The organism is Leucobacter sp. L43, assembly GCF_016597785.1.
GTDB classification, from domain to species: Bacteria; Actinomycetota; Actinomycetes; order Actinomycetales; family Microbacteriaceae; genus Leucobacter; species Leucobacter alluvii.
Genome location: NZ_JAENJG010000001.1, coordinates 114130 through 171800, shown reverse-complemented (window position 1 = coordinate 171800; position 57671 = coordinate 114130). Strand labels below are relative to the sequence as shown.

The window sequence follows — 57671 nt, the reverse complement described above, 5'->3', positions numbered from 1 at the left end:
TGCGAAAGGCACGGGCGCCTGGACGGTGCAGACCGCGCTCGCGCTCGGCGTTCCCGTGTCGGGCATCGCCGAGGCCACGTTCGCGCGCTCGCTGTCATCTCACCCTGAGCAGCGAGCGGCAGCCTCGTCGCTTCCGGGCCCGAGCGAGCAGCCTGCAGTTGCCGACGAAGCCGCATTCATCGAGGACGTGCGCCAGGCGCTCTACGCCTCGAAGATCGTCGCGTACTCGCAGGGTTTCGATGAGATCCGCGCGGGCGCCGCAGAATACGGCTGGACCATCGATCTCGGTGCGATTTCACGCATCTGGCGCGCCGGCTGCATCATTCGGGCGCAGTTCCTGAACCGGATCGCCGATGCCTATGCGGCTGAATCCGACCTCGCCCTGCTGATGAGCGCTCCGTACTTCGCCGAGGCTCTCGCGAAGAGCCAGGAGGCGTGGCGACGCGTCGTCGTCCACGCGACCGGGGCTGGAATTCCGGCACCGGCGTTCTCCTCGTCGCTCGCCTACTACGACGGGCTGCGGGCCGAGCGCCTCCCCGCCGCGCTCGTGCAGGGGCAGCGCGATTTCTTCGGAGCGCATACGTACCGCCGCATCGACCGCCCGGGATCGTTCCACACGCTCTGGTCGGGCGACCGCAGCGAGATCTCCGCCTAGGCGCAGGCGAATTCGTATGTCCATGCGCATCTCGCAGCACCCGACCCTCGATGAACTGGCCCACGCGCTCGCGGGAGCGTTCATCGAGATCTGCCGGCAGCGCCAGGGCGATGGGGGAGTGCCGTGCGCGGTGCTCACCGGCGGCTCCGGCGGCGAGCGTGTGCTCGAGGCCCTGAGCTCCCATCCGGATCGCGACACCGTCGAGTGGACCCGGGTCCGGTTCATCTGGGGCGACGAGCGGTGGGTCCCGTCGGGTCATGAGGATCGCAATGATCTTCTCGCCGACCGCACGCTCTTCGACGCGGTCGCCGTCGATCCTTCGCTCGTGCACCGGGTGGCGGGGCCGGATTCCGGGCTCACGCTCGACGAGGCCGCCGACGCCTACGCAGCCGTCGTCCATGGCATCGACCGTATCGATGTCGCGTTGAACGGTGTGGGCCCCGATGGCCACATCGCATCTCTGTTTCCCGGCAGGGACGAGCTCGAGATCGTCTCAGACGAAGCGCCGGAAGCGCTCCCGATCAGAAATTCGCCGAAACCACCGCCGGAGCGCGTCACCTTGACCCTTCCGGCGCTGCGACGTGCTGAGCGCGTCTGGCTCATCGCGGCGGGCACCGCGAAAGCCGAGGCGGTCGGTCGGACCATCGCTCGGAGCGCCCCGCTGCTTCCTGCGGCACGGGTCTTCGGAGCAGCGGAGACCGTGCTCTGGGCGGACACCGCGGCTCTGGGAGCGCCATCTGCTTCGAGCAGCTAGGATGGTGAGGTTGCCCATTCGCTTAGCCCTGGCGCGAGAACGTCTCCCCGTGATGCGCTGAGCCGGCACGATCTAGGAGCCTCACACCATGATTTCCGTCGAAGACCTCGCCATCGACGTCGGCGCCCGTCGCCTCATGTCGGGGGTCACGTTCCGCGTGAACCCCGGCGACAAGATCGGCCTCGTCGGTCGTAACGGCGCCGGCAAGACCACGCTCACCCGCACGTTGTCGGGGGAGCTGCCTCCCGCGGAAGGCGCGATCAAGGTCACCGGCGAACTCGGTTTCCTTCCGCAGGATCCGCGCACCGGCGATCCCGAGCAGATCGCGCGTCACCGCATCCTCGACGCGCGCGGGCTCGGCACGCTGCAGCAGAACATCGCGAAAGCGACCGAGGACATGGGCTCGAGCGACCCGGCGGTCGCAGAGAAAGCCATGAAGCGGTTCGGCAATCTCACAGACCGTTTCCAGGCGCTCGGCGGGTACGCCGCCGAGTCGGAGGCGGCGTCGATCTCGAACAACCTCGGTCTGCCCGACCGCATTCTCGATCAGCCGCTGAAAACGCTCTCGGGCGGTCAGCGCCGTCGCATCGAACTCGCCCGCATCCTGTTCTCCGACGCCGACACGATGATTCTCGATGAGCCGACGAACCACCTCGACGCCGACTCGATCGTGTGGCTGCGCGAGTTCTTGAAGCACTCGAAGGCCGGAGTGATCGTCATCAGCCACGACATCGACCTCGTGGGCGAGACCGTCAACCGCGTCTTCTACCTCGACGGCAACCGTCAGGTCATCGACATCTACAACATGAACTGGAAGCTGTACCTGCGCCAGCGCGCCGCCGACGAGGAGCGTCGCCGCAAGGAGCGCAGCAACATCGAGAAGAAAGCCTCGGTGCTGAAGGATCAGGCCGCGCGCTTCGGAGCGAAGGCGTCGAAGGCCGCTGCGGCGCACCAGATGGTCGCGCGCGCCGACAAGATGCTCGCGGGTCTCGAAGACGAGCGTCAAGTCGAGCGGGTCGCGAAACTGCGCTTCCCCGATCCGTCGCCGTGCGGCAAGACGCCGCTCATGGCCGAAGGGCTCTCGAAGTCGTACGGTTCTCTGGAGATCTTCGCGGGCGTTGACCTGGCGATCGATCGCGGATCGAAGGTCGTCATTCTGGGCCTCAACGGTGCGGGCAAGACCACACTGCTGCGCCTGCTCGCGGGCGTCGATGAGCCCGATACCGGTGAGCTCATCGCCGGTCACGGGCTCAAGGTCGGCTACTACGCCCAGGAGCACGAGACCCTCGACGTCAAGGCGAGCGTGCTGCAGAACATGGTCTCCGTGTCGCAGCACCTCACGGAGACGGAAGCACGTCGTGTGCTCGGGTCGTTCCTCTTCACCGGGGATGACGTGCACAAACCCGCCGGGGTGCTCTCAGGCGGAGAGAAGACCCGCCTCGCCCTCGCCATGCTCGTGGTGTCGAGTGCGAATGTGCTGCTGCTCGACGAGCCGACGAACAACCTCGACCCGGCGAGCCGCGAAGAGGTGCTCGACGCGCTCGCGCACTTCTCGGGAGCCGTCGTGCTCGTCTCGCACGATCCGGGAGCCGTCGAAGCGCTGAACCCCGAGCGCGTCCTCATCATGCCCGACGCGACCGAAGATCACTGGTCGAAGGAGTACCTCGAGCTCATCGAGCTCGCTTAGGAACGCGGGCGGGGAGTGGGCGTCGACGGCGGCGTTCGCTCCCCGTCCTCCTCGCGGAACGCGGCACCGGCGTCGTCGAGTCGCGTGATCACGAACGCGGCGCCATCGCCCTGCATCCCGTTGGAGTAGTACTCGACGTGCGGCTCCTCGTCGAAGTCGAGGCTGCTCTGGCAGATGAAATCTCCCGCCACGCAGTAATCGCGCACGCGTTCTTCGACGGCGTCGAGCGCGCCTTCAGGTCGGGGGAGCAGCCCGTCGGTCTCCGGGTCGAAGCTCCCGACGTTGTACTCCTCGGCGCCCACGAAGCGCGGATCACCGTAGAAGACGACCGCGAGCACACGATCGAGCGCTTCCTCGGCGACGGTACCGACGGTGGCTCCCACCATCCGGGCCTCCGGCTCGGCGAGCCCGTCGCCGACGACGAGAGCGCCCTGAGAGTAGCCGAGCAGCACGAATCTCTGTGCGGGGCAGGCGTCGGCTTGCACGTTCAGCACGTCGATGAGAGTGCGCACCCCCAGGGTGCCGCCCTCTTTCACATCCGTGTCGGCCGGGTAGTCGAGGTCGAGCACTCCCACATCGCCGGGTCGTGCCTGTGAAATGGTTCGCGCCACAGGTGAGAGCAGCTGGCCCTGGCTCGGCTCACCCGTGCCGCGGGCGGTGATCACCAGATAGGGATCGCAATCGACGGGATCCACAACCGGCTCCGGATGCAGTTCCGCGTCGTAGAGCTCAGCCGCCTCAGGCGGTGCCGGATCCTCCGTCACGTCGGAGAGCGATTCTCGCGTCGTCGCCGGATCGACCGGCGCGGCGCACCCGCTCATCGCCAGCGCTGCGCCCAGGAGCACGATCGAGCCCGGCAGGGACAGCCGACGCAGCATCCCTCGCACATGTGACTCACCCATCGAGCAGTGCATCCTCGATGTCTGAGTCGCTCGGTCCACGTCGGCGCTTTCGCTCCGCCGTCCTCCGGTCGTACTCGAGCACTTCGTCGCTGCCGATATTGAGGGTGCGGTACTCTCGCCTGGCTGCGTACGTCACGCCGATCGCCGCGATGGCGATGAAGATGTACCACTGCACGGCATACGAGAGGTGCGGCCCCTCGTCGCGTGCGGGCTTCGCGGGAAGCACCCCGTGCTCAGCATCCGGGGACTCGCTGACGAGCATCCCGTAGGCGCCCGTGTACGCAGAATCTGAGACTCCCGCCAGCGCGGCGATCTCCGGCAACTCAATGCTCGCGACCGCTCGACCAGACGTCGTGCGGCCCGGAATCTCGGGCTCCGAGGCGCGCAATCGCGCCTCGACCGTCACCGGCCCCTCCGGGGGCGACGGCAAGGCTTCTGGATCGATGTCCTCCGCCGACGCACCGTCGACGGGCACCCATCCGCGATCGACGAAGAACGTGGATCCTTCTGCGGTGCGCAATGCCTGGATCAGGTCCGAGCCGACTCCGCCGGGCCCGGGCCGGTTTCGTGCGAGGAACGGGTCTCCGGTGTACTCGCCCTCGACCAGCACCGTGCGCCACTTCTGGCGATCCTCGTCGAACTCCGACAGCTCCGGCAGTTCGTCGGCGAGCACTGCCGGCGGCGCGTCGTAGTTGTTGTCGATGCGGTCGATCTCAGCACGGGCCTCTGCGCGGCGCTCGAACTGCCAGTTACCGAGGAGCACGCAGGCGATCGAGAAGATCAGCAGCATCGCGGCGTACCCCGCCCAGCGGCCGGATCGCAGAAACCCCCAGCCGACGCGGTCGCGCGGGTGCTGCCCAGCGCTCTCAGCGGACGGCGCGGGCATGTCGCGGTCGAGCGTTCCGTGTTCAGTCATCGAGCTCTCCCACCGTGCGCACCTCGAGCGGGAAGCTTCTGGCCTCGAGAAAATCGTACAGCGTCGCGCGATGCTCATCGCAGGCCAGCCAGGTCTTGCGGCGCTCGGGGCCGTGGATCTTCGGGTTGCGCCAGAGGATGGCCCACGGGGCATCCTCTCGACAACCGGCTCGCGAGCATTCGAAGCGACGCTCCGGAACGCCGCCAAGATTCAACGACGGCGTGACCACACCGTTCACAGCTCTGCTCCAGGAGTCTGCGGACGGGGGTGGGAACCGCGTCGCTCCGGGTCGACATCGACCACGATGACCTCGCGGGCGACGTCCGTCGCTTCGATGGGTTCGGCATCCGATGCCTCGATCTGCAATGGCTCGGGCGCGTCCGGCACCTGCTCGCCTCCGTGCGCGACCGCGTTGCCGACGAGCACCGCGAACCAGGGCAGGAAGATCGCCCCAGCTGCAGACAGCAGCACCCACCAGTCCCTCACCCAGAACAGCGATACGACGCAGGCGACTCGCAGGGTCATCGCGATGAAGTACATGCGCATGCGGTGCGCGCGATCCTCGGCGGGGTTCACCCCAGCCGACGTCACGTCGTAACTCTTCGCCATGCGCCCCTTCTCCGTACCCGCCAAGCCTACGCCGTTCACCTGAATCCGCGCCCGGGATCGCCGTCGTCCCCGGCTTCCAGCGCCCTCGGATGGGTAGGCTGGTCGGCAGTTGTTCAGACGGAAGGAATCCCATGCCCACCTCGCGCACCGTACTCGTCACCGGCGGAAACCGCGGTATCGGTTACGCCATCGCAGAACGCATGCTCGCGGACGGTCATCGCGTCGCTGTGACCTCGCGGTCGGGCGAGGGCCCGGAAGGATCGCTGACGGTACGCGCGGAGATGACCGACGCGGCTTCGATCGACGCCGCGTTCACCGAGGTCGAAGCACACCTCGGGCCTGTCGAGGTGATCGTCGCAAACGCCGGCATCACGAAGGACACGCTGCTCCTGAGGATGACGGAAGAGGAGTTCACCAGCGTCATCGATACGAACCTCACCGGCACGTTCCGCGTGGTGAAACGCGCCGCGAAGGGCCTGCTGAAGGGTCGATTCGGACGCGTGATTCTGATCTCGAGCGTCGTGGGGCTGTACGGGGGACCGGGACAGATCAACTACTCGTCATCGAAAGCCGGACTCGTCGGATTCGCTCGCTCGCTCACTCGAGAGCTCGGATCGCGCGGCATCACCGCCAATGTGATCGCGCCCGGCTTCGTCGAGACCGATATGACGGCTGCCCTCCCGGAGGCCCAGCAGCAGCAGTACCTCGGCTCGATTCCGGCCGGGCGCTTCGGTCAGGTCGCCGAAATCGCCGGAGCGGCATCGTTCCTCGCCGGGGACGACGCGGCATACGTCTCGGGCGCGGTGATCCCCGTCGACGGCGGCCTGGGCATGGGGCACTGACGGAGTCCGATCGGGTGCGAGAGCGCCCTTTCGCCCGTCGCGCCACGACCAGTAGCCTGTGCCCATGAGTTCATCACACCAGCCCCGCTCCCTGACCCGCGTCGCGGTCGACGCCCAGACCCTCGCCGACCTGTATATGGCGCCGACCGCTCTCCGCGTCGTGAATGTGTGGGACGCCGTCAGCGCCCGCGTCGTCTCGCAGCTGCCGGGGACTCGTGCGATCGCCACGGCGGGTCACGGCATCGCGGCGAGCCACGGGTACGCCGACGGTGAGCAGATTCCGCTGGACACCATGATCGCGGCGATCGCGCGAATCGCGTCCGCCACGGATCTGCCCGTGTCCGCCGACCTCGACGGAGGGTTCGGCGATGCCGGCGAGACGGTGCGACGGGCGATCGGGGCCGGGGCCTCGGGCGCGAACATCGAGGATCAGATGCGACCGCTCGACGAGTCGGTCGCCGTGATGCGTGCGGCGATTGCGGCGGGGGAGCGCGAAGAGGTCTCCTTCGTGCTGAACGCGCGCACCGACGCGCTCGTCAAGGGCGGCGACCGCCCGCGCGAGGTCGCGATCGCCGACGCGATCGAGCGGGGACGCGCCTATCTCGACGTCGGCGCGACTTGCGTGTTCGTGCCGGGCGTGCTCGATGCCGACGACACTCGGGCGCTCGTCGCCGGCATCGGCGAGCGCAAAGTCAGCGTCATCGGCCTTCCCGGCGCCCTCACCGCCGCCGAGTACGAGGCGCTCGGCGTCGCTCGCGTCTCGTACGGACCCATGCCGCAGAACGTCGCCCTGACCGCGCTCAAGCGGCTCGGCGAGTCGCTGCTGGCCGACGGAATCATCCCAGCGGATACGGAAGCGCTCAACAACTTCTGAGCGCTCAGGCGAGACGACTCAGGCGAGCCGTTCGAGCAGCGGGATGGCGAGCGCAAGATCGTCTTCGATCGAGATGTCGGCGCGCTCGCGCACGATCGGCTTGCCGTTGAAGGCCACGCCGATGCCGGCGATCGCCATCATCTCAAGATCGTTGGCGCCGTCTCCGATAGCGATGGTGGCGGAGAGCGGGATCTCTTCGGCCGCCGCCCACTCGACCAGCGCCGCCGCCTTCGCCGATGCATCGATGATCGGCCCAACGGTGCGCCCCGAGAGGATTCCGTTCACCAGGTCCAGCCGATTGGCGCGCCAGAGATCGATGCCGAGATCCGCCGCGAGCGGATCGAGCACCTCGTGGAATCCACCCGACACGACGCCGACCTTGCCGCCTCGGTCATGCACTGCGGCGATGAGTTCGCGGATGCCCGAGGTCGGCCGCACGCGCTCGTAGGCTTCGGCGAAGACCGACTCGGGGGTCCCGGCGAGTGTCGCGACGCGATCTCGCAGGCTCTCCGCGAAATCGAGCTCCCCTCGCATGGCGCGCTCGGTGACCACTGCCACCTCGTCGAGGCTCCCCGCCGCCTCGGCGAGCAACTCGATCACCTCGTCCTGGATGGTGGTGGAGTCGCAATCGAGCACGACGAGGGGGCGTGTGGTGCCGGGAGAAGTCATGATTCCCAGGATAGGCTGAGCGCTATGGTCAATGTGCTCCGCCTCACCGATGTCTCCTATGTGCGCGACCGCCGGCCGATCCTCGACGGGGTCACCTGGTCGGTCGAGGATTCGGAGCGGTGGGTGATCCTCGGACCGAACGGCGCAGGGAAGACGACGCTCATGAAGCTCGCGACGGCCAACGACTACGCGACTCGCGGCACCGTCGAGGTGCTCGACGAGCGACTGGGCAAGGTCGACATCTTCGAGCTCCGCAACCGCATCGGATTCGTGTCTTCGGCGTCGGCCAGGCGCATCCCGGCGAACGAACTCGTGCGCGACGTCGTGCTGACCGCCGCCTACTCGGTCGAGGGCCGGTGGAATGAGCACTACGACAGCATCGACGTGCGTCAAGCGGAGCGCATTCTCGCGGAGTGGGACCTCGGAGCGTACGCTGACCACACCTTCGGCACGCTGAGCGACGGTGAGCGAAAGCGCGCCCTCATCGCCCGCGCGGTCATGACCGATCCCGAGTTGCTGCTGCTCGACGAGCCGAGCGCCAACCTCGATCTCGGAGCTCGCGAGCGGTTGCTGCAGATGCTCTCCGGCTTCGCAGCGTCCCCTTCGTCGCCGGCCATGATCATGGTGACCCACCATGTCGAGGAGATCCCGCCCGGCTTCACCCACGTCCTCATGCTGCGCGACGGCAAGATCCAGGCCGCCGGACCGATTGCGGACACGCTCACCGCCGAGTCCCTGGAAGCGACCTTCGACATGCCGTTCGAACTGTCGTCCACGGATGGCCGGTATTCCGCTGTGGCACGCCCGAAGCCCTGATCTCACTCATACGCCTCTCGGTCTGCTAAAGTAGCACTTTGGTGCGACGAAATTCGCCGATCCCAAGACCTCCGGGCGTGCTGTTACACGCTCTCTCCCAGGCAAACACGAAGGAACTCTCATGAAGACCGATACCCACCCCGAGTACAACGCAATCGTCTTCCGCGACCTCGCGTCGGGGGAGACGTTCCTCACCCGTTCGACGCTCACCAGCGAGAAGACCATCGAGCTCGACGGCGAGACCTACCCCGTCCTCGATGTCGAGATCTCGAGCGCATCGCACCCGTTCTACACGGGCAAGCAGCGCATCATGGACTCGGCCGGTCGCGTCGAGAAGTTCAACCAGCGCTTCAAGGGCTTCGGCGCCTAAGTCGCGACTGCGGCACTGGAAAGGGCCGGGCGATCCTCTGCGGATCGCCCGGCCCTTTCTCGCTTCCGCGGCGCGTCAGCGGATCGGCCAGCGCCCGTCGGCGACGAATGATGCGTCGCGCACCCGCCGCATGTATTCCTGAAAACTCGCCGCCTGAGCCGCAGCCCACTCGATCTGCAGCCGATGGAGCTCGTCGAGCTCCGCCGGAACCACGTCCGCATACTTCGCCGCAATCTTCTGGAGCACTCGCCCCGCAGCGATCGCATCATCACCGGCATCGTGCGCATTGCCGATGTCGACCCCGTGATGCGCCGCCACCGCTTCGAGCGTGCGCTTGCCCTTGCGGTAGCGATCGAGCTGTTTGTCGAGGACGAGCGGATCGATCACCGGGGAGATCTCCGTCGGCCATGGCACACCGTGCCGAGCCGCCTCAGCCGCGAGCAGCGTGAGGTCGTAGGGAGCGTTGTACGCGACGACGGGAAACCCGCGCTCGATCATTTCGAGCAACTGATCGACGATCTGGCGCACTCCCACTGCGGCCTCGATGCCGCTGGTACGGGCGATCTCGTTGCTGATGCCGTGGACCTGCACCGCCGCGGCGGGAATCTCGATGCCTGGATCGAGCAGCCAGTCGTATCGTTCCGACACTTCGCCGCCCGCACCGAGGAGGGCGATCGAAGCGCTCACGATGCGGGCGTGCGCGGTGTCGATGCCCGTCGTCTCGGTATCGAACACGGCCAGGTCTGCGGCCCACAGCGGGAGCGTTTCGGTCACGGAAGTCCTTTCGTCTCCGTCGATGGTATCGACTGCCGGGCGCGTCGTTCGCCTTCGGCCCGAACCCCTGACAGCGTCCCGCCAGCAGCAGGAGGCTGTCAGGGGGTCTCGGTAGAATCTGTCCCGTGACTTTCGCCCCTCGTTCTCTGCACGTTCCCACCCTCGGTGTCGACACCCGAGCCTGGGAGTACGGTGACGAGACGGGGGAGACGCTGATCCTCGTCCACGGCTTTCGCGGCGATCACCACGGCCTCGAAGGCATCGCGGCCCGGATCGTGGAGCTCCGCCCAGAATTGCGGATCCTCGTTCCCGACCTCCCGGGTTTCGGTGAGAGCCCAGCGATTCCCGGCCGTACGCACGATCTCGCGCTGTACGGGGAGTGGCTCCGCTCGTTCGCAGCCGCGGCCGCGCCCAGCGGATTCAACGTGCTCGGCCACTCATTCGGCTCGCTCGTGGTGGCAAGGGCAATCGCGCAAGGCTTGGACCCGCTCCGATTGATCCTCATCAATCCGATCTCGGCGCCAGCACTCGCAGGGCCGCAGGCCGCACTCACGCAGCTCGCGATCGGCTACTATCGGGCCGCGGAGCTCCTGCCCGAACGCGGAGCGCGAGCACTCCTCGGCAATCCCGCCATCGTTCGGATCATGAGCGAGGTGATGGCGAAGACGAGGGATCCTGAACGTCGCGCATGGATCCACGGCCAGCACGCGCAGTATTTCAGCACGTTCGCCGACCCCTCGACGCTGCTCGAAGCCTTCCGCGCTTCGGTGTCGCACACCGTCGTCGAGTACTCTGACGCGTTCACGATGCCGACGCTGCTGATCGCGGGGGAGCGGGATGACATCACCCCGCTCGCCAAGCAGCTCGACCTGCAGCGACGCGTACGCGGATCGCAACTCCGCATCATTCCCGGCACCGGCCATCTGGTGCACTACGAGGCCGTGCACGACGCGGCTGCGTATGTCGCAGACTTCATCGCTCCGCTTACGGTCGTCTCTCACTCGACGCGCAGCATCGCCGCAGAAGCCATCACAGGGGGCCGCGCGTGAGGGTGACGCGAATCACTGATCTCGACATCCCGCAGCTCGCCGACTACACCCAGCTCACGGATGTCGCGCTGCGCCGGGTGCGGGAGCCGGAAGAAGGCCTCTACCTCGCCGAGTCGCCGAAGGTGATCGAGCGTGCCCTGCGAGCGGGGCACCGCCCGCGCTCCGTACTGCTGCTCGAGGAGTGGCTGCCGCGCGTCGAGCCGCTGCTCGAAGCGTTCCCCGATGTGGAGGTGTACGTGGGGGAGTCGGATCAGCTCGCGGCGCTCACGGGGTTCCACCTGCACCGCGGAGCTCTCGCCTCCATGCACCGACCTCAGCCCCGAGACCCCGAAGCCCTGCTCAGGGATTCTCGGCGCATCGTCGTGCTCGAAGACCTCGCCGATCACACCAACGTCGGAGCCATCTTCCGCTCCGTCGCGGCGCTCGGAGCAGATGCGGTGCTGCTGACGCCAGCATGCGCTGATCCGCTGTACCGTCGCGCCGTGCGCGTGAGCATGGGCGCCGTGCTGCAGGTGCCGTGGGCGCGGCTGCCCGATTGGCGGGAGGCCGGCCCGATGATCCGCGACGCCGGGTACGAACTCACCGCGTTCGCGCTGCGCGACGACGCTGAGGATCTCGCCGACTACGTCGACGAGCTTCCGGAGCGTCTCGCACTGATGTTCGGCACTGAGGGCGCCGGCCTGACGCATCGTGCGCTTGCCGCCTCGACGCGCGCCGTGGTCATTCCGATGGAGCACGGCGTCGATTCGCTCAACGTATCGACTGCGGCAGCGCTCGCGCTCTGGGCGGTGCGCACGGCGGATGCCCGCTCGGGGGCCGGCTCGGTCTCGGCGCTCGGAGCCCGCGCGTGAGCGGCGTCGCCGCGGGCGGCCGGCTCCGCGCGACCTGGTTCCTCGTATTCTGGGCTGCTGTCGGCATCGCGTCGTACGTGCTCGGGGTGCGCAACGTCGTCGGGCAGCGCGCCGAGGAGAGCGTGCTCGACGCCGCAGATTTCACGTTCACCCCGCCTCCGCCGCTCAACCTCGTGTCGATTCCGACGGTCGCGATCGCACTCGTCGTCGTCGGCGTGATCGCCTGGGTGTCGCACGGCTTCAGACGAGCGCTCGTCGTGACTGTCATCCCGGCGCTGTCGATCCTCGCCGCTCAGCTGCTGAAGCTGCGGCTCCTGACCCGCCCCGAGCTCTTCGAGCTCGACGCGGCGAACACGTTTCCGAGCGGCCATATGACGGTCTTCGCTGCCATCACCGCGGCGCTCATCTGGGCGGTGCCGAGCCGCGTGCGCGCGTTCGTCGCGCTCGGAGGCGCTGCCCTCATCGCAGCTGTCGGGTGGCAGCTGCTCGCATACGGATGGCACCGTCCGAGCGACGTGTACGGGGGAATCGCGTTGGCCGTCGTCGCGTTCGCCGCTGCGTCGCTGATTCGACCGCCGACGTCGCGCGGGGAGACCGTACTCGGCGGCAGTGCATCGGTCGGTCTCGCAATCGCCGGGTGGGTGACCGTGGGCGCTGCCGTCGTGCTCGTCGGTGTAGCCGTCGCGACGGAGAACTCCGCCCTGATGCTCAGCGCGGGGGAGTTCGGCGGCGTCGGAGCGGCGGCCCTCGCTGCACGCACCATGCTGCTGCTCGGCTCACGCCGGGCGTAGGCGTGTGAAGCGCGCATCGGGAATCGTGCGCGCGTGGCTCCGCACGTGCTTCGATCGGAGTTATGTCAGCAATGGAATGCCCGAGCTCATCGACGACGATGAGTTCCAGAATCGTCGCATGCTGCGACGATTCGAGCCCAGAGATTCAGTGCCTCAGGTTTTCGACGGGCAGCTTCCAGGGAGCGAACGCGCAACGGCGCATGTGCGATCGTTGCGCGTAATGTTCGCTCAGAACGCGCAGCCGTCAGCGTGGATCAGGTCTCGCTCGCACTCCGCCCAGCATGCATGATAATCTATATTATGTCAGCTCGATCGAAGGGCAGCGCTATGTAAAGCCTTATCGCCACGCTGACTAAACTGTTCGCCATGCTTCCGCTCAACACCGATCGTCTACGTTTCAGAGAGATGTCGCCTGAAGATTTGGACGCAATGGCGGCAATGCTCGGCGATCCGGTCGTCATGGAGTTCTATCCATCGCCGAAGACGCGGGCCGAGGCCGCCGAGTGGATTGAGTGGAATCAGAAGAACTACGCCACACACGGGTACGGCCTCTGGATCATTGAGGCGACGAATGGTGAGTTCGTCGGCGACTGTGGACTGACCTGGCAATCTGTGAACGGCACGCAGATGCTCGAGGTCGGGTATCACCTCATTCCGGATTGGCACGGTCTCGGCCTCGCCACTGAGGCCGCAACATCGTGCCGCGATTTCGCACGAACGCGCTTGAGCGCAGACGAGCTCGTCGCGATCGTCCACCCTGACAATCGCGCTTCAGCGCGGGTTGCCGAGAAGATCGGCATGCAGCGAATCGCTGAAGACTTCAGCGACAGCAGCGTTGTGCGCATTGTCTTCGGCATGCAGCTCGCCGATTCTCACCTGTTCCAGCCCCAACGGTCTAATACCCGTTGAACGCACCGCGCAGACTGCCAGTGCACTACAGCAGAGACGACGCGGCGCCGCAGACCGCGCCCGTCACGACGACGATCCACGGCGGCACGCGCAGGTACAGGGCGACGAGCGCGGCGAGCGCCAGCGCGAGTGCAGCGACGTCCGTCACACCGTGAGTCAGCACGGGATCGATGAAGGCCGCAGCGAGCACGCCGACCACGGCAGCGTTGATCCCCCGCACCGCCGCGGCGATTCTCGGGATTCGCTGGAGCCGCGCCCAGAAGGGCAGCACGCCGAGGAGCAGCAAGAACCCCGGGGTGAAGATCGCCACGATCGCAAGCACTGCGAGGCCCACACGCTCTGAGACACTCCCCGCCCCGTCAGCGAGCGCGCCGACGTACGCGGCGATGCTGAACAGAGGTCCGGGCATAGCCTGCGCGGCGCCGTATCCGAAGAGCAGCTGATCCTGGTCGATTCCCCGAGCGAGCGCCGGCTCCGCTTGAAGGGTCGCCAGCACGACGTGGCCTCCCCCGAATACGGTCGCTCCGGCGCGGTACGCGGCGTCGGTGACCGACAGGGCGGTGTGCTGCACCGCGCCCGCGATGATCGGGAGAGCCACGAGGAGTGCGCCACCGATCGCCAAGGCGACGGCTCCGCTCCGTTGCGAGATGCCCATCGCCCACCCGCTTCCCTGCGCACCCACGTCCGTTTCGACCTCCGCAGATCGCCTCAGCAGGAGGACTCCGGCGGCGGCGCCACCGCACAGTACAGCGAGCTGCCCCCAGACGCCACCGACGAGCAATGCGACGATTCCTGCGAGCGCGGCGATCCCGGCGCGCGGCAGGTCCGGCGCGAGGGATCGTGCCATGCCGTGCACGGCGTGCGCGACGACGGCGACAGCGACCGCGAGCACACCGTGCAGCACGCCGTCGGCGACTGGCCCCGTCAGAGAAGCCGCGCCCAGTGCGAGGGCGATCATGACGGCCACCGACGGAAGAGTGAACGCGATCCACGCCCCGATGGCACCGGGGAGGCCCGCCCGACGCAGTCCGAGCCCGAAGCCGACCTGGCTCGACGCCGGGCCGGGGAGGAACTGGCACAGCGCGACGAGTTGCGCGTACTCCGCGTCGCTCATCCAGCGTCGACGTACGACGAACTCCTCGCGAAAATACCCGAGGTGGGCGATCGGGCCGCCGAACGAGGTGCACCCGAGTCGCAAGAACACGGCGAACACCTCAAGCACCCGAGACCGGCTCTGCGCACGCCAAGACACCCCTTGAGCGTAACGAACATACGTCGACGCGTGGGCTCGGCGAGCCGGGTGTTCATCCGCTCGACTCCCGCGACCGGCGCCCCGTGATGCCGACCTCGCGGCCCATTGGGTACCCTGGAGAGTCGCCGAAACGAGGGATGGGTATGTACGTCAAGATCTGCGGGCTTCGCGAGCCCGCGCACGCAGCGCTTGCAGTCGAGCTCGGCGCCGATGCCATCGGCGTCGTCATGAGCCCGCGCAGCCCCCGCCACGCATCGGCGGATGACGCGCGGGCCGTGATCAGCGCTGCACGGAGCGCTCGGCCGGACGTCGACACCGTCCTCGTCGTGAACTCGATCCCCGCTGCGGAAGCGGCACGGCTGGCACTCGATCTCGGATTCGATGTCTTGCAGCTGCACGGGTCGTATACCGCGGATGACGTGGCGAGCGCGCAGGCGCTGCTCCCTCGAGTGTGGCGCGCGACGTCGCTGACCGAAGCTCCGCAGTTGTACGCCGGGGAGCTGAATGAGGAACGACTCCTCCTCGACGGCGCGATCCCCGGTTCGGGCGACACGTGGGATCTCTCTCCGCTCGGGAGCGACAGCGAACTCACGCGCCGTATCGGCCCGGACTGGCTGCTGGCCGGTGGCCTCTCCCCCGAGAATGTCGCAGCAGCGATCTCCACCGCTCGACCCGGCGGCGTCGACGTCTCCAGCGGCGTCGAGCGCTCCCCTGGCCAGAAGCACCCAGAACTGATCCGCCGCTTCATCGAAGCGGCACGCGCGCAACTCGCGCCTACCGACGAAAGCGATATTTCATATGAGTGACCGGCACGAGCCAGGCAAGCGCACGCGCAAGATCACACTGGTCACCCCGCCTCCGGTCCCCCACCCCGGCCTCATCCCGGGCATCGGGGTCGAGCAGACCGGAGTCCGCTTCGCCACGAACTGGGTGGTCCTCGGTGTCGCCGTCGCCTGCACGCTCGCAGTGATCGTCTGGGCCTTCATCGCGCCGGACACCATCGCCGTCGTCGGCGGGAACTCGCTCACCTGGGTCACCGAGAACTTCAGCTGGCTGTTCGGTTCCCTCGCCATCGCGGTGGTCTGCTTCATGCTCGTCGTTGGCTACGGCCGCACCGGCGGCATCCGCCTCGGTTCGGATGACGAGGAACCGGAGTTCTCGACCCTGTCGTGGATCTCGATGCTCTTCGCAGCTGGGCTCGGGATCGGCCTGCTCTTCTACGGCCCGCTCGAACCCCTGACCTACTTCCTCGATCCGGCACCGGGTCTCGAGGTCGAGCCCGGCAGCGGGGACGCAGCTCTTCCGGCACTCGCGCAGACCATCCTCCACTGGGGTCCGATCGCGTGGTCCTTCTACGCACTGGTCGGGGGCGCGATCGCCTACAGTGCGTACCGTCGCGGCCGCGCGCCACTCATCTCCGCCCTCTTCGAGCCGGTGTTCCCCGGAAGCAGCAACCGCATTCTGGGCCGGATCATCGATATCTTCGCGATCATCGTGACCCTGTTCGGCACCGCGGTTTCGCTCGGAATCGGCGCCCTGCAGATCGAGAGCGGTTTCCGCATCGTGACCGGGCTCGGCCCCATGGGCAACGCCTTCATCGTGGGTTCGATCGCGATCCTGACGGCCTGCTTCATCGCTTCGGCGGTCGCCGGAGTCAAGAAGGGCATCCGGCGCCTTTCGAACATCAACATGTTCCTCACCGGCCTGCTCGCCCTCTTCGTCTTCATCGTCGGGCCGACGGTCTACCTGCTCAACTTCCTGCCGTCGTCCATCATCGAGTTCTTCCAGCAGGCGATGATCATGCTCGCGCGCAACCCCAATCAGGGAGAGGATGCGACGCAGTTCCTGTCGACCTGGACGACGTACTACTGGGCCTGGTGGGTCTCATGGACGCCCTTCGTCGGCATGTTCATCGCGAAGATCTCCCGCGGCCGCACCTTGCGAGAGTTCGTGACGACCGTGGTCCTCGTGCCCTCGGCGATCGTCATCACCTGGTTCGTGATCTACGGCGGTACGGCCATTTTCCAGACGCTCCAGGGCGCTCAGCTCGACACCGGAGGCTCCGGCGAGTCAGTGCTCTTCGACATGCTGAACGAGCTGCCGTTCGGCATGATCGCCTCCGTGGTCGCGATGATCGCTGTGCTCGTCTTCTTCGTGACGGCTGCCGACTCCGCATCCATCGTGATGGCCTCGATGTCGCAGATGGGACGACCGGAGCCGGCGAAATGGGTGACGATCGTCTGGGGTCTCCTCCTCAGCCTCATCGCCGTCGCTCTCCTCCTTGCGGGTGGGCGAGACACGCTCGCCGGCCTCCAGTCGCTGATGGTGGTGTCAGCGCTGCCGTTCGCTTTCATCGTGATCGGGATCATGATCGCCTGGGCGAAGGACCTGCGGACCGATCCGTACATCATCCGTCGCGCGTATGCTCGTGCTGCGATCGCGCAGGGCGTGAGGCGCGGCATCGACGAGTTCGGCGATGACTTCGTCTTCGGTACGAACAGCGTGCCCGCCCACCAAGGCGCCGGCGCGGGCTTCGACAGCGAGGATCCCGCGCTCACCGACTGGTACGTCGACGCGACGACGGGGCCGATCGACACCATCGCCGCACCCGAAGCGGAGCCCACCCCCGGCTCCTCCCTCGGCTCCTCCCCCGGGGTCGCTCCCGCGATCGAGGATGCCGAGCGAGAGACGGAGCGAGAGACCGACCGCTGAGTCCGTGCGATGCCGACGCGCGGCATGCAACCGCGTCGGCATCGCACGGACTCGCGAGCGTCATGCTCGATGCACGGATCGGCCGCGAATAGCACGTTGTGTTGCGTCTCGGCAACGTTGACATTGCCGATGAACGGTCAGTAGGCTTTTGCTGCACGGTTTTGAAACGATTCAACTCGACGGCGAGTGTGCGAAAGCTGCGGCGCCGTTGTCGCAAAGGAGCGCAATCGCATGCCACACCACGTCGACCGCCGGCCATCTGGTCTGACTCGCCGACAACTCATCCGCTACTCGGCGGTGACCGCCGCGGGGGTGGCCGCCCTCTCGGCGTCCCACCCCGCCGCTGCCCGCGCCGTCGCTGGCGCTGAGACCGGCACCGGCGCCGCGACGCTCGACGGCTTCACGAACCCGACGATGGCCACGGCTCCGCGGTTCCGCTGGTGGTGGCCCAACGGTCAGGTGGACCTCGAGCAGATCGCGGCAGAGGTGCGCACCGCAGCGCGATCCGGCTTCGGCGGCCTCGAGATCTCCGACGTCCACCACAGCGTCAAGGGCGGGCTCGACATCGACAACTTCGGATGGGGCGGTGAGCACTGGATCGCCGCAGTCGAGACCGCCCTCGCCACCGCGGAGGAAGAGGGCATCGAGATCGATATCACCCTCGGGCCGTCATGGCCCGCGGCGACGCCGAACATCACGCCCCAGTCCGAGGCCGCGATCAAGGAGATCGCGCACGGATCGACGACGCTCGCCCCGGGCAGCGCGTTCTCGGGGCCGCTCCCCGAGCCCATCACTCCCCCGGAGCCAGGGGTGACCGAGCGCGCGCTCATCGGCGTGCACGCGCTCGAGATCGTCAGCGTCGGGAAGACGACCGTGCTGAAGCGCAGCAGCCTCGTCGACCTGACGGGCGACGTCGCGAACGAACGCCTCGAGTGGACGGCGCCCGCCACGGGCGGCTCCTGGGTGCTCCTCGCGTATTGGGAACGCGGGAGCGGTCAGCGCCCGGAGGGTGGCGACCACACGAACCCCACGTCGTACGTGGTCGATCATTTCAGCGCGACAGGCGCGCAGACGCTCATCGACTACTGGGAGACGAACCTCCTCACTGACCGCATCAAAGGACTGCTCGGGTCCGTCGGCGGCAGCTTCTTCGAGGATTCGCTCGAGATCGAGACGCACGCCACCATCTGGACGCCGAAGGCTCGCGAAGAGTTCCAGAAGCGCATGAGCTACGACGTCTTCCCGTTCCTGCCCGCACTCGTCGAGACGAAGGAGAAGTACCTCTACGACTTCGACGACGTCGTCACCACTCGCGTCCGAGACGATTTCAACCAGGTCATGAGCGAGCTGTACTCCGAGTACCACCTCATTCCGCTGCGGGATTGGGCGCACTCGTACGGACTCGAATACCGCGTGCAGGCATACGGCCTCGAGCAGGATTCCATCGAGCAGGCCGGCATCGTCGACATCCCGGAGACGGAGTCCCTCGGTGCGAAGAACGTCGACGACTACCGCGTGCTCGCAAGCGGGCGAGACATCGCTGGGCGCAAGCTGCTCAGTTGTGAATCGTCGGCCTACCTCAACAAGGCGTATCTCACGACGTGGCGCAACGAAGTGCTCTACACGCTCGCCGAGACCTTCTGCGGCGGAGTGAATCAGACGGTGCTGCACGGATACGCGTACGCGGCCGCACCGGGCGCCGCATGGCCAGGGTTCGCCGCCTTCTCCCCCTACAACGGCGGCGTCGGCTACTCCGAGGCATGGGGTCCGCGCATGCCCGTGTGGAAGCACCTCGACCGGGTCGCGGCAGCCATCTCGCGCACGCAGTGGGTACTCCAGCAGGGACGCCCCGTGTACGACATCGCGTTCTTCCGGCAGAAGGGCTGGGCGCAGACGGGCATCGGTGCGCCGTGGGCGACGGCTGCGGGCATCCCGATCGGGTGGTCGCACGGATTCCTGAACGAATCAGGACTCTTCCAAGAACTCTCGGTGCTCCAGGGCGGTCGCTTCGCGCCGGACGGCGGCAACTACCGCGCATTCATCCTCGACATCGACCGGTTCCGCGGCAACGAGGCGACGATGTCCGCGCGCGCCGGTGAGGCGTTGCTCGCCCTGGCTCAGTCGGGCTTCCCCATCGTCTTCTTCGGCAATTGGAGCGCACCTGCGTCGACCGGGTTCCGCGACGCCGCCACGAATCAGCGAGTCGTCGACATCATCGCCCAGATGCGCGCACTCCCGAATGTGGCCGATGCCGCGGGCAACGACGACATTCCGCTGGCCCTGGCCGCGCTGGGTGTGACCCGAACCGTCAGCCATGCCAGCTCGAGCGTGAAGCACGTGCACCGGGTTTCCGACGGCGTCGACTACTTCTACTTCGTCAACGCCAAGCACAATCCGGGCAAGGATAAGCTCGCGTACGTCGAGCAGGATGTCACCGTACTCGCCACCTCGGTTTCGCACGTGCCCTACGAACTCGACGCGTGGACGGGAGCGATCCGGCCGCTCGCGAAGTACACGCGAGACGGTGCGGCCATCACCGTGCATCTGCGTTTGCAACCGGCGCAGTCGACCGTCGTCGTGCTCGCGCCGCAGGGCTGGGCCGGAGCGACGACGCCCCGCGCGGTCGTCATCGAGACGAGTGGAGACGATGTGTCCGTGCGCGCTGACGGAGCGGTGTACCTCCACGCCTCGCAGGCGGGCCCTCATTCGGTGCGCTTCGCCGACGGCCGGCAGAAGCAGACGCTCGTGCCCGCCCTCCCGGACCCCATCGAGCTCGCCGAGTGGTCGCTCACGCTCGACGACTGGCAGCCCGCTGCGGACGGCGTCGCCACCGACCACGTCTCGCACCGCGTGGAGAGCGGTGCGCTCGGTGCTTGGACGCAATTGGGGTACGCCGACGTCGCCGGAATCGGGGACTATCGCACCACCTTCGCACTCGACGCGTCGTGGCGGCCCGGCTCGGGCGGTGTCCGCCTCTCCCTGGGGCAGGTACTCGACACCTTCCGCGTGTGGGTGAACAGCGTGCCGGTCGACCATGTGGATCTGAGTGATACGGAACTCGACATCTCCGACTACGTGCGCACCGGCCGCAACACGCTGCGCGTCGAGGTCGCGTCCCCGCTGATCAACCGTCTCAGGGTCGTCAATCCGGCTGTCTACGGCGTCGTCCCGTCGCAGGCCTACGGGCTCATGGGGCCGGTAACGGTCACGGCATTCGGGAAGGCGCGGGTGGCCTGAACATGCGCACGACAACCGTCACGACCAGAAAGAACAGCATGACCTCTCGCCCCGCCCTTCGCCGTGGAATGCCGGCCGCCCTCCTCGCTGCAGTGCTGATCGCAGCACCGTTGAGCGCGACGAGCGCAGCCGCCATCGATGCCACCATCACCGGAAGCGTGACCGAAGACGACGCCCCCGTCGGCCGCGTGGAGGTCTCTGCCTACCGATGGGATGGGGATCAGCAGTCCTACGTCTTCGAGCAGGCGACCGAGACGGGCTCCGACGGGTCCTGGGCGCTCGATTTCCTGCCGGATGGCGCCTACACGCTGCAGTACGATACGTCCGTCTCGAACGCCCGTTTCGCGCTCGGGGAGTCACTCGGCGGAAACTCCTCGTACGCGGACGATCGGCCCGCGTTCGAGATCACCGATGGGGTGAGCGATGCGGCACCGTTCGCGGAGCACGACCTCGAGCGGTGGGGCGGCGAGATCACTCTTTCGATCACCGAGGGCGGAGAGACGCTCATCGATCTCGATGATGCCGCCGCGCACGTGCGAGGCATCGATGTGAACGGCGCCCCGAGCGAGTCGCAGCGCGAATACGCCGACGAGGAGGGCGAGATCACGATTCCCCGGGTCCCGGCCGGAGGCTATGTGCCGTGGGTCGCCGCGCGAGGAGAGGCTGCCGCACCGGCGCCGCAGGATGCGCTGGTCTTCGCAGGCGCCTCCGTCGATTTCGGCTCGATCCCCCTGGGCACCGCGCCGGAAGGGGAGTTCGCTGCGGACCAACCGACCATCTCAGGAGAAGCGCGCTCGGGTGAAACGCTGACCGTTGTCGATCCCGCATTCGATCCGGATCCCGAGTCCGTCTCCCATCGTTGGAGCGCCGGGGAGAGGGCGCTCGAGAGCACCAGCACCAGCCTTGACCTGACCGATGAGCTCGTGGGCGAATCTGTGACGGCATGGGTATTCGCGCACGGAACGGGAACCTCCCCCTTCGTCTCGTTGGTGACCTCGGATGCGGTGCTCGCAGCGGACGCGGATCCGGATGCCGCTGCCGCAGCTGGCGGAGCAGGATCCGGATCCGATGCCGCCGGATCGAGCGCCGCCGACGGCGCCGATGCTGGGGGCGCGAGCTCCGGGGACGCAGACGCTTCGGCATCCGACGCCGCGGGCGATGCGTCGGGCGCCGCCGCGGGAACGCAGGCGGAGGCGGCAAGCGATGCGGACGCCGCGTCGGGCGGCGCCGGTGAACCGGGAGACGGATCATTGCCCGTCACGGGGGCCGGAATCGCCGGGCTCGTCGCACTCGCGGCAGCGCTGCTCGCTGCGGGCGGCATCCTCGTCGCGCGCCGTCGTCAGCAGCTCGGCACCGAGTGAGGATCGCGGGCGGCATGCGTCATGCCGCCCGCGGCCCTCGGTGGCGCCCACGGACGCGAGCCGGTACCCTGGCCCCTATGCCCGAGCGGATCCACTCGCTCCCCCAGATGAAAGTTTGCATGACGACCTCCGCACCTCCGCTAGACAGCTCGAACGGCACTGCTTCGGCAGAGTCCGCCGAACCTGAATACGTGACCAGTCCACGGCGCGAGCATGTGCCGGACGCTGAGATGCCGAACGCCCCGGCCGCTTCGCGAGCTCGACGCACCCGTCTCTCCCGCGGTGCGGCAGCGGTCAGCGTGTGCGGGCTGGTCGCCACGTTCGCGCTGCCGCTGATGCAGGAGTCGGGAACTGCCGACGCTGCGGCTGTGCAGCAGCGACTGTTCTCAGAGGTGTCCGTCGACGACCTGCCGTCGTCGCTCGCAGAGATCGATGTCGTCGACACCGACGCGCCCTCTTCGATCGGCTACTCGTTCCGGGCGCGCTCCGTCGTGAACTATCCGTTCGCGACCCCCGTGGCGCTCACCGACCCGTTCGGATATCGCACGGCGCCGGTCGAGCAGTTCCACGACGCACAGGATTTCGCGGCTGGCGCGGGCACGGAGATCCTCGCGATCGCCGATGGAGTCGTCTCGGAAGCCGGCGACGCCACGGACGGATGCGGTTTCGCGCTCACGATCGATCACGAGATCGACGGAAAGGACGTGACGAGCCGCTACTGCCACATGCAGTCCGGCTCCCACTCCTGGAAGGTCGGCGATCGAATCGAGATGGGCGAGCCCGCAGGGCGGGTCGGTTCCACGGGTATCTCGTTCGGAGCTCATCTCCACCTCGCGCTGCGCGTCGAGGATGCGCCGGTGGATCCGATGCCGTTCCTCGCGAAGTACTACCGCACCGACCGCGATGCGTCACCGGTTCCCGCCCGAACGCCGGATCGGGAAGAGCCACCCTCGAGTTAGACGGGCACTCCCGCGCAGCGCTCCCCCGTGCACGCCTGTATCAGGCGCCAGAGGCTGACGACGTGGCGCGAGCCCAATCGTCGAGTTTCGCAGCCGCTTTCCCCGAGTCGATCGCCTCTGCGGCTACGACGAGCTTCTCGCCCAAGCGCTCGAGCAGCGCGCGTTCCGCCGTCTCGGGGCGCTGCGCGAGATCGAACGCGACGAGACCCGCCGCCGCATTGAGCAGCACGATGTCTCGAATCGGCCCGGACTCGCCGGCGAGGACGCGGCGGACCACCTCGGCGTTCTCATCGGGCGAGCCCCCGACGAGGTCGCTGATCTGAGCGCGCGGGAGCCCGAGATCACGTGGATCGATGTCATGCTCGGTCAGCCCGCCCCGGCTCACCTCCCAGAGTCGCGAGTGGCCCGTCGTCGTCAGTTCGTCGAGCCCGTCATCGCCCCGGAACACGAGCGCTGAAGCACCTCGCAGTCGGAAGACGCCGACGAAGATCGGGATGCGGTCGATGTCGGCCACGCCGACCGCCGATGCTTCTGGCCTCACCGGATTGCAGAGCGGGCCGAGGAAGTTGAAGACCGTCGGGATCCCGAGTTCCTTACGGGCTGCTCCGACATGGCGGAACCCCGGGAGGAACCTCGCCGCGTGCACGAACGCGATCCCTGACGCCTCGAAGGCGCGCGAGAGCTGCGGCCCGTCGAGAGCCAGATCGATGCCGAGCGCGCTCAACACATCCGAGGAGCCGGAGAGGCTGCTCGCCGCCTTGTTGCCGTGCTTCACCACCGGCGCACCGGCCGCGGCGGCGGTGATCGATGCCATCGTCGAGATGTTCACCGTACCGAAGCGATCTCCGCCTGTGCCGACGATGTCCAGTGACATGGCGGGCAGATCCAGCGGGAGCGCTTCCGCGAGAATCGCGTCGCGGAACCCGATGACCTCATCGACGGTGACGCCCTTCGATCGCAGCGCCACGAGGAACGCACCGATCTGCGCGCCGCTCGCGTCTCCCGTCATGAACCGGGACATCGCCCATTCGGCTTGCGAGACGCTGAGATCATCCCCTTCGAGAAGGGTGGTGAGTACGGTCGGCCAAGTCCGTTCGTCGATCATGCGTCGATTCTATCGACGGCTGGAAACCCGCGAGATCACGCCACTTCATCCGATGAATGAGGGCTTCGCGGTGCGATCCGTCGGCCACCGGAGACGGTAGGCTACCGGTGAACGATGCAGAAAGTTCGGCTCGCCGTGCCCGGGTGAAAATCCACACCTGACTTTCAGCCATAATGGAAGGGTGACAACGACCACTATGAATACCAAGTCAGCCGTGCCTGCGGTGAAGCGACCGAATCTCGTCGCCGTCGGCACGATCGTGTGGCTCGGCAGCGAGGTCATGTTCTTCGCGGGCCTCTTCGCGATTTACTTCACGCTGCGGGCGATGAACCCCGAATTGTGGGCCGAGCAGACCGAGAAGCACAACTTCACGTTCGCGCTGATCAATACGCTCATTCTGGTCGCATCGTCATTCACCGCACAGGCGGGTGTCTTCGCGGCCGAGCGCATGCAGCCGCGCGCCACCGGCGCCAGCATGAAGAAGTGGGGAACCGTCGAGTGGTTCTACCTGACGTTCTTCATGGGAGCCATCTTCGTCGCCGGCCAGGCGTACGAGTACGCGACCTTCGTGTCGGAGGGCATCACCCTGGCCTCCGATCCCTATGGCTCGGCGTTCTACATGACCACCGGTTTCCACGGCATTCACGTGTCCCTGGGCCTCGTCGCCTTCCTGCTGGTCATCGGTCGCATCTACGCCGTCAAGAACTTCACGCATAAAGAAGAGACCACCGCAGTCGTCGTGTCCTACTACTGGCACTTCGTCGACATCGTGTGGATCATCCTCTTCATCGTCATCTACGTCCTCAAATAGGGTCAGGAGCAATCGACATCATGGCTCGCGCCAAGAAGAATCTTCGCAAGTCCGGCCGCAGGCACCCGCTCGCGACGGCCGCACTCGTCGCCGTCGGCTTGCTCGTGACCGGCGCAGCGTACGCCGGTTTCAGCCAGACCTCCGCCACGGCAGAGGTCGACCTCACCTCCCCCGCGACGATCGAAGCGGGCGAGAAGCTGTTCGGCGCCAACTGCGCCACGTGCCACGGAGCAGCCGCAGAGGGCACTCCCGATGGCCCCACACTCATCGGTGTGGGAGCAGCGTCCGTCAACTTCCAGGTCGGCACGGGACGCATGCCCCTCGCCTTCCAGGGGCCGCAGGGCATGGTGAAGCCCCAGCAGTTCACCGAGGAGCAGACGCTGCAGATGGCGGCGTACGTCGCCTCGCTCGCTCCCGGACCCGGGCTTCCCGAGACGCGCTACCTGCAGGCGGACAGCGACGACGAGGGAGTAGCCAACGGCGCTGAGCTCTTCCGCATCAACTGCGCGATGTGCCACAACGTGGCAGCTGCCGGCGGCGCGCTCACCGAGGGCAAATTCGCTCCGAAGCTGACCGGTGTCGCTCCGACGCACATCTACGAAGCCATGATCACCGGACCGCAGAACATGCCGGTGTTCAACGACGCGAACATCACCCCGCAGGAGAAGGCCGACATCATCTCGTACTTGAAGTACATCGAGAATCAGCCGGCGGTCGGCGGCCTCACCCTCGGATCGATCGGCCCCGTCGCCGAAGGTCTGTTCATCTGGGTGATCGGCCTGGGAGCCGTCATCGGCCTCACGGTCTGGGTCACCGCGAAGTCGAACTAGTCGACAACGCGTCACAGTTTTCATGAGTCAGGAGTCAAGGAGCAACATGGCAGAGGAAGCGAAGAACAACGGCGGCGAGCACGCCGTTGTCGTTGCCGCCGGCCACGGCTCGGCCGAGGCAGCCGCAGGTACCGCGGTCATCCCGTCCGACGCCGTGCAGAATCCGGGCCTTCCCCCGCACCGCAAGCGTGTTACGGATCTCGATCCGAAGAAGGAGAAGCGCGCTGAACGCACGGTGTACAGCCTCTTCTACCTGTCGATCGCGGGCAGCCTCGGCGCCGTGCTCGCCTACATGTTCTTCCCGATCGAAACGGGCGAACTGATGGCGATCCGCCTGCACACGATGTTCGTCGGCCTCGGCATGGCTCTCGCCCTGCTCGCCGTCGGCATCGGCGCAGTGCACTGGGGCAAGGCGATCATGGCGGACCACGAGTCCATCGATTACCGCCACCCGACCCCGAGCGACGCGCCGACCCGCGAGGGCTCGGCCGAGGTCTTCAAGCTCGCTGATGAGGAGTCGGGCTTCTCCCGGCGCTCGCTCGTGCGCAACAGCCTCATCGGAGCGCTCATCGCATTCCCGCTGCCCGGCATCACGCTCCTGCGCGGTCTCGGACCGCAGGATCGCGATCCCGTCGAACTCGCGCACCACACGATGTGGGCCGAGGGCGTGCGACTCGCACGCGATCCTTCCGGCGTCCCCATCAAGGCCAGCGAAGTGACCATCGGCTCGGCATTCCACGTGATCCCCGAGACGTTGAATCACGAGGATTTCGAGAAGATGACCCTCGATGAGCGCGGTGGCAGCGTCCACCTGCTCGACGCCAAGGCGAAGGCCATCGTGCTGCTCATGCGCTTGAACCAGGAAGATCTCCGCGAACTTCCGGAGCGCAAGGACTGGTCGTACGACGGCATCGTCGCGTACTCAAAGGTCTGCACGCACGTCGGCTGCCCCGTCGCGCTCTACGAGCAGCACACCCACCATCTCCTGTGCCCCTGCCACCAGTCGCAGTTCGATGTCTCGGAGCACGCGAAGGTGATCTTCGGACCGGCGAAGCGTCCGTTGCCGCAGCTGCCGATCACTGTCGACGACGAGGGATACCTCGTCGCTCAGAGTGATTTCCATGAACCCGTCGGCCCGAGCTTTTGGGAGCGCCTCAAGTGAGCAGCACCGTCACCGAATCCCCCGCGTCGAGCCAGCAGGCTCAGAACGGATCGAGCCGCTTCACGGCCGCCGCCGCGAACTACATCGACGAGCGCACCAAGATCGGCGTCGCCGTCAAGGAGTTCGGCCGCAAGGTCTTCCCCGACCACTGGTCCTTCCTTCTCGGTGAAGTCGCGCTCTACAGCTTCGTCGTCATCCTCCTCTCCGGAACCTTCCTGACGCTCTTCTTCCAGGCGTCAATGGTGGAGACCCATTACACGGGCCCCTACGTTCCGATGAAGGGCGTCGAGATGTCGGTGGCCATGGCCTCGACCCTCGACATCTCCTTCTCGGTGCGCGGCGGGCTGCTCATGCGCCACGTGCACCACTGGGCGGCGCTGCTCTTCGTAGCCTCCATCGGCCTGCACATGCTCCGCATCTTCTTCACGGGCGCATTCCGCAAGCCGCGCGAGCTCAACTGGGTGATCGGCTTCGTGCTGTTCATCCTCGCCATGGCTGAGGGCTTCACCGGATACTCGCTCCCCGACGATGTGCTCTCGGGCAACGGCCTCCGCATCATCGACGGCATCATCAAGGCGATCCCCGTCATCGGAACGTACCTCTCCTTCTTCTTCTTCGGTGGAGAGTTCCCGGGCACTGCGATCGTCGGACGCCTGTACATGCTCCACATCATGGTGCTGCCGGCGTTGGTGATCCTCTTCATCGCTCTGCACCTCGCGTTCGTGGTCATCCACAAGCACACGCAGTACCCTGGCCCGGGCAAGACGCAGCAGAACGTCGTCGGCTTCCCGGTCCTCCCCGTGTACGCGGCGAAGGCCGGCGGCTTCTTCTTCATCGTGTTCGGTGTGATCGTGCTGATCGCCTCCTTGGTAGGCATCAACCCGATCTGGAACTACGGTCCGTACGACCCATCCCCGGTGTCGGCCGGTACCCAGCCCGACTGGTACATCGGATTCGCGGACGGCATGCTCCGTCTGATTCCGCCGGGGCTCGAGACCGAGTGGTTCGGGTACACCTGGTCTTGGAACATGCTCCTCCCCCTCGGCATCATCGGGATCTTCATCGTTCTCGTCATGGTGTACCCCTTCATCGAGGCCTGGGTGACGGGCGACAAGCGCGAGCACCACATCCTCGACCGTCCCCGCAACGCACCGACCCGCACCGCCATCGGCGCTGCCGGCGTGACGTTCTACGCGGTGATGTGGGCAGGAGCCAGCTCCGACCTCATGGCGACCCACTTCCAGCTGTCGATGGAAGGCGTGATCCACGGCCTCCAGGCGCTGCTGATCCTCGGGCCGATCATCGCCTACCAGGTGACGAAGCGCACATGCATCGCGCTCCAGAAGAAGGACCGCTCGATCGCATTGCACGGGTACGAGTCCGGTCGCATCGTGCGCATGCCCGGCGGCGAGTTCGTCGAGGTACACAAGCCGCTCGACGAGTACGAGTCGTGGCAGCTCGTCAGCTACCACGACTACGCACCGATGATGCTCCGCCCGAACGACGACGGCCGCATCCCGTTCTCGAAGCGACTCCGTGCAGGGTTCAGCCGCTGGTTCTTCGAGGACCGCATCGTTCCGCCGAGCAAGGGTGAGATCGAGCAGGGTCACCACGAGGGCCACTAGCCCTCGCACGACCCAGCGGAGGGCTCCCCTCTGAACACACCCCGGGTGTTGGACCGCAGTTCTGGTCCGACACCCGGGGTGTGTTCGTCGTACCGGCCGTCGCGCGCTCAGGCGCGAGCCCCCCCCTCCGGCGAAGTGTGACGTCATCAACGAACCTTCCAAAGATCCTGAGTTCCTCGCAGCACCGGGCAGTGGGTTGCGGAGTGCGATGCGGTGCGCCGCTTGGCACTCGGACCAGTGCACGCGCGTCACCGACACCGGACCGACACCGGGCAGTTCCACCCCTCCCAGACCCCTTGCACACCCGGGGAGACAGGCGCGGCCCGCCGCTCACCCGGCCTGTTTCAGCTGGCTGCCGCTCACCGACCGGCGCGAAGCCTCGACAGCGGCGCTCAGTAGACTCCGTCGGCGCTTGCCGCGCTCAGCGGACTCCGTCGGCGCTTGTCGCGCTCAGCGCACGTCGGGGCGGTGCGTACCCGAGTCGTCGTGCATCGGCATCCCGGGAGTACCCCCCCCCCCGGGTGTCAGCCGCCGACCATGGAGCCGACGACGGGGCGCCGGCCGATCTGAGCAAGACGCAGACCGTGCCGATGCATGGGGTCGCGCCGGGAGGTCAGCGCAGGGTCAGCGCATGATCGATGAGGGAAGTGCTTGCGAGGCCGTAGTCGCGCACGAATCGTTCCATGCCGAGCCCATTGCGTAGCGGCACGAGAAGAGACAGCAGATCGTCCCGGAGTTCGGGGATGGCTACAGCAGAGATCGCCTGCAGCACGGCGCGCTGTGCGCTCGTGCGAAAGTCTCCGGAGGTGAGAGGCTCGCTGCCGTGCAGTTGCAGTTGGTCGGTCGCCGCAGAGTCATCTGGGTGCGTACGCACGATGTGTGCGGCGGCGGCGCAGGTCTCGACGAAGAGCGCATGTTTGTTGGGAAAGTTCGCGTAGACGTGTGGCTGCGGAACTCCCGCTCGTGCTGCAATGGCAGCGGTCGAGGCCCCGTGAAAGCCGAAGAGGCCGAACTCGGTGAGTCCGGCCTCAATCAGGCGTTCGCGGTTCTCGCCGGGCTTTCTCCGAGCACGACGTTGGTTCACGATTACCCGAGTTCGAGAATCTTGCGGTAGTGCTCGCCCACCGCTTCAAAACCACGATGGTTGTAGAACGAGCCGAAACGGGCGGTGGAGGCGGACAGCTGTCGCACGCCACGACCCATGCAATAGTGCTCGTTCGCCTGCATCAGGCGATCACCGACGCCGTGGCCTCGCGCGCCCTCGTCGACGACGATCTCTTGGAGGTGCGCGGTCAGTCCGGGTGCATGCAGCAGGCGAGAGACCGTCATCAGCGAGTAACCGACGACCGTGTCGTCGAGTTCAGCGATGAAGAGCACGTTCGCCTCTTGATCGCGGTGCCGCAGCACGTTGTCGTAGGCGACCGAGAACTCGTCACGTCCGATCGGTTCGCGGCCAGTCGTGAACTGGCGCGCGAGTCCGAAGACTGCCGTGTCGTCGTCGCTTCGACCCCGCCGAATGATGATGCTCACACCGAACCGTCCTTAGCGGGCGAAGTTGCCGCGGTAGTACTCGTACACCCATCCGACGACCGCGACGAGCACGATCGGCAGCGACAGGAAGGAGAGCCAGAAGTTGAAGCCGACGCACAGGCCGAGAATCACCATTGCGGCTCCGAACGCCAGCACGATGGGCCACCAGCTCCAGGGGCTGAACTCGCCGAGCTCCGGACCCCCGTCGTCGATGTCGGAATCGTCGCGGTCTTCCACCAGCACACCGCCCTGCTTGCGCTGAACGAGCATCAGATAGGACGCGATGAAGCCCGTCAGCCCACCCGACAGGAGGATCGCGGTCGACCCCGCCCACTCCGGGTAGCCGTGCGCCAGCATGTTCCACACGGTGTACACCGTGGCCAGAACGACCAGGTAGACCGTCAAAATCCAGAAGATGACGATATTGGATTTCATAACTCGTTACTCCTCAGCTCACTGCTTTTCAGCGAGCTCGCGCTCGGTTTGCCGTACCGGTTGTTCCACGCCGCTGATCTCGGGGTGGTTGAGATCGAAGGCAGGAGACTCGGAACGAATGCGCGGGATCGACGTGAAGTTGTGTCGCGGCGGCGGGCAGGACGTCGCCCACTCGAGCGACCGACCGTAGCCCCACGGATCGTCGACGGTTACCTTGGGCGCGCGTCGCGCCGTGAGGTAGACGTTCAACAGGAAGGGGATCATCGATGCGCCGAGAATCATCGCGCCGACCGTGGAGAGCTGGTTGCCCCACGTCACGCCGTCCGACGGCAGGTAGGTGTAGTAGCGGCGGGGCATTGCCATGACGCCGAGCCAGTGCTGCACCAGGAACGTGGTGTGGAAGCCGATGAAGAGCACCCAGAAGTGGATCTTGCCGAGACGCTCGTCGAGCATCTTGCCGGTCCACTTCGGCCACCAGAAGTAGAATCCGGCGAACATCGCGAAGACGACCGTGCCGAAGACCACGTAGTGGAAGTGCGCCACCACGAAGTACGTGTCGGAGAGGTGGAAGTCGAGTGCGGGCGACGCCAGGATCACGCCGGTGAGGCCGCCGAAGATAAAGGTCACGAGGAAGCCGAGCGACCAGAGCATCGGAGTCTCGAACGTGATCGAGCCGCGCCACATCGTGCCGAGCCAGTTGAAGATTTTCACGCCGGTCGGGACCGCGATCAACATCGTCATCAGTGCGAAGAACGGCAGCAGCACGGAGCCGGTCACGTACATGTGGTGCGCCCATACGGTCATCGACAGAGCCGCGATCGCGATGGTCGCGTAGATCAGCGTCTTGTACCCGAAGATCGGTTTGCGGCTGAACACCGGGAAGATCTCCGACACGATCCCGAAGAACGGGAGCGCGATGATGTACACCTCGGGGTGCCCGAAGAACCAGAAGAGGTGCTGCCAGAGAATGGCTCCGCCTTCTCCGTTGTAGATCTGAGCTCCGAAGATGCGGTCGGCGGCGAGGCCGAAGAGCGCAGCAGCGAGCACCGGGAAGACGAGGAGCACCAAGATCGAGGTGATGAGCGTGTTCCAGGTGAACACCGACATGCGCCACATCGTCATGCCCGGAGCGCGCATCGTGATGATCGTCGTGATGAAGTTCACGCCGCCCATGATCGTGCCGAAGCCGGAGAAGGCAAGACCGAGCACCCAGAGGTTTCCGCCGACACCCGGGGAGTACGTCATATCGGAGAGCGGAGCGTACGCGAACCAGCCGAACGACGCAGCGCCCTGGGGCGTCAGGAATCCGCCGACGGCGATGAGGGACCCGAAGGTGTACAGCCAGAAGGCGAAAGCGTTGAGCCGCGGGAACGCGACATCGGGAGCACCGATCTGCAGCGGCATGATCACGTTGGCGAACCCTGCGAACAGCGGTGTCGCGAACATGAGCAGCATGATCGTGCCGTGCATGGTGAACAGCTGGTTGTACTGCTCCTTGGTGGCCACGACCTCGAGCCCGGGGGCGAACAGCTGCGCACGGATCACGAGGGCCATGAGGCCGCCGACCAGGAACCATACGAAGGAGCTGATCAGATACATGTATCCGATCACCTTGTGATCCGTGGACGTCACCCACGAGACAATGACATTGCCCTTCTTCATCTTCTTGCTATCCCTCGTTACTCGTTCTGAGCCTTGGCCTGGTCACCTTCGAAGTGATCCTGGTTCGGGTTGTACTCCTCGGTCACCTGACCGGTGTTGCCGGCCTCGCGGAGCGTCTCGATGTACGCGTCGTACTCGTCCTGCTCGACGACCTTGACCTGGAACAGCATCATGGAGTGGTACTCGCCGCACAGCTCGGCGCACTTGCCCATGAACGTTCCCGTCTTGGTCGGGGTGAAGCTCATGTAGTTCGTCTGGCCGGGGATCATGTCCTTCTTGTACAGGAACTCGACCACCCAGAAGGAGTGGATGACGTCGCGGGTCTCGAGCCGGATCTCCGTGGTCTTGTCGACGGGGAGGTAGAGCACGGGCATCGTTTCCGCCTCGGCCTCGCCGTCACCGTCGGTCTGCACCTGGATGCCCTGGAAGAAGACGTCATCGTCGACGTAGTTGAAGTCCCACGACCAGCGCTTGCCGAGCACCTCGACAACGTTCTCGGGGTTGTCGTAGCGAGCCTCGATCTTGCTCTGCTCCTGCGCGGTGAACGCGAAGAAGCCGATGACGAGGATCACGGGCACGACGGTGAAGAACGTCTCGATCGGCATGTTGTACCGAAGCTGAACGGGAAGCCCCGTCTGGCCCTTGCGGCGACGGTAGGCGATGGTCGCCCAGATGATCAATCCCCACGTGATCACACCAACCGCGAGCAGGACGATCCAGGAGGTGACCCAGAGGCCAGTCACTCCATCAGTGAGGTTCGTTGCCCCTTCGGAGCCAGCGGGGAGGAAGCCTCGCTGCTGCTCGGGGGTACAGCCAGCCAGGACCAGCGCTGCGGAGAGCGCCACCGGGGCTGCGACCCATTTCATTCGACGATTGGAACGCACCGCATACCTTTCGAAAACGTTGTTTCGCCGCACGCATGCGAACGAAGCTGATGACTCCCTGACAGCTTAGCGCGAACGAGACGGTTCCCCGAACCACCGAGGGGTGTCGTCATTTTCGGTCACCGATGCATCCCGCTGCGCGGTCAGCTGAAGCTGTCGCCGCAGGCGCAGCTCCCCTGCGCGTTCGGATTATCGATCGTGAATCCCTGCTTCTGGATCGTGTCCTCGAAGTCGATGGTCGCCCCGTTCAAGTAGGGGATGCTCATCATGTCGACGACGACTCCGACGCCGTCGAAATCGACCACGGCGTCATTCTCGAGCTCGCGTTCGTCGAAGAAGAGCTGGTAGATCAATCCGGAGCAGCCGCCGGGCTGCACCGCGATGCGGAGGCGGAGGTCGTCCCTCCCCTCCTGGGCGAGCAGGCTGCGAACCTTGTCGCGCGCATCAGCGCTCAGCTGCACCCCGTGCGCAGGCTCTGCGGTGATGGAAGCGCCCTCTGGTGCGATCGTGTCGGTGCTCATGCCTAACTCCTTGCTCACGTCGTGATCGTTCTGCTTCCAGTCTACCGCCCGGGCGCGGCGGGGCGACCAAGTCGCGGTACGCTAGAAGTCTTCGGCGAACGCCGGGAGAGGCGGCGCGCACAGCGCCCGGAACGGGAGGATCTGCGTGGCTCAGAAGGGCGCTGCGAACGAGCAGGGTGCAACGGACGGCAGTGAAGCCGTCGTCGGAAAAGGACGCCCGACGCCGTCGCGCAAGCAGGCGGAGGCCGCGAACGCCCGTCCGATCGTCGGATCGCGCGATAAAGCCGCGATGAAGGAGCAGCGCCGTCAGCAGGCAGAGCTGCGCGAGCGCGCCCGCGTGGGCATGATGCAGGGCGATGAGCGGTTCCTGGGACCGCGCGATCGCGGGCCGCAGCGCCGGTTCGTGCGCGACTACGTCGATGCCCGCTGGAACGTCGGCGAGATGCTGATCCCGATGATGCTCGTCGTGCTCGTCATGACCTTCATCCCCGGCACCGTGCAGGTCATCAGCCTGTTCGTGATCTGGGCGTTCGTTGGTCTCGCCGTGCTCGACGCGGTCTTCCTGGGGATGCGTCTCAAGCGCAAGCTGTCGGAGAAGTTCGGCGAGGATCGCGTGCAGCCGGGGTTCCGGTGGTACGCGGCGATGCGCGCCTTCCAGTTCCGCCCGCTCCGCGCTCCGAAGGCCGTGGTGAAGCGCGGAGCGTTCCCCAGCTAGTGGGTGTCGGCGGGTGCGCCGCTCCCCCGGAATCCGGCGCGCTCCAACCCGCGATTGATGCTGCGCGCCCACATCGGGCCGGTATAGAGGAACGCGGTGTACCCCTGCACCAGGGTTGCGCCGGCACGCAGCCGTTCGAGCACGTCGAAGGCGCTCTCGACGCCTCCGACGGCGATGACGCAGAAGCCCGGATCGGGCTCGACCGCCCGGATGCGGCGCAGTACCTCGAGCGAACGGTCTCGGAGCGGCTCGCCCGAGAGCCCGCCTGCACCGATCCGATCGATCTCAGCCGCTGACGCCTGCAGGCCGTCTCGCGACACCGTCGTGTTCGTCGCGATGATGCCGTCGAGACCCAGCCGCCGTGCGAGCGCGACGATGCCGTCGATCTGCTCGTCCTCCATGTCGGGAGCGATCTTCACGAGCAACGGGGTGCTGCCTGCGGCGTCGCGCACCGCGCTCAGCAGCGGTTCGAGCAGATCGAGCTCCTGCAGGCCGCGGAGCCCGGGCGTGTTCGGAGAACTCACGTTGATCGCGAGATAGTCGGCGACGGGAGCGAGACGCTGCGCGCTCCATACGTAGTCGGCGACCGCGTCCTCGACTTCGGTGACCCGGCTCTTTCCGATGTTCACACCGATGATGGGGCGTCGACGTCGCATGCGCGCACGCTCGACGCGGGGAACCGCGGCAGCAGCACCCCCGTTGTTGAATCCCATGCGGTTCACGAGGCCACGATCGCCGACCAGCCGGAACATGCGCGGCTTCGGATTTCCGTCCTGGGCATGTCGCGTCAGCGTGCCGACCTCGACGTGCCCGAATCCGAGCAGTCCGAGGCCGTCGATCGCCGTCGCGTTCTTATCGAACCCGGCCGCGATCCCGAAAGGACTCGGAAATGTCGTTCCGAGTGCGCGCACGCGCAGCGCGGGGTCCGGACCGCAGAGCCGGCGAATGAGACCGCCGGCGATCGGCGCTGCCTGGATCACGCGGAACGCCCAGTGGTGGGCTACCTCGGGGTCCATTCGGCTCAGCACGGTCTTGAAGAGAATCGGGTACCAGCGCATCGCGGTCACTCCCCCTCGTGTGGTTCGGAGCGCTGGCCGCGCACGGCCGATCCGCTCGGGCGGGTGCGGAGCTCTTCGATCGCGGCGTCGAAGTCGGCGAGCGATTCGAACGCTTGATAGACACTGGCGAAGCGCAGATACGCGACCTCGTCGAGTTTGCGCAGGTGGGGCAGGATCGCCAGGCCGATCTCGTTCGCGTCGAACTGCGCGATACCGCTCGAGCGCACGGACTCCTCGACCTGTTGGGCGAGCACCGCGAGATCCGCCTCGGTGACGGGGCGCCCCTGGCACGCCTTGCGCACGCCGCTCATCACCTTCTCGCGACTGAACGGCTCGACAACACCGGAGCGCTTGATCACGGTCAGGCTGGCGGTTTCGGTGGTCGTGAATCGACGACCGCATTCGGGGCACTGCCGACGTCGGCGAATGGAGAGGCCGTCATCGGCGGTACGCGAATCGATCACGCGGGAATCCGGGTGGCGGCAGAATGGGCAGTGCATCAGCTGGACTTCTTTCGGGTCTCGAAACGCGCGCTGACGGCGTCGGCATGTGCGGGAAGACCCTCAGCTTCTGCGAGCGCACGGAGTGGCTCCTCCAGGTCACGGAGGGCAGCTCGGTCGTAGCTGACGATCTGCTGGGGTCGAAGGAAGGTGTGCGCGCCGAGGCCGGACGCGAAGCGCGCGGTACCGCCGGTGGGGAGCACGTGGTTCGATCCCGCGAGGTAATCACCCAGGCTCACAGGCGTGTACCCGCCGACGAAGATCGCTCCCGCATCGGTGATCTCGGCGAGCACCGCTGCGTCGTCGCGCGTCTGGATCTCGAGATGCTCCGGACCGTAGGCGTTGCTCACGCGAGCGGCCTCGCGAAGATCGTCGACGAGCACGATGCCTGACTGCGGCCCGGAGAGCGCTTCGGCGACCCGGCCTGCGTGTCGCGTCGCCGCGGCGCGCGATGCGATCTCGGCGGCGACCCGTTGCGCGAGCTCCTCGGAGTCGGTCACGAGCACGGACGCCGCGGCTTCGTCGTGCTCCGCCTGACTGATGAGGTCGGCTGCGACGAAGCCGGCTTCGGCTGAGGCGTCGGCGATGACGAGAATCTCAGTCGTGCCGGCCTCCGCGTCGATGCCGACGAGACCGGTCACCACGCGCTTGGCGGCCGCGACGAAGACGTTTCCCGGCCCGGTGACGACGTCGACCGCGTCGAGGCCGATGGCTGGGACGCCGTGCGCGAAGGCCGCGATGGCCCCGGCCCCGCCGATGGCGTAGACCTCCTCGATTCCGCAGAGGGCGGCAGCCCACAGCACCGCAGGATGCGGCAGGCCGGCGTTGTCCGCCTGAGCGGGCGAGGCGAGCGCAAGGCTCGGCACCCCGGCGGTCTGCGCGGCGATCGCGTTCATCACCACGGACGACGGGTACGCCGCCTTGCCGCCCGGGGCGTAGAGGCCGACGCGGCTGACCGGTTGCCACCGCTGACGGATGACAGCGCCATCTGCGAACCGGGTCACCTGCTCCTCGGGCACCTGGGCCGAGGAGCCGAGACGCAGCCGTTCGATCAGTTCGCGCAGCGCCGCTTCGACCGCCGGAGGGCAGTTGCGCAGCGCGTCGGCGATGCTCTCGCTCGGAACGCGGAGCAGATGTCCGTCGACACGGTCGAATTCGCGCGCCTGGTCGCGCAGCGCCGCTTCGCCGCGTGCGGCGACGTCGGCGACGAGCGGGCGGACTCGCTCGACCGCGATCTCGGCGCTCACCGATGCGCGCGGCACCAGCTTGAGCAGTTCATCACGGGAGAGCGCGCGGCCCCGGAGATCGATCGTTCGCATCACCCGACCAGTCTACTGAGGCTGTCGCGCCCCGAAGCGCGGCAGCCATCGCCTCACGCGCCCGGAGCGAGCATGCCGAACCAGACCAGCTCTCGCACCCCGGTCACGAGGGCCTCCTGCGCGGCGGCGGCGTCGACGTCGAGCAGGGTCGCGAGAGCGTCGGCGATCTGCCGCAGCGAGAGTTCGCCGTCGCAGGCCCCGAGAGCTGCGGCGAGCAGGGTATCCGCCGCGACTCGGCGCGCGATCGGGCGCGCGGTCTCCAGAGTGATGCGACGCGGCGACTCCTCCCCCGGCTGGTGCTCGCGGATCTCCGCCACGGACCCATCGAGCATCCATCTCGTCTCCAGCACAGCATCGGAGGACGCGCGCGCCGTGGCGGCGCTCACCTCGAATGCTCGTTGCAGTGCGTCGCCGAGCCCTCCGGCATCTGAGAACGCGCCGGTCGCCGTGTCCAGGTGGACGACCGGCGGTGCGGATGCGTCTCCCGACACGCGCTGCACGCGCACCGAGCCGAGTCCCACCGCGGTGATGCGGCGTTCAGCGAAGTCACCGATCCACGTTCCGAGCAGTTGCTCGAACGCGGGCTCGCCCGGCCGTGCGCCCCCGTCGCGCACCCAGGTCTCGGCATAGCTCGCCGGATCGACCCGGTCTCGCTCGATGACCCAGGCGTTCAGCGATCCCGCGGCGACCGCGGCCGCTCCGACCCACTCCGCGACGCGGGCGAGCCCGTTCGCGCCCCACGGCGACTCCCAGTTCGCGAGGCAGAGCAGGGTCCCCCCTGGTCGCAGGAACGCTGGGGCCGTCTCGATCACGGACTGCGCCAGGGCGTCTCCGGTGCGGCCGCCGTCCCGATACTCGTAGACCGGCGCGTCGCCCGTGCGAGGGGTGATGACGAAGGGCGGGTTCGACAGGATGAGGTCGAAGCGCTCCGATTCCACCGGTGCGAAGAGATCCCCCATTCTGAACTCGATGCGGCCGTCGACCCCGTTCAACCGGGCGTTCATCCGCGCGAGCCAGAGCGCGCGTTCCGAGATGTCCGTGGCGATGACCCGGTCTGCGTGCTGGGCGAGATGCATGGCGACGATGCCGCACCCCGTGCCGAGATCGAGCGCGGTATCGACTCGCGCCGACGGCGCCTGCGCGAGCAACGAGCGCGTCGCTCCGCCCACGCCCATCACGTGATCCCTGCGCGCGGGCGCACGCCGCAACTGGTCGTCGAGATCGGAGAGCACGACCCAGTGCTCGTCCGGGGAGACGCGCACAGGATTGAGCGAGAGCGCAGCGTCGAACCGAGGTCCGCTCGCAGCTTCATCGGACGCGGCGCCCACGAGACCGAGTGCCACTGCGCCGTCGGCCCGCAGTTCGGGAAACGCGACATCGAGTTCACGCGACGTCGTACCCGCGCCGAGCAGGAAGCAGCGCACCAGGATCGCGAGGGGCTCGCCCTCCCGTCCGATGAGCGCTCGGCGAGCCGGTGCGAAGACTCCGCGCTGCCGCGCGCCCTCGGCGGAATCGCCGAGCAGTGCCGTCACGGACTCAGCGGAGAATGCCGCCGATCGGAGGTCGGCGCGGAGACGATCGACGAGTTCTGCATGCACCCGCCCAGCGTAGTCGCAGCCGGAAGGCGTGCGCGCGCGCCGACACGCGGACGCGGGCCGACGCGGCGTGCGATCACGCGAACGCGCGGTCGTGCGCGGTCACCGGGCTCGGCAGCACCGTTGTGCCGGTGAGGTACTCATCGACCGAGGCTGCGACCGCTCGACCTTCCGCGATGGCCCAGACGATCAGCGACTGCCCACGTCCCGCGTCACCCGCGACGAAGACTCCGGGCAAGCCGGTCGCGTAGTCGCGGCCCCGTTCGAAGGCGCCTCGTTGCGAGCGTTCGAGCCGATGAGCCGGGTCCTCGATCTCCTCCGGACCGGTGAAGCCCATCGCGATCAGCACGAGGTCGGCTGCGAGCAGCTGCTCCGTGCCTTCCAGGGGCGCGCGCCCGGTTTCCGTGAACCCGGTCTCGGCGACGCGCAGACCGCTCACCTCGCCTCGGTCGTTTCCGACGAATTCCACCGTCGAGGCGAGGAATCGCCGCTCTCCGCCCTCCTCGTGCGAGCTCGAGACCTCGAAGAGCGTCGGGTGCACGGGCCAGGGCTGGCCCGCGGTGCGAAACTCCGAGGGCTTCTTGCCGATGGCGAGGTTCGTCACCGAGGCGGCCCCTTGCCGGTTCGCGGTGCCGATGCAGTCGGCCCCGGTATCGCCTCCCCCGATGACGATGACGTGCTTGCCTGCGGCATCGAAGGGCGTCGCGGCCAGCGCACCCGATTGCACACGGTTCGACGCGGCGAGGTATTGCATCGCCGGCAGAACGCCCGCGTACTCGCGACCGGGGATGGGCAGTTCGCGCGCGACCGTCGCGCCCGTCGCGACGACCACCGCGTCGTACCTGCGGCGGAGTTCGCTCCATGACATGTCGCGACCGATCTCGACGCCGCAGCGGAAACGGGTGCCCTCCGCCTTGAGCTGCTCGATGCGGCGCATGACCAGGTGCTTCTCGAGCTTGAAATCCGGGATTCCGAAGCGCAGCAGGCCGCCCGGCTCTTCATCGCGCTCGTAGACGGCCACCGTGTGGCCCGCTCTGGTGAGCTGCTGAGCGGCTGCGAGTCCGGCCGGGCCAGACCCGACGACTGCGACGGTCTTGCCGCTGAGGCGCGATGGCGGTTGCGGGACCACCCACCCGTTCATGAATGCCTGATCGATGATGTTGTTCTCGATCTGCTTGATGGTGACCGCAGGCTGGTTGATGCCGAGCACGCACGCTGATTCGCAGGGTGCTGGGCACGCCCGGCCCGTGAATTCTGGGAAGTTGTTCGTGGCGTGCAAGCGCTCGATCGCCTCCCGCTCGCGCCCCCGGAACATCAGGTCGTTCCATTCGGGGATCAGGTTGCCGAGCGGGCACCCCTGATGGCAGAACGCGACGCCGCAGTCCATGCAGCGCGACGCCTGCTTCGCGACCAGCTTCGGATCGGCCGGATCGACGACTTCGCGCCAATCCTGCAGGCGCAATGCGACGGGACGCTTCGGAGCGAGCTCACGCTCGCGAACCTTCAAGAATCCGCGGGGATCAGCCATGAGTCGCCTCCAGAATCTCAGACCAGACGTGGTCTCCATCAGGGTCGATCCCCTGTTCGCCGGCGCGCACTCGGATTTCGAGCACGCGCGAGTAGCCGCGCGGGATCAGACGGGTGAACCGGGCGAACGTCCGCTCGGGGTCGCGTTCGATGCTCTCGAGCAGTTCCGCCGCGACGCTCGATCCCGTCTGTTCGGCGTGACGCTTCACCAGGTCGATGATCTTCGCGCGCAGCGCCGCTTCCTCGCCGCTCGGAACGCCCGGCCCGCTCGCGCCGACGCGGCCGAAGCTCTGGAGCATCAGCGAGCCGGAGGCGAGTTCTGCGGAGTTGACGTGCGCGGGGTCGAGATCGAGCACCACCGCCTCTCCGCCCGACATCCCAGCGCCGATGTTCCGGCCCGTCGGTCCGAGAATGAGTGCGAAGCCTCCGGTGAAGTACTCCAGCGCGTGATCCCCCGTACCTTCGACGACCGCGGTCGCCCCCGAGCCGCGCACGAGGAAGCGCTCACCCACCACGCCTGCGATCCACAGGGATCCGCTGGTCGCGCCGTATCCGATGACGTTGCCCGCGATGACGTTGCCGGAGGCCGGGTGGCCCGCCTCCGGATGCGGGCGGATGACGACTTCCCCGCCCGAGAGCCCCTTTCCGACGTAATCGTTGGCGTCGCCGACGAGCCGGAGGGTGATGCCGGTCGGCAGGAATGCCCCGAGGGACTGACCCGCCGAACCGGTGAGCGTGATGTCGATGGTCTCCGGCGTCAGGCCCTCAGCGCCGAAGCGTCGCGTGACGGCGTGGCCGAGCATGGTGCCGACAGCGCGATCGATGTTGCGGATGGGCAGGTCGATGACGACCGGTTCCCGACGCTCGAGCGCGTCCGCTGCCATGCGTATGAGCGAGCCGTCGAAGTGCGCATCGATCTCGTGATCCTGTGCGCGCCCGTGCCGCCGGGGCTCCCCCTCTGCGAAGACCGGACCCCGCAGGATGGGTGTGAGGTCGAGACCCGAGGCCTTCCAATGGGAGATCGCCTCTTCGACGTCGAGGGCCGAGGTGTCGCCCACGGCCTCATCGAGCGAGCGGAACCCGAGGGATGCGAGGATCTCGCGCACCTCCTCGGCGATGAAGCGGAAGAAGTTGATCACGTGCTCGGCCTGTCCGGTGTAGCGCGATCGCAATTCCGGATTCTGCGTCGCAACGCCGACCGGGCAGGTGTCGAGATGGCAGACGCGCATCATGATGCACCCGGAGACGACGAGAGGCGCCGTCGCGAACCCGAACTCCTCCGCACCGAGCAACGCCGCGATGACGACGTCGCGCCCGGTCTTCAACTGACCGTCCGCCTGGAGCACCACGCGTTCGCGCAGCCCGTTCAGCATGAGCGTCTGCTGAGCCTCGGCCAACCCGAGCTCCCACGGTGAGCCGGCGTGCTTCAGGGAGTTCATCGGACTCGCGCCCGTGCCTCCATCGTGCCCGGAGACGAGGATGACGTCGGAGAGGGCCTTCGCCACGCCCGCAGCCACGGGTCCGATGCCGCTCTGCGCGACGAGCTTCGTGCTGATGCGCGCAGACGGATTCGCGCGCTTCAGGTCGAAGATGAGCTGCTTCAGATCCTCGATCGAATAGATGTCGTGGTGCGGCGGCGGCGAGATGAGCCCGACGCCGGGAGTCGCATGCCTCGTACGGGCGATCCACGGGTACATCTTGGTCGGAGGGAGCTGACCGCCCTCACCCGGCTTCGCCCCCTGCGCGAGCTTGATCTGGATCTCGTCGGCGTGGGTCAGATACATGGAGGTGACGCCGAATCGCCCCGAGGCGACCTGCTTGATGGCGCTGCGCCGTTCGGGATCGAGCAGACGATCCTCGGCCTCCCCGCCCTCGCCAGTGTTCGATCGCGCCCCGAGCCGGTTCATGGCGATGGCGAGCGTCTCGTGCGCCTCGGGTGAGATCGAGCCGTAGCTCATCGCCCCGGTCGAGAAGCGCTTCACGATGTCGCTCACCGGCTCGACCTCGGCGAGCGGCACCGGGGGCCGTTGGGGCGAGAACCGGAACAGACCGCGCAAGGTCATCAGCCGCTGCTGCTGCGCGTTGACGCGCTCGGTGTAGGCCGAGAAGATGTCGCGTCGGCCGGTGCGCGTCGCGTGCTGCAACCGGTAGATGGTCTCCGGGTCGAACAGGTGCGGTTCCTCGCCGCGGCGCCACCGGTACTCGCCGCCCGTCTCGAGTGTGCGGTGGGCGCTCGCCGCAGGGTCGTCGGGGTACGCCGCCCGATGGCGGGCGGCCACCTCTGCCGCGATGACGTCGAGGCCGACGCCGCCGAGGCGCGAGGTCGTGCCGGTGAAGTAGCGGTCGACGAGCTGCTGCGAGAGTCCGATCGCCTCGAAGGTCTGAGCTCCGCAATACGACGCGACGGTCGAGATGCCCATCTTGCTCATCACCTTGAGCATGCCCTTGCCGAGCGCTTTGATGAGACCGGCGATGGCATCGGTCTCCGAGCGATCGGCAATCGAACCATCGCGAACGAGCAACCCGACCGTCTCCATCGCCAGGTAGGGGTTCACCGCTGCCGCGCCGTATCCGATGAGCGCCGCCACGTGGTGCACCTCGCGCACGTCCCCCGCTTCTGCGACGAGGGCGACGCGCATGCGCAGGCCCTCTCGGATCAGATGGTGATGCACCGCCGAGACCGCGAGCAGCGACGGCACGGGCGCGAGATCCTTGTTCGAATCGCGGTCGGAGAGGATCAGGAACTCCGCTCCGGCCTCGATCGCGGCGCTCGCCTCAAGGCACATCGTCTCCAGGCGATCGGCCAGTCCTCTGGCCCCGGAGTCGACTTGATACAGGCCGCGAAGGGTGACGGCTCGTTCTCGCTCCGGGTCGTCGCCGAAGTGCTGGATGCGGGCGAGCGAATCGTTGTCGATGACCGGGAAATCGAGGATCACCTGGCGCGCGTGCTCCGCGGACTGGCTCAGGAGGTTCTCCTGCGGCCCCATGCCCGCGCGGAGACTGGTGACGAGTTCTTCGCGCAGCGCGTCGAGCGGCGGGTTCGTCACCTGGGCGAACTGCTGCACGAAGTAGTCGAAGACGAGGCGCGGCCGGTCGGAGAGCGCGGCGATCGGCGTGTCCGTTCCCATGGCCGCGAGCGGTTCGATGCCGTCGCGCGCCATGGGCATGAGGAGCACGCGAAGCTCCTCCTCGGTGTAGCCGAACGTGCGCTGGCGTCGCTCGATCGATGCCGGCGGATGCACGAGGTGCTCGCGTTCCGGCTGCTCTGAGAGCCGTATCCGCCCCTCTGCGAGCCACTCGCCCCACGGCGCGGCGGCTGCGAGTTCCGACTTCACCGCCTCGTCGTCCCGAATGACGCCGCTCGCGAGGTCGACGGCGAGCATGCGACCGGGCTGCAGACGGCCGCGCCGCACGACGCGCTCCGGGGCGATGTCGAGTACGCCGGTCTCGCTCGCGATCACGAGCATGCCATCGGAGGTGACGAGGTAGCGTCCCGGTCGCAGGCCGTTGCGGTCGAGCAGTGCGACGAGCTCCTGCCCGTCGGTCGCGATCATCGCGGCGGGTCCGTCCCACGGTTCCATGACGAGCGAGTGGTACTCGAGGAAGTCGACGAGAGCCGGCGACATGCCGGGCTCGGATTCCCACGCCTCGGGAACCATCATCGCCAGTGCGTGCGGCAGCGTGCGGCCCGCCATGACGAGCAGTTCGAGCACCTCGTCGAAACTCGCGGAGTCGCTGCCTCCGGCGGAGCAGATCGGGAGCAGCGGCTCGATGTCTCCGATGTGCTCGGAGGCCAGTTGGGCTTCGCGCGCCCGCATCCAGTTGCGATTGCCCCGCACCGTGTTGATCTCGCCGTTGTGCGCGACGAGCCGCAGCGGCTGCGCGAGATGCCATGAGGGGAAGGTGTTCGTGGAGTACCGGGAGTGCACGATGGCGAAGCGGCTCGTGAAACGAGCATCGGTGAGCTCGGCGTAGAAGCCGGGCAACTGCAGGGTGGTGACCATTCCCTTGTACACGATGGTCCGGGAGCTCAGCGAAGGCAGGTAGCTGCCCGTCTCGTGCTGCACGCGCTTGCGCACTCGGAAGGCTCGGCGTTCGAGCTGGTCGGCCGAGAGCGCCGTTGCGGCAGCCGGCACGAGCACCAGCTGTTCGATGACCGGACTCGCGACGCGTGCGCTCTCCCCGAGCACATCGGGTCGCACTGCGACCGGGCGCCATGCGAGGACCGACAGGCCCTCCTCCGCCGCGATGGCGGCGATGCGGTACTGCGTGGCACGCCGCTCGGTCGATGCTTGCGGGAGGAACGCCAGCCCCGCGGCGTACGCGCCGGGCTCTGGCAGATGCAGGTGCGGATCGAGGCGGGCGAGCTCCTCGCGGATCAGCGCGTCCGGAAGGTCGGTGAGGATGCCGGCGCCGTCTCCCGTCCCAGCATCGGACCCCACCGCGCCTCGATGCTCGAGGTGCTCGAGCGCTTCGAGCGCCATCTCGATGATGTCGTGGCTGGCCTCCCCGGTCAGCGCGACCACGGAGGCGAGCCCGCATGCGTCGCGCTCATCCGCAGGATCGTAGAGTCCGACGGCGCTCGGGAGGTCCGATCCCGGCATGGAGGGGTGCACCGGATGGGATTTCGGCGAGCGCTCGGGCATCGACGTCCTCTCGGTCGACGGGACGTCGTCGGTCCCGGTACGAAGCCGCGCTGCTCGCGCGAGTCCAGAGGCGGTCCGGGCGGCAGGGCGGTGGCTGAGCTCCGAATGTAGCACTTCGTTTCTTCGACGAAATGCGCGGCTGCTCGCATCTTGTGCCCCGCATTCGGAGGCGCGCCATCTGTTGCCGAATTTATGACGGAAGTTATTGACTTTTGCCGCACGCGACTCCGACGCGAAACACTCCTGAAACACGGCGGGGCCGCTGTGCAGCCGGGACACGCAGAACGCGGTGTTCGATAATCGGATTCGACCCTCTCGGCCGCTCAGATATCGAACACCGCGCTCGTGCCCCGCGCTTACGCCTCGGCGTTGAAGCTGCTCGTGTCACCCACCAGGCGCGTGTAGTCGTCCGGGACCGGATCCACCGCCGCGCGCGCCACTTCTGCCGCGAACTCCGATACGTTGTACAGCTTGCCCGCCTCTTCGCGCCGTGCTTCGATGGCACCGGGGTTCAGACGGTTCAACAGGGTGGCCGTCACCGTCCCCTCGATCATGTCGCCCGACACGACCGTGAACCCGATGCCTCGCGCAGCGAGCTCGGGAATGAGTTCCCGCAGTGCATCCTCGCCCGCTCGCTTCGATTCGGCCACGGGCACGTACTCCGGCATCGTCGGAGTCGTCCGGATGAAGTGAGCCTGGTGACTCGTGACGAACACCACACGCGCCCCCTCGCCCATCAACGGCAGCGCGGCGTCGAGCACGGACAGCTGCGCATCGCGGTTGAGACGCAGCGCGTAGTCCTCGCCCATATTGCTCTCCATGCCGCCGGAGGCGTTGAGCACCAGGATGTCGAGTCCGCCGAACTCCTCCCGCACGGCCGCCATCATGGCCTGCACGGAATCCCGGTCGGTCAGATCTGCACCTTGCACGAGCGCACGCACACCGAGTTCGCGGAACTCCGCAGCGAGTTTCTCGGCGCGCGGCGCCTTGTTCCGGAAGTTGACGACCACGTCCGCACCCGCCTGCGCGAAGTAGCGCGCAGTGTCGGCACCGACGCCGCGAGATGATCCCGTGACGAGCGCGCGGCGGCCGGCGAGGCTGCCGGGTTCGAGAATCTGGGTCACATGTACTCCTCAATCGTGGTGATAACCGTCGTCCCAGGGTACTGGACGGCCAGCAGTTGCCCAGGTCGGGGCTATCGCCGGGGCACCGCAGGCGGGTACCCTGCAAGAGGAGGCACGGCGCCCCGGCAACGTGGGCGTCAGACATGAGGGGGTTCCACATGGCCGATCGAACACTCCGCGGGACGCGCATCGGCGCGACCAGTTTGCAGGGTGAAGAAGGCGTCGAGCTTTCCCCCCGCCGTTCAGTCGAGTACCTCACGGACCGCGGGGTCCGATTCACGATCATGTTCGACGCCGATGCCGAGCCGCCCGCCGAATGGGTGGACCAGAAGAGCGGCGAGGTCGGATTCCTGGACGACGAGGCGGGCCGCGCCGCGAGGGCCGAGTTCGAGGAGAAAGAGTCCTCTCAGCGCACACCCTGGGACATGCTCATCGAGCGACGTAGTCGCGAAGAACTCGAAGAACTGCTCGAGGAGCGCTTGCGATTGCTGCGCTCGCGACGCGGCTCCGCTCAGTAGCCGCTTCTCGGGCGATCGAATGTGGCCGCGCGCCTCGATCTAGCCGTGTCGCGACACGCGTCGAGCGCGTACGAGCCCGAAGACCCCTCCCGCCAGGCCGAGGACGCCGACGAGCGCCCCGACCGAGGCGATCGCGCCTCCGAACCGGAGGGCCGGAGTGAGACCCTCGACCAGCGGCACCTCGGCGACCATCGCGTCGCGCGTGAACGGCTGCAGTTCGTCGAGGCTCCGACCGTCGGGCGCGACGACGGCGCTCGTGCCGACCGTCGAGTCGTTGACGACAGCACGACCCATCTCCACCGCGCGGGTGCGGGCGATGGCCAGCTGCTGAGCGCTCTCATCGGTCCGCCCGAAATCGGCGTTGTTCGTCTGCGCGAAGATCACCTGCGCCCCGTCGCTCGCCATCGCGACCGCCTGCGGATCGAAGATGATGTCGAAGCAGATCGCGATGCCAGCCCGGATGACTCCCGCCGACGTGTCGACCTCCAGCGCCGAGGGGCGCGTGCCGGCCGCGTATTCGAGTTGCACCAGGTCGACGAGATCCGGCACGATAGCGCGGAAGAACGGCCGATTGGGCATGTACTCCGCGAACGGGACCGGGTACCGCTTGTCGTATCGGGCGTCGGTGGGCCCCTCGGAGTTCCAGACGAGCGAGCTGTTGCTGTACGTGCCGTCCTCGTTCGCGAGGACGGTGCCGACGACGATCGGCGCGCCTGCGCGCTCGGCGAGCTTCGCGAGTCGTTGACTTCGAATGAGCTGGTCCGGTGCGGCGAACTCCGCACTGTTCTCCGGCCAAACGATGACGTCCACCGTTCGCCTCTCCGCTTCGAGGCGATCGAGCAGCTCTTCGGTCGCGGTGAAATGGTCGCGGATCACGCCGCCCGCTTCGCGATCGTCGAAGATTCCCGACTTCGAGTTGCCCTGCACGGCAGCGACGCGCAGTGCACCCGACTGCTCGAGCGGAGCCGCCGGCAATGCCGCGAGCGCGACCAGCACCACGAGGGACGCCGCGACTCCGACGAGTACCGGCCGCACGGAAGCGCCGCGGTCGCGGGCGACGAGCGCTACCGCCACCGGAACCACGCTCGCGAAGGCCAGCAGGGCGGAAAGACCAGCGAATCCGAGCCAGGAGACGGATTGCAGGAGCGGCCCATCGGCTTGCGTTGTGGCGAGCCGACCCCACGCGAAACCACCGTAGGGAAGCGCGCCCTGCAATTGCTCCCGCAGCATCCAGAGGCCCGCGACCGACGCCGCCTGCGCTCCGGCCAGCGCCGCAGCGCTGCGGCGCAGGATCGCGATCCGGCGGAGCCCCCGTGTCGCGACCGCCGCTGCGACGCCGAAGAGCCCGAACCAGAGGATCATCAGAGCGCACAGCGCCGCCCAGGGAATCGGGCCGAGGTACAGGGTCAGCCAGCCGATGTGCGGCATCCAGAACGCAGCGCCCGCAAGGGCGCCGACCAGGAACCCCCATCGCGCACGCTGCTGCCAGACCGCCGCGCACACGAGCGCGACTGCGGGAAACGCGAGCGGCCACCAGCTCAATCCCGGCGTCGCGGCATCGAGCAGAAGGCCCCCGGCGACCGCCGCGATCACGGAGGCGTACCAGCGCAGAGCCCGCGTTCCGTTCGCGTCGGTGCGCACCAGCATCGAGCGCTCGGTCGGCGCCCCCGCAATCGTCGCACTCACGAAGTGCTCGACGCTGCGACGATGCCCCGCTTCACACCCCGCTTCGCCTCGCGGGCGAGATGAGCGAGCGCACCGAGTCGATCAGCGTCCACATCGTCCAGCACGGCCGCCTCGCACGCCTGCGCGACCTGGTCGAGCAGATCGATGGTCTGCTTCGCCCAGCGTACGAAGTCACCCGCTCCGATCCCGGCGGCTTCGAGCACCAGCTCGATCGGTCGCCCGGTCACCCAGGCGTGCATCGTCTTCGCGAGGCCGGCGTGCGGCATCTCGCTCCGCGGCAACCGCGATCGCTCTGCCAGGTCGTCGAGTCGCACCCAGATGTCGAGCACCCGATCATAGGCGGCGCCGAAGGCAGCTCCGCCAGGCAGACGCTCCTCCCCTTCGTCGTCCCGCCGCGGTTCGTAACTCAGCACGCAGCACATCGCGGCGAGTCCCGCGGCGTCCAGCCCGCGCCATGCGTCCTCGCGAATGCACTCGGCGACGAGCAGATCGCGTTCGCCGTAGATCCGCCGGAGCAGGTTGCCCCACGGAGTGACGTTCGGCTCGCGTGTGCGGTCGGCTTCCAAATAGCCGAGTTCGAGCAGCTGGTCGACGACCCGGTCGAAGGTACGGGCGATCGTGCCCGTCCGGGAAGCGATCTGGCGCCGGCCGCGCTCCACGCGACGCCGGAGTTTGCGAGCGCGATCCTCCCATCGTTTCCGATCGGAGCCCTGCGCACGGCTCGCCGCCGCATCGTAGCCGGCGAGTGATTCCTGCTCCGCGCGCAGTTCCCTGGCCTGATCGACGACGGCGCGATCGGCCTGGAACTGCGCGAACGAGAGCTCGAGCATCTCCCTCACGTGAGCCCGGTCCATGCGCTGCAGCAGATTCACAGTCATGTTGGCCGTGGGACGGAAGCTCGAACGCACGGGGAACGACCTGGCTCCGGCGAGATGGGCGAGTGCCTCGAGATCGACGTCGTCGCTCCACACGACAACGGCGTGACCTTCGTCGTCGATCCCGCGCCGACCGGCGCGACCCGTCAGCTGGGTGAACTCTCCGGAGGTGAGCGGCACCCGCTGCTCGCCGTTGAATTTATCCAAGCGCTCGATGACCACGGCGCGCGCGGGCATGTTGATGCCGAGGGCGAGCGTCTCGGTGGCGAAGACGAGTTTCACGAGTCGCCGCTGGAAGAGACGCTCGACAACGGCTTTGAACGCCGGAAGCAGGCCGGCGTGGTGCGCCGCGACGCCGCGCTCCAAGCCAGCGAGCCACTCGCGCACGCCGAGCACACGACGCTCCTCGTCGCTCATCCCCGCGACCTCTGCGCGCGCGATGCGACGAATCTCGTCGCGCTCCTCCCGGCTGGTCAGCGTGATGCCCTCCATGAGGCACTGACGAACCGCCTGATCGCATCCGTTCCGGCTGAAGATGAAGACGATCGCCGGCACGAGATCCGTCTCGTCGAGTGCGCGAGCGATGTCGGATCGCGAGATGCGGCGGCTTCGACGCGCCGGTGGCCGCCCGCGAGAGCGCTCTCCCCGCCCGCGGCCCCGCTCGCGGTCGCTGTCGCGGTCACGCCATCCGCCTCTGCGGTCGAGCGCGTACAGCTCGGGATTCACTCGCCCGCCAGTCGCGAGCTCGCCTGCCCGATCGACGTAGAGCGGGAGGAGCGCACGGGAGGTGAGCACGTGCTGGTAGAGCGGCACCGGCCGGTGCTCGGAGAGAATCACGTCGGTGTCGCCGCGCACGGCGTGCATCCAGTCGCCGAACTCCTCCGCGTTCGAAACCGTCGCCGACAGCGACACGAGTCGCACGGCGGGCGGCAGGTGGAGGATGATCTCCTCCCACACCGCGCCTCGGAATCGATCGCCGAGGTAGTGCACCTCGTCGAGCACGACGAATTCCAGATCGTCGAGGGCGTCGGACCCCGCGTAGATCATGTTCCGGAGCACCTCGGTGGTCATCACGATGATCGGAGCGTTCGAGCGCAGATTCACATCGCCGGTGAGCAGACCCACTTCGTCTTCGCCGTACTCGTCGCAGAGCTCTCTGAACTTCTGGTTCGAGAGCGCCTTGATGGGCGCCGTGTAGAAGATCCGCGCGTCGCGCTCCCGCCTGGCGAGGTACACCGCGAACTCGGCGACCGTCGTCTTGCCCGACCCGGTGGGAGCCGCGACGAGCACGCTTCTGCCTTCCTCGAGGCGTTCGCACGCCGTGCGCTGAAACGCGTCGAGCGGATACTCGAGACGGGCCGAGAACGCGTCGAGCGCGCTCTCCTCCCGACTCGCGCCGGGGTCAGGCATGCTCATCGGCGTCCTTTCGTGCGGTCGGCGTCGCCGCGCTCGGCTTCCCGTCCGGTGTCGTCGTCGAGGTCGTACTCGGCGAGCTCGGCGGCCCGGCGTTTGTCCACCCTGCGGTCGTGCAGCAGTGCGACGCCGGCCGCCGCGAAGTAGAGCACGATGATGGGCGCCGCGAGCAAGAACATGCTCATCAGGTCGGCCGCGGGTGTCGCGATGGCCGCGAAGAGAATGATGACGAGGATCGCGACTCGCCAGCTCCGGATGATGGCCGCGCCGCGCAGCACTCCGATGAAGTTGAGCATCACCAGGAGCACCGGGAGCACGAAGCCGACGCCCACCGCGAGCAGGAGCTTGATCGCGAAATCGAGATAGTTGCGCGCCGTGAGATAGAACGCGTCCTCCTCCGGCTGGAAGCTCGCCATGAGGCGGACGATATTCGGGAGGACCAGCCAGCCGGCATACGCGCCGCCGAGGAACAGCGGTACCGCGGCACCGATGAATCCCACCCCGGTGAGCTTCTCGCGTCGCGTCAGACCCGGGGCGAGAAACGCCCAGACCTGGTAGAGCCACACCGGCGAAGCGATGAGCACCGCGATGAAGAGCGCGATCTGAACCTTGGTGTCGAAGCCGCTCGAGATGTCGCCGTACGAGATGATCGCATCACGGCCCTGCATCTCGAGATCGTTGATCGGCTTGCGGAGCATCTCCCACACCCACGTCGACAAGAACCAGCCGGCGATGAGGGCGATCACGATCGCGGCGGCCGAGATCAAGAGTCGTTTGCGGAACTCGATGAGGTGCTCGCCGAGGCTCATCCGCCCATCGGGACTTCGCCGCTTGCGAGCCTGGTTAGCCATTGGTTCAGTGTATCTCAGCGGTCGCCGCACCGCGCCAGGAACACTCAGCCGCCGTACGCCGCGAGCGCGCGTTCCGTCCACTCGCGCACCGACGCCCGCGCCCAGTCGGGCGACTCGATCTCCACGCCGCCGGGGAGCACCTGCACGATCTGCACTGCCGTACCTCGATGCCAGGCTTCGACTCGCACCCGGAAGCGCCCGTCTTCGATCTGTTCGAGCACCTCTGGGGCGAAGCCTTCGAGCGGCGCGAGTGCCGCCTCTGTCACTCGCGCGGTGATGTGCACCGCGCCTTCGTGCGCCATTGGTTGCTCGGCCGCGGTGGCGGGCGGCGCCGCGACGGGCGCCGGTACGAGCGGCGCGTCCGATCCGGGCGGGTCCGCGGTACCGGGCGCTGCACCTGCGGCGCCCGGGATTTCCGCACGTTCGAGCTCGCGCATCTGGTCGACCCGGAAGGTGCGATCCGCCAGGCGTTCGAAGCAGTACCCGCGCAGGTACCAGGTGCCCGATCCCTGCGTGAGCGACTGCGGCCGCACCGTGCGACGGGAGTCCGAACCGGAGGCGTCGCGGTAGACGAACGAGACTGCTCGCCCCTCCTCGATGGCGGCCACGAGTTCCGGCACCCGCGCATCCCCGGGCCCGTCGGTCACCGACATCGGCGCTTCCGGAGTCGCTCCGAGCGCCGTGCCGAGTTTCTCGGCGGTGGCTCTGGCGAGCGCTGCGTCCTCCGGACCGAGCATGCTCGTGAGTGCTTGGAGCCCCGCGATGAGGGCAGCCGTCTCCATGGGAGCGAAACGCGGTGCATCGTCGACGGCCACAGTCCGCGTGAGACTGACGAGGTCCTGCTGCTCGAGCGCGTCCCAGTCGATGTCGAAGAGATCCTCGTCCTGATAGTTCATCGTCTCTCCTGGCACACCGGCGGTGCCGAGGAACCGGACGAGGGTGCGCACGAGTTCCGGCGGCACCGAGAAGCGCTCCGCCAGTTCCCCGACTGTCGCCGAACCGGTATCCCTGAGGTACGCGACGAGCGAGAGAAGAAAGGTCACGCGTTCCGGAGCGAGGACTTGTTTACGCATCTGCCGTCCCTTCGTCACGTCGGGCATCGAGCTGGAGCTCATTCCCCGACGGTGCGACCGGTGCGTGATGGACCTCGGCGATGCGCCGCAGGCCCGCGACGACGAGTTCGCGCAGCTGAGCCGGCTCGCACACCGATACATCCGCTCCGTATCCGATGAGTTCGACCGCGAACACGTGGAGATCGAGCACCCCGACTTCGAGCTCGACGTGATCGCCCGAACCGCAGCGCCCGGGCCGCAGGTCGCCCTGATCCCCTGACCGCGAGAGCAGTCGAGCCTCCGCGATGCTTCCGCGACGGACGCAGAGCACGGCGCGCCGGTCGGAGCGCAATCGCTCGAGGTCTTCCACCGCCGCATCGGCGCGCACCCGCAGCTCGGGGTCGAATGCCTCAGTCGACTGCTGCACGCGCCCCTCGATGCGGGCGAGGAGGAACGTGCGAGCCGCGTCGCGTTCGAGGTCCCACGACACGAGGTGCCAGCGCCCCTCGGCGCGGTGCAGCCGCAGCGGAGCGACCCTGCGCATCAGCGGCGCCTCCCGATCCGGTAAGCGATACGCGAAGCGCACCACCCGCCCGGCATCGATCGCGCGCTGCAACGGCGCTGCAGCGGCCTCTGCCGTTCCCAGTCGCGGTGCGATGCCCAGATGCTGCACATCAAGCCCGGCGCCGAGGGCTTCGAGCTTCATCGCGGCACGGCGCGACTCCGCGCTGAGGCTCCCCTCGCTCCAGGCGAGAGCCGCGAGCCGCAGCAGCATGAGCTCGCGCTCGGAGAATCGAAGATCGGCTGGGAACTGCAGCCGCTCCTTGGAAATGCGGTACCTGATGAGCTGGTTGTTGCCGACGTCCTGCGGATCCTCGAACGCGTCGATCCGGATGCCGAGGGAGCGCAGCTGTTCCTTGTCGCGCTCGAACTGCTTCTCCAGAGCGGCACTCGGCTGGCCGTGGCGATATCTGTCGGCGTACCCGTAGACCGAGGAGAGGAGCTCGCGCTTCGTAGCGCCGAACGGGCTCACGACGAGGGCGAGGACCAGGCTGAAGAGACGCTGCTCGCTCGGCACCGAGGAACGCGACCGCCGTTCCGGGGCCTCAGAGGCTGCCGAGCTGCTCGGCATGGCCGATCAGCTGACCCCGAGGATGTCGACGACCACGACACGGGCATTCGCGGCGCCCTCGTTCTCGACGACGACCACCTGCGAGCCGATCGGCTTGCCCGTCAGTTCCGCACGATACGTGACCCCCGACTGGGCGATGTCCGCTTCGGTATAGAGCAGCTTGAGCCCCGTATCCCAGGTGTTCTCCTGCTCCATGCCGTCCCAGCCGACGGCGAGCACCTGCGCGATGACGTTGTCGTCGGCAGTCACCTCCGCTCCCTCGCCTGAGATGCGCACTGCCGAGGTCGTGCCTGCGGGCGCTTCGGTGGGCGGCAGCACGACGCCGACACGACCCTCCTCGTCGGTGACCACTGCTGGGAAGCCATTGGGAAGGCCGCGCTTCGTACCCTCCGCTACGGTCGGAGCCGTCGACACCACGTCCACCACGCCCACGACCGCGTCCGCTCCGGTCGCGCCGAGCTGACCTCCGAGCTGCGTGCTCTCCTCTGGCGAGAGCGCGAGCACGATGCGATCGCCGGGGACGGAGCATCGCACCGCCTCACTCAGTGGGTTCGCGGTCTCCTCGGCGACGAGCAGGGGCTGCGGCGGCTGCGAGGGATCCGTGAACCCCTCGCTCTGGAAGAGGGCGTCACCTGTGGCCGCGTCGAAGAAGGCCATGTTGACCCCGACGAGCGACTGCTCCTCGGCCACGTAGCCATCGGAGTCGCCGTATTCGACGACGGTGCGCTGGGTGGAGAGGATCTCGAGATCCTCCGGCGCCGAGATCTCCGGGACGTCGCCGAAGCTCCCGAGAACCGTCGTGCCATCGCTCAGAGCGCCCGGCTGCAGCGTCGTCTTGCAGTCTGACGCCTGCGCCTGCTGCGCGCTGCAGCCGGTCACCCCGGCGAGAAGCAGCGCAGCAGCAGCGGTAGCGGGAATGATGCGACGAAGCATGAGCACCTCTCGAGGAAGCCGACGTGAACCCCGCTATCCTATCGAACCGCGACTGGGCGTATGCGCGCCTCGTACTCGTCCGGCGCTGCGACCACCGGTCCGATCACGGGCGCCAGAACCCTCGCCGCCGCGCGATCAGTCGGTCACCGCGGAATCCGAGCCCGGGAGCTCGCCGCCGCGCTCCCGCGCGAACTGCTGGGTCTCACGCACCTTCTTGCGCAGCACCTTGTCGCTCTTCGTCCGCTCGCCGACCGCTTCCGGGGTCCACACCTCCGCGCTCGCCGGCGCCTCGTCCTCTGGGCCGAGGTCGGGCAGCCAGCTGCCGAGGTCGGTCTCGCTGAAATCGCTCTTCGACGCGCGTCGCTTCAGCTCGGGCAGCACGGTGCCGGGCGCGAGCCTGCGCGCCGTCACCAGGAAGCCGGTGTGCGCGACCATCCGGTGATCGGGCCGCACCGCCAGGCCCTCGACGTGCCAGCCGCGCACGAGCGTCTCCGACGCCTGAGCATGAGCGAACTCGCCGCTGCGGCGAATCTGCTCGACCGTGCGGGAGAGTTGAGTCACGGTGGCGACGTAGCAGATGAGCACGCCGCCGGGCGCGAGCGCATCGGCGGCGACGTCCACGCATTCCCACGGTGCGAGCATGTCGAGCACCACGCGATCGATGCTGCCAGCTGCGCACACGGCGGGCAGCGTTTCCTGCAGGTCTCCGACGGTCACGGTCCAGTTCTCGGGAACGCTGCCCGAGAAGGCGACGACGTTTCCGGTGGCGATCTCCGCGAACTCGTCGCGACGCTCGAACGAGAAGAGCGCACCCTCCGGCCCGACTCCTCTGAGCAGATGCAGCGACAGCGCGCCGGAGCCCACGCCGGCCTCGACGACACGAGCTCCCGGGAAGACGTCGGCGAGCGACAGGATCTGCGCCGCATCCTTCGGGTAGACGATCGCGGCACCCCTCGGCATGGACATCACGAAATCGGAGAGCAACGGACGCAGCGCGAGGTACTCCTCACCGCTGCTGTTCGCGACCACCGAGGCGTCGGGCCGGCCCACGATATCGGAATGCGGGATGACGCCGCGGTGACTGTGGAACTCGCCATCGTGCACGAGGGTGATCGTGTTGAGACGCCCCTTCGGCCCCGTCAGCTGCACGCGATCGCCGTACTGGAAGGGGCCGCGCACTGCCGGCGACACGGTTGCCGAAGTCGCTCCGCGATGCGCGGCGTACCGTTCGCCGAGCACCGCAGCATCGACGCCGTCCAGGGTCGGCCAGACCTCGTGAGCGGGTGCGTCGGACAGATCGATCAGATTCGGAATGCCGAAGGCAACGGCCCCGGAAGCGTGAGCGGAGCGCAGGCCCGTGACGGAGTCCTCGAGGGCGACGCACTCCTCGATATCGACGCCGAGCAGAGCCGCGCCCATGCGGTACGGCTCGGGGTGCGGCTTCTCGTGCGGGACCTCATCGCCGCCGATGATGTGGGTGAAGAGACGGTCGGGAAGCAGGGCCACGACCGCATCGGCGATCTCCCGCACAGCCATGGTCACGAGCACGCAGGGGATTCCCGAGTCGCGCAGCGACTCCAGCAGTTCGACGGCGCCGGGCCGCCACATGGGCTCCTCCGCGCTGAGCCCGGCGATCACGCCGGCCGTCCACTCCGCGATGATGTCGTCGACCGTCATGGGAACACCGAGTTCCTGGAATCGCCGCGCGGCGGCGCGAAGCCCCGAGCCGATGAGCGAGTCGCGGATCTCGGACGTCAGTTCGATCCCGTAGCGACCGAGCATCGCCAGCTCCGAGGCGAGCCAGAGCGGTTCGGAGTCGATCAGTGTGCCGTCCATATCCCAGAGGACGGCGGCGGGACGAGCGTCGAGTGTCCGCTCAGAGAGGAATGCGTTCATCCGAACCAGTGTACTGTTCGTCAGCCGATACCCTTGAGCCTATGTCCACACCCTCGGCCCCGCACTCCCGCGTCCTGATCGTCGCGTTCCAGGGCTGGAGCGACGCCGGCGACGCGACGACGGAGGTGCTGCAGCACCTCGCCGGTCTGATCGATGCCGAGGTGCTCCACGAGATCGGCGCCGAGGGGTACGTCGACTTCCAGGTGCACCGCCCGAAAGTACTCTTCGACGAGTCGGGCAAGCGGGTGCTCGAATGGCCCGACACCCGGTTGTTCGGCCCGGTGCAGCGCCCGGGCGAGTCGTCGGATGCCGTCGTCTCTCCGGAACCCGCTGACGGTGAAACGGTGCGACGCATCGACGGGAGCCCGGTTCGGGATCTCTTCCTCCTCGCGGGCGTCGAGCCGGCGAGGGACTGGCAGAACTTCGCCGACGAGATCGTCGAGCTGGTCGATGTCTGGGCGATCGATCTCGTCATCATCCTCGGGTCGATGTTCTCCGATGCGCCCCACACGCGGCCGATCGTCACCACCGTGACGTCGGAGTACGAGGCGCGCCGCGACGCAGTCGGAGCCGTGCGAAGCACGTACGAGGGGCCGGCCGGCATCTCCACGGTCATCGATCTGGCGCTCGCCGAGGCGGGCATCGAGACGCTGTCGCTTTGGGCGCAGGTGCCGCATTACGTGCACAGCACGCCGTCTCCCAAGGCCTCGCTCGCGCTGCTCGACAAGCTCGAAGAACTGCTCGATATCGTCATCCCGCGCGGAGAGCTGCTCGTTCAGGCGAACGAGTGGGAGGCGAACATCAATCGCATCGCCGACGCCGACGAGGACATGTCGAGGTATATCCGCCGGCTCGAGGAATCGCGGGACGAGGAACTCGCCGCGGAGACCACCGGAGACGCGATCGCCCTCGAATTCGAGAAGTTCCTGAAGGGCGGGCCGCGGTTCGCGCGCGATGTCGAGGTTCCCGACGCGGGGTCGCGGCGCTCGGGTGCGTCGGATTCCGTCGCGGATCCTGAGCACGATACGGACCGAGAGACGCCCGGCAGTCCGGAGACTCCGGACGGCCCTGCGGACCGCCGGGACGACGACTCCGGGCCCGGCTCGGCCTGAGACGGGCCCGGGTCACCCCGGTCGTACTAGAGCTGCACTCCGAGCAGCGCGAGCACCGCATCGGCCACGAGCCCCGGTGCGTCGACGCCTTGATCGAGCGCTGCGTCGAGGGTCGCCAGCATCACGGGCGTATCGAGGTCGTTGGCGATCGCCGACCGCAGCTGG

52 protein-coding genes and 1 pseudogene (2 of these 53 only partly in view) are annotated in these 57671 nt (G+C 67.4%); 23 read left to right on the top strand and 30 right to left on the bottom strand.

The window, feature by feature from the left end; all coding sequences use genetic code 11:
- The 3 genes from gndA to JE033_RS00795 all read left to right on the top strand — a co-directional run.
- Positions 1 to 655: the end of an NADP-dependent phosphogluconate dehydrogenase gene (gene gndA, locus JE033_RS00805; protein WP_200328817.1), read on the top strand. 800 nt of this gene lie to the left of the window's left edge; only the last 655 of its 1455 coding nucleotides appear in the window; its start codon lies off the left edge, out of view; it ends in the stop codon at positions 653 to 655.
- A gap of 16 nt (positions 656 to 671) precedes the next feature.
- Complete coding sequence (gene pgl / locus JE033_RS00800) at positions 672 to 1409, top strand: 6-phosphogluconolactonase (protein WP_234037034.1); 738 nt, start codon at positions 672 to 674, stop codon at positions 1407 to 1409.
- Between the two features lie 88 nt (positions 1410 to 1497).
- Entirely contained in the window at positions 1498 to 3096 is a 1599-nt protein-coding gene (locus JE033_RS00795) for an ABC-F family ATP-binding cassette domain-containing protein (RefSeq protein WP_090148997.1), read from the top strand.
- Here JE033_RS00795 and JE033_RS00790 read toward each other — a convergent pair.
- The 4 genes from JE033_RS00790 to JE033_RS00775 are packed head-to-tail and all read right to left on the bottom strand — an operon-like array spanning position 3093 to position 5523.
- Positions 3093 to 3998 (bottom strand): cutinase family protein, encoded by a 906-nt coding sequence (locus JE033_RS00790; protein ID WP_200328815.1) that lies wholly within the window; start codon positions 3996 to 3998, stop codon positions 3093 to 3095. The two genes, JE033_RS00795 and JE033_RS00790, sit on opposite strands and share 4 nt — an antisense overlap.
- A complete protein-coding gene (locus tag JE033_RS00785; protein ID WP_200328813.1) occupies positions 3991 to 4914 on the bottom strand; it encodes an SURF1 family protein in 924 nt (307 codons plus the stop codon). The genes JE033_RS00790 and JE033_RS00785 overlap by 8 nt, the downstream gene beginning before the upstream one ends.
- Positions 4907 to 5152: a hypothetical protein gene (locus JE033_RS00780; RefSeq protein WP_090149005.1), complete on the bottom strand. Its 246-nt coding sequence runs from the start codon at positions 5150 to 5152 to the stop codon at positions 4907 to 4909. Before JE033_RS00780 ends, JE033_RS00785 begins: the two co-directional genes overlap by 8 nt.
- Positions 5149 to 5523, bottom strand: coding sequence for a DUF3099 domain-containing protein (locus JE033_RS00775; RefSeq protein WP_200328811.1), 375 nt, complete (start codon positions 5521 to 5523; stop codon positions 5149 to 5151). The genes JE033_RS00780 and JE033_RS00775 overlap by 4 nt, the downstream gene beginning before the upstream one ends.
- A 131-nt stretch (positions 5524 to 5654) precedes the next feature.
- Here JE033_RS00775 and fabG point away from each other — a divergent pair, with 131 nt between their 5' ends.
- Positions 5655 to 6365, top strand: a complete 711-nt coding sequence (fabG, locus tag JE033_RS00770) for a 3-oxoacyl-ACP reductase FabG (protein ID WP_200328809.1) — start codon at positions 5655 to 5657, stop codon at positions 6363 to 6365.
- 64 nt (positions 6366 to 6429) lie between these two features.
- A complete protein-coding gene (locus JE033_RS00765) occupies positions 6430 to 7239 on the top strand; it encodes an isocitrate lyase/phosphoenolpyruvate mutase family protein (RefSeq protein WP_200328807.1) in 810 nt (269 codons plus the stop codon).
- Between the two features lie 18 nt (positions 7240 to 7257).
- Here JE033_RS00765 and serB read toward each other — a convergent pair whose 3' ends face one another.
- The gene (gene serB / locus JE033_RS00760) at positions 7258 to 7908 is read right to left on the bottom strand and encodes a phosphoserine phosphatase SerB (RefSeq protein WP_200328805.1); all 651 of its coding nucleotides are present in this window, start codon (positions 7906 to 7908) and stop codon (positions 7258 to 7260) included.
- 24 nt (positions 7909 to 7932) lie between these two features.
- Here serB and JE033_RS00755 point away from each other — a divergent pair, with 24 nt between their 5' ends.
- Both JE033_RS00755 and JE033_RS00750 read left to right on the top strand, forming a co-directional pair.
- Positions 7933 to 8724, top strand: a complete 792-nt coding sequence (locus JE033_RS00755; protein WP_090149017.1) for an ABC transporter ATP-binding protein — start codon at positions 7933 to 7935, stop codon at positions 8722 to 8724.
- 121 nt (positions 8725 to 8845) lie between these two features.
- Positions 8846 to 9094, top strand: coding sequence for a type B 50S ribosomal protein L31 (locus JE033_RS00750; protein ID WP_090149019.1), 249 nt, complete (start codon positions 8846 to 8848; stop codon positions 9092 to 9094).
- A 75-nt stretch (positions 9095 to 9169) separates the two neighbouring features.
- On the opposite strand, the gene JE033_RS00745 is transcribed toward JE033_RS00750, so the two are convergent.
- On the bottom strand, positions 9170 to 9868 hold the full coding sequence (locus tag JE033_RS00745; RefSeq protein ID WP_200328803.1) for an exonuclease domain-containing protein: 699 nt from the start codon (positions 9866 to 9868) through the stop codon (positions 9170 to 9172).
- Between the two features lie 125 nt (positions 9869 to 9993).
- On the opposite strand from JE033_RS00745, the gene JE033_RS00740 reads away from it, so the two are divergent.
- The 4 genes from JE033_RS00740 to JE033_RS00725 all read left to right on the top strand — a co-directional run bounded on the left by JE033_RS00740 (position 9994) and on the right by JE033_RS00725 (position 13468).
- Positions 9994 to 10917, top strand: a complete 924-nt coding sequence (locus JE033_RS00740; protein ID WP_200328801.1) for an alpha/beta fold hydrolase — start codon at positions 9994 to 9996, stop codon at positions 10915 to 10917.
- Complete coding sequence (locus tag JE033_RS00735; RefSeq protein WP_090149028.1) at positions 10914 to 11768, top strand: RNA methyltransferase; 855 nt, start codon at positions 10914 to 10916, stop codon at positions 11766 to 11768. Before JE033_RS00740 ends, JE033_RS00735 begins: the two co-directional genes overlap by 4 nt.
- Positions 11765 to 12559, top strand: a complete 795-nt coding sequence (locus JE033_RS14855) for a phosphatase PAP2 family protein (RefSeq protein WP_200328799.1) — start codon at positions 11765 to 11767, stop codon at positions 12557 to 12559. Before JE033_RS00735 ends, JE033_RS14855 begins: the two co-directional genes overlap by 4 nt.
- A 366-nt stretch (positions 12560 to 12925) precedes the next feature.
- A complete protein-coding gene (locus JE033_RS00725) occupies positions 12926 to 13468 on the top strand; it encodes a GNAT family N-acetyltransferase (RefSeq protein ID WP_200328797.1) in 543 nt (180 codons plus the stop codon).
- Between the two features lie 25 nt (positions 13469 to 13493).
- Here the strand turns inward: JE033_RS00725 and chrA are convergent, their stop codons facing one another.
- Entirely contained in the window at positions 13494 to 14720 is a 1227-nt protein-coding gene (gene chrA, locus JE033_RS00720) for a chromate efflux transporter (protein ID WP_200328795.1), read from the bottom strand.
- Between the two features lie 143 nt (positions 14721 to 14863).
- Here chrA and JE033_RS00715 point away from each other — a divergent pair, with 143 nt between their 5' ends.
- The 5 genes from JE033_RS00715 to JE033_RS00695 all read left to right on the top strand — a co-directional run bounded on the left by JE033_RS00715 (position 14864) and on the right by JE033_RS00695 (position 22989).
- A complete protein-coding gene (locus JE033_RS00715) occupies positions 14864 to 15526 on the top strand; it encodes a phosphoribosylanthranilate isomerase (RefSeq protein ID WP_200328793.1) in 663 nt (220 codons plus the stop codon).
- Positions 15519 to 17432, top strand: coding sequence for a BCCT family transporter (locus tag JE033_RS00710; protein WP_234037033.1), 1914 nt, complete (start codon positions 15519 to 15521; stop codon positions 17430 to 17432). Before JE033_RS00715 ends, JE033_RS00710 begins: the two co-directional genes overlap by 8 nt.
- A gap of 231 nt (positions 17433 to 17663) precedes the next feature.
- A complete protein-coding gene (locus tag JE033_RS00705) occupies positions 17664 to 20669 on the top strand; it encodes a glycosyl hydrolase (RefSeq protein ID WP_200328791.1) in 3006 nt (1001 codons plus the stop codon).
- Between the two features lie 38 nt (positions 20670 to 20707).
- Positions 20708 to 22030: a carboxypeptidase-like regulatory domain-containing protein gene (locus JE033_RS00700; RefSeq protein ID WP_200328789.1), complete on the top strand. Its 1323-nt coding sequence runs from the start codon at positions 20708 to 20710 to the stop codon at positions 22028 to 22030.
- Between the two features lie 191 nt (positions 22031 to 22221).
- On the top strand, positions 22222 to 22989 hold the full coding sequence (locus JE033_RS00695; RefSeq protein ID WP_370567875.1) for a M23 family metallopeptidase: 768 nt from the start codon (positions 22222 to 22224) through the stop codon (positions 22987 to 22989).
- A 40-nt stretch (positions 22990 to 23029) separates the two neighbouring features.
- Here JE033_RS00695 and trpD read toward each other — a convergent pair whose 3' ends face one another.
- The gene (gene trpD, locus JE033_RS00690; RefSeq protein ID WP_200328785.1) at positions 23030 to 24094 is read right to left on the bottom strand and encodes an anthranilate phosphoribosyltransferase; all 1065 of its coding nucleotides are present in this window, start codon (positions 24092 to 24094) and stop codon (positions 23030 to 23032) included.
- Between the two features lie 196 nt (positions 24095 to 24290).
- Here trpD and JE033_RS00685 point away from each other — a divergent pair, with 196 nt between their 5' ends.
- The 4 genes from JE033_RS00685 to JE033_RS00670 are packed head-to-tail and all read left to right on the top strand — an operon-like array spanning position 24291 to position 28522.
- A complete protein-coding gene (locus JE033_RS00685) occupies positions 24291 to 24905 on the top strand; it encodes a heme-copper oxidase subunit III (RefSeq protein WP_090149051.1) in 615 nt (204 codons plus the stop codon).
- A 20-nt stretch (positions 24906 to 24925) separates the two neighbouring features.
- The gene (locus JE033_RS00680; RefSeq protein WP_090149053.1) at positions 24926 to 25735 is read left to right on the top strand and encodes a c-type cytochrome; all 810 of its coding nucleotides are present in this window, start codon (positions 24926 to 24928) and stop codon (positions 25733 to 25735) included.
- Positions 25736 to 25781: 46 nt separating this feature from the next.
- The gene (locus JE033_RS00675) at positions 25782 to 26897 is read left to right on the top strand and encodes a ubiquinol-cytochrome c reductase iron-sulfur subunit (protein ID WP_090149056.1); all 1116 of its coding nucleotides are present in this window, start codon (positions 25782 to 25784) and stop codon (positions 26895 to 26897) included.
- Positions 26894 to 28522: a cytochrome bc complex cytochrome b subunit gene (locus tag JE033_RS00670; RefSeq protein ID WP_090149058.1), complete on the top strand. Its 1629-nt coding sequence runs from the start codon at positions 26894 to 26896 to the stop codon at positions 28520 to 28522. The genes JE033_RS00675 and JE033_RS00670 overlap by 4 nt, the downstream gene beginning before the upstream one ends.
- Positions 28523 to 29135: 613 nt before the next feature.
- On the opposite strand, the gene JE033_RS00665 is transcribed toward JE033_RS00670, so the two are convergent.
- The 6 genes from JE033_RS00665 to JE033_RS00640 form a co-directional block, all read right to left on the bottom strand.
- Positions 29136 to 29606, bottom strand: coding sequence for a TetR/AcrR family transcriptional regulator (locus JE033_RS00665; RefSeq protein WP_200328783.1), 471 nt, complete (start codon positions 29604 to 29606; stop codon positions 29136 to 29138).
- Between the two features lie 2 nt (positions 29607 to 29608).
- Positions 29609 to 30052: a GNAT family N-acetyltransferase gene (locus JE033_RS00660; RefSeq protein ID WP_200328780.1), complete on the bottom strand. Its 444-nt coding sequence runs from the start codon at positions 30050 to 30052 to the stop codon at positions 29609 to 29611.
- Between the two features lie 12 nt (positions 30053 to 30064).
- Positions 30065 to 30487 carry a cytochrome c oxidase subunit 4 gene (locus tag JE033_RS00655; RefSeq protein ID WP_200328778.1) on the bottom strand — a complete coding sequence of 141 codons (423 nt, stop codon included), beginning with the start codon at positions 30485 to 30487 and terminating at the stop codon, positions 30065 to 30067.
- Between the two features lie 18 nt (positions 30488 to 30505).
- On the bottom strand, positions 30506 to 32149 hold the full coding sequence (ctaD, locus tag JE033_RS00650; RefSeq protein ID WP_200328776.1) for a cytochrome c oxidase subunit I: 1644 nt from the start codon (positions 32147 to 32149) through the stop codon (positions 30506 to 30508).
- A gap of 17 nt (positions 32150 to 32166) precedes the next feature.
- Positions 32167 to 33015 carry a cytochrome c oxidase subunit II gene (coxB, locus tag JE033_RS00645; RefSeq protein ID WP_090149074.1) on the bottom strand — a complete coding sequence of 283 codons (849 nt, stop codon included), beginning with the start codon at positions 33013 to 33015 and terminating at the stop codon, positions 32167 to 32169.
- 161 nt (positions 33016 to 33176) lie between these two features.
- Positions 33177 to 33554: an iron-sulfur cluster assembly accessory protein gene (locus JE033_RS00640; protein WP_090149077.1), complete on the bottom strand. Its 378-nt coding sequence runs from the start codon at positions 33552 to 33554 to the stop codon at positions 33177 to 33179.
- Between the two features lie 145 nt (positions 33555 to 33699).
- On the opposite strand from JE033_RS00640, the gene JE033_RS00635 reads away from it, so the two are divergent.
- Complete coding sequence (locus tag JE033_RS00635; protein WP_090149080.1) at positions 33700 to 34269, top strand: DUF3043 domain-containing protein; 570 nt, start codon at positions 33700 to 33702, stop codon at positions 34267 to 34269.
- Here JE033_RS00635 and JE033_RS00630 read toward each other — a convergent pair.
- From JE033_RS00630 to JE033_RS00600, 7 genes are all read right to left on the bottom strand, one after another.
- Positions 34266 to 35327 carry a quinone-dependent dihydroorotate dehydrogenase gene (locus tag JE033_RS00630; protein ID WP_200330940.1) on the bottom strand — a complete coding sequence of 354 codons (1062 nt, stop codon included), beginning with the start codon at positions 35325 to 35327 and terminating at the stop codon, positions 34266 to 34268. The two genes, JE033_RS00635 and JE033_RS00630, sit on opposite strands and share 4 nt — an antisense overlap.
- A 5-nt stretch (positions 35328 to 35332) precedes the next feature.
- A complete protein-coding gene (gene nrdR / locus JE033_RS00625) occupies positions 35333 to 35827 on the bottom strand; it encodes a transcriptional regulator NrdR (protein ID WP_200328774.1) in 495 nt (164 codons plus the stop codon).
- Positions 35827 to 37146 carry a histidinol dehydrogenase gene (gene hisD, locus JE033_RS00620; protein WP_200330938.1) on the bottom strand — a complete coding sequence of 440 codons (1320 nt, stop codon included), beginning with the start codon at positions 37144 to 37146 and terminating at the stop codon, positions 35827 to 35829. The genes nrdR and hisD overlap by 1 nt, the downstream gene beginning before the upstream one ends.
- 53 nt (positions 37147 to 37199) lie before the next feature.
- Positions 37200 to 38744 (bottom strand): methyltransferase, encoded by a 1545-nt coding sequence (locus JE033_RS00615; protein ID WP_200328771.1) that lies wholly within the window; start codon positions 38742 to 38744, stop codon positions 37200 to 37202.
- A 73-nt stretch (positions 38745 to 38817) separates the two neighbouring features.
- On the bottom strand, positions 38818 to 40269 hold the full coding sequence (locus tag JE033_RS00610; protein WP_200328769.1) for a glutamate synthase subunit beta: 1452 nt from the start codon (positions 40267 to 40269) through the stop codon (positions 38818 to 38820).
- Positions 40262 to 44914 carry a glutamate synthase large subunit gene (gene gltB / locus JE033_RS00605; protein ID WP_370567874.1) on the bottom strand — a complete coding sequence of 1551 codons (4653 nt, stop codon included), beginning with the start codon at positions 44912 to 44914 and terminating at the stop codon, positions 40262 to 40264. The genes JE033_RS00610 and gltB overlap by 8 nt, the downstream gene beginning before the upstream one ends.
- A gap of 356 nt (positions 44915 to 45270) precedes the next feature.
- The gene (locus JE033_RS00600) at positions 45271 to 46038 is read right to left on the bottom strand and encodes an SDR family oxidoreductase (RefSeq protein ID WP_090149097.1); all 768 of its coding nucleotides are present in this window, start codon (positions 46036 to 46038) and stop codon (positions 45271 to 45273) included.
- Between the two features lie 158 nt (positions 46039 to 46196).
- Here JE033_RS00600 and JE033_RS00595 point away from each other — a divergent pair, with 158 nt between their 5' ends.
- Positions 46197 to 46556, top strand: coding sequence for an RNA polymerase-binding protein RbpA (locus JE033_RS00595; protein ID WP_090149102.1), 360 nt, complete (start codon positions 46197 to 46199; stop codon positions 46554 to 46556).
- Between the two features lie 39 nt (positions 46557 to 46595).
- Here JE033_RS00595 and lnt read toward each other — a convergent pair whose 3' ends face one another.
- From lnt to JE033_RS14545, 8 genes and pseudogenes are all read right to left on the bottom strand, one after another.
- Positions 46596 to 48242 (bottom strand): apolipoprotein N-acyltransferase, encoded by a 1647-nt coding sequence (gene lnt / locus JE033_RS00590; protein WP_370567873.1) that lies wholly within the window; start codon positions 48240 to 48242, stop codon positions 46596 to 46598.
- Positions 48239 to 50533, bottom strand: coding sequence for a DEAD/DEAH box helicase (locus tag JE033_RS00585; RefSeq protein WP_200328767.1), 2295 nt, complete (start codon positions 50531 to 50533; stop codon positions 48239 to 48241). The genes lnt and JE033_RS00585 overlap by 4 nt, the downstream gene beginning before the upstream one ends.
- Positions 50530 to 51381 (bottom strand): twin-arginine translocase subunit TatC, encoded by an 852-nt coding sequence (gene tatC / locus JE033_RS00580; RefSeq protein WP_090149110.1) that lies wholly within the window; start codon positions 51379 to 51381, stop codon positions 50530 to 50532. The genes JE033_RS00585 and tatC overlap by 4 nt, the downstream gene beginning before the upstream one ends.
- A gap of 44 nt (positions 51382 to 51425) precedes the next feature.
- A complete protein-coding gene (locus tag JE033_RS00575) occupies positions 51426 to 52454 on the bottom strand; it encodes a YafY family protein (RefSeq protein ID WP_200328765.1) in 1029 nt (342 codons plus the stop codon).
- Positions 52447 to 53565 (bottom strand): YafY family protein, encoded by a 1119-nt coding sequence (locus JE033_RS00570; protein WP_200328763.1) that lies wholly within the window; start codon positions 53563 to 53565, stop codon positions 52447 to 52449. Before JE033_RS00570 ends, JE033_RS00575 begins: the two co-directional genes overlap by 8 nt.
- Positions 53566 to 53571: 6 nt before the next feature.
- The gene (locus JE033_RS00565; RefSeq protein WP_200328761.1) at positions 53572 to 54498 is read right to left on the bottom strand and encodes a peptidylprolyl isomerase; all 927 of its coding nucleotides are present in this window, start codon (positions 54496 to 54498) and stop codon (positions 53572 to 53574) included.
- Positions 54499 to 54633: 135 nt separating this feature from the next.
- Positions 54634 to 55689 carry a tRNA (adenine-N1)-methyltransferase gene (locus JE033_RS14550; protein ID WP_370567931.1) on the bottom strand — a complete coding sequence of 352 codons (1056 nt, stop codon included), beginning with the start codon at positions 55687 to 55689 and terminating at the stop codon, positions 54634 to 54636.
- A gap of 135 nt (positions 55690 to 55824) precedes the next feature.
- Positions 55825 to 56394 (bottom strand): annotated as a pseudogene (locus JE033_RS14545) (HAD family hydrolase); the annotation flags it as partial.
- Positions 56395 to 56435: 41 nt separating this feature from the next.
- Between JE033_RS14545 and JE033_RS00555 the strand changes: the two are divergent.
- Positions 56436 to 57506, top strand: a complete 1071-nt coding sequence (locus JE033_RS00555; RefSeq protein ID WP_200328757.1) for a PAC2 family protein — start codon at positions 56436 to 56438, stop codon at positions 57504 to 57506.
- 26 nt (positions 57507 to 57532) lie between these two features.
- Here JE033_RS00555 and mshC read toward each other — a convergent pair whose 3' ends face one another.
- Positions 57533 to 57671 carry the 3' portion of a cysteine--1-D-myo-inosityl 2-amino-2-deoxy-alpha-D-glucopyranoside ligase gene (gene mshC, locus JE033_RS00550; protein WP_200328755.1) on the bottom strand. 1106 nt of this gene lie beyond the right edge of the window, so 139 of the gene's 1245 nt are visible here — the last part of the coding sequence; its start codon lies beyond the right edge, outside the window — the gene reads right to left on this strand; the stop codon is at positions 57533 to 57535.

Coding starts and splice junctions, on each gene's coding strand:
- pgl (WP_234037034.1), top strand. CDS start 672: ATGTCCATGCGCATCTCGCAGCACCCGACCCTCGATGAACTGGCCCAC.
- JE033_RS00795 (WP_090148997.1), top strand. CDS start 1,498: ATGATTTCCGTCGAAGACCTCGCCATCGACGTCGGCGCCCGTCGCCTC.
- JE033_RS00790 (WP_200328815.1), bottom strand. CDS start 3,998: ATGGGTGAGTCACATGTGCGAGGGATGCTGCGTCGGCTGTCCCTGCCG.
- JE033_RS00785 (WP_200328813.1), bottom strand. CDS start 4,914: ATGACTGAACACGGAACGCTCGACCGCGACATGCCCGCGCCGTCCGCT.
- JE033_RS00775 (WP_200328811.1), bottom strand. CDS start 5,523: ATGGCGAAGAGTTACGACGTGACGTCGGCTGGGGTGAACCCCGCCGAG.
- fabG (WP_200328809.1), top strand. CDS start 5,655: ATGCCCACCTCGCGCACCGTACTCGTCACCGGCGGAAACCGCGGTATC.
- JE033_RS00765 (WP_200328807.1), top strand. CDS start 6,430: ATGAGTTCATCACACCAGCCCCGCTCCCTGACCCGCGTCGCGGTCGAC.
- serB (WP_200328805.1), bottom strand. CDS start 7,908: ATGACTTCTCCCGGCACCACACGCCCCCTCGTCGTGCTCGATTGCGAC.
- JE033_RS00755 (WP_090149017.1), top strand. CDS start 7,933: ATGGTCAATGTGCTCCGCCTCACCGATGTCTCCTATGTGCGCGACCGC.
- JE033_RS00750 (WP_090149019.1), top strand. CDS start 8,846: ATGAAGACCGATACCCACCCCGAGTACAACGCAATCGTCTTCCGCGAC.
- JE033_RS00725 (WP_200328797.1), top strand. CDS start 12,926: ATGCTTCCGCTCAACACCGATCGTCTACGTTTCAGAGAGATGTCGCCT.
- JE033_RS00715 (WP_200328793.1), top strand. CDS start 14,864: ATGTACGTCAAGATCTGCGGGCTTCGCGAGCCCGCGCACGCAGCGCTT.
- JE033_RS00710 (WP_234037033.1), top strand. CDS start 15,519: ATGAGTGACCGGCACGAGCCAGGCAAGCGCACGCGCAAGATCACACTG.
- JE033_RS00705 (WP_200328791.1), top strand. CDS start 17,664: ATGCCACACCACGTCGACCGCCGGCCATCTGGTCTGACTCGCCGACAA.
- JE033_RS00700 (WP_200328789.1), top strand. CDS start 20,708: ATGACCTCTCGCCCCGCCCTTCGCCGTGGAATGCCGGCCGCCCTCCTC.
- trpD (WP_200328785.1), bottom strand. CDS start 24,094: ATGATCGACGAACGGACTTGGCCGACCGTACTCACCACCCTTCTCGAA.
- JE033_RS00685 (WP_090149051.1), top strand. CDS start 24,291: ATGAATACCAAGTCAGCCGTGCCTGCGGTGAAGCGACCGAATCTCGTC.
- JE033_RS00680 (WP_090149053.1), top strand. CDS start 24,926: ATGGCTCGCGCCAAGAAGAATCTTCGCAAGTCCGGCCGCAGGCACCCG.
- JE033_RS00675 (WP_090149056.1), top strand. CDS start 25,782: ATGGCAGAGGAAGCGAAGAACAACGGCGGCGAGCACGCCGTTGTCGTT.
- JE033_RS00655 (WP_200328778.1), bottom strand. CDS start 30,487: ATGAAATCCAATATCGTCATCTTCTGGATTTTGACGGTCTACCTGGTC.
- ctaD (WP_200328776.1), bottom strand. CDS start 32,149: ATGAAGAAGGGCAATGTCATTGTCTCGTGGGTGACGTCCACGGATCAC.
- coxB (WP_090149074.1), bottom strand. CDS start 33,015: ATGAAATGGGTCGCAGCCCCGGTGGCGCTCTCCGCAGCGCTGGTCCTG.
- JE033_RS00640 (WP_090149077.1), bottom strand. CDS start 33,554: ATGAGCACCGACACGATCGCACCAGAGGGCGCTTCCATCACCGCAGAG.
- JE033_RS00630 (WP_200330940.1), bottom strand. CDS start 35,327: ATGCGCTGGTACCCGATTCTCTTCAAGACCGTGCTGAGCCGAATGGAC.
- nrdR (WP_200328774.1), bottom strand. CDS start 35,827: ATGCACTGCCCATTCTGCCGCCACCCGGATTCCCGCGTGATCGATTCG.
- hisD (WP_200330938.1), bottom strand. CDS start 37,146: ATGCGAACGATCGATCTCCGGGGCCGCGCGCTCTCCCGTGATGAACTG.
- JE033_RS00610 (WP_200328769.1), bottom strand. CDS start 40,269: ATGGCTGATCCCCGCGGATTCTTGAAGGTTCGCGAGCGTGAGCTCGCT.
- gltB (WP_370567874.1), bottom strand. CDS start 44,914: ATGCCCGAGCGCTCGCCGAAATCCCATCCGGTGCACCCCTCCATGCCG.
- JE033_RS00595 (WP_090149102.1), top strand. CDS start 46,197: ATGGCCGATCGAACACTCCGCGGGACGCGCATCGGCGCGACCAGTTTG.
- JE033_RS00585 (WP_200328767.1), bottom strand. CDS start 50,533: ATGAGCATGCCTGACCCCGGCGCGAGTCGGGAGGAGAGCGCGCTCGAC.
- tatC (WP_090149110.1), bottom strand. CDS start 51,381: ATGGCTAACCAGGCTCGCAAGCGGCGAAGTCCCGATGGGCGGATGAGC.
- JE033_RS00575 (WP_200328765.1), bottom strand. CDS start 52,454: ATGCGTAAACAAGTCCTCGCTCCGGAACGCGTGACCTTTCTTCTCTCG.
- JE033_RS00570 (WP_200328763.1), bottom strand. CDS start 53,565: ATGCCGAGCAGCTCGGCAGCCTCTGAGGCCCCGGAACGGCGGTCGCGT.
- JE033_RS00565 (WP_200328761.1), bottom strand. CDS start 54,498: ATGCTTCGTCGCATCATTCCCGCTACCGCTGCTGCTGCGCTGCTTCTC.
- JE033_RS00555 (WP_200328757.1), top strand. CDS start 56,436: ATGTCCACACCCTCGGCCCCGCACTCCCGCGTCCTGATCGTCGCGTTC.